The sequence below is a fragment of the Dactylosporangium sp. NPDC049525 genome (assembly GCF_040676755.1).
Classification (GTDB): Bacteria; Actinomycetota; Actinomycetes; order Mycobacteriales; family Micromonosporaceae; genus Dactylosporangium.
In genome coordinates, this window is the sequence record NZ_JBFAPO010000005.1 from 200634 (window position 1) to 256246 (window position 55613).

Sequence of the window (55613 nt, forward strand, 5' to 3'; positions counted from 1 at the left end):
TTTTTTTATTGTTTTGACTAGTTTTTCAATCGTGTGTTATGGTGTTTTTGCCCCCCCTCGTGGGCGTCTTGGGGGGGGGCGGGGCCCCCCCGCCCCCCCGACGTTCACCGTTACAGGTCGCGGGCCAGGACCGCGGTGTCGGGGTAGTCGGCGAAGACGCCGTCGAGCCCGGCCGCGAGGAAGGTCCTGATCTCGCCGATCACGTCGCCCCACGCGTTGGGGTCGGTGCCCTTGCGCAGGTTCAGCGGCAGGAACTGGTTCTCGTTGCGGAACGTCCAGGAGTGCACCTTCAGGCCGCGCGCGTGCGCGTCGCGGATCAGCGCGGTCGGCTGGAGCAGGTTGCCGGCCGCGTCGCGGGCGATGACCAGGTTCTTGGTCGCGCCGACGCCGTTGGTGAAAGCCTTCAGGTAGTCCAGCCCGGCCGGCGTGGCCAGGTCCGCCCAGGTGCGCGGGTCGCCGCTGCTGCGGAAGTCGAACGGCGCGCCGACCGCGTCGAGCAGCACCACCGACGGGGTGTCGACCAGGCCGCGCAGCTTCTTGATGCTGGTCGGCTCGAAGGACTGCAGGAAGACGTGCGCGTTGCGACCGGCCAGCCCGTTGCGCTTGAGGACGCGGGCGAGCAGCGGCTCGAGGGCCAGCCCGATGGACGTGAAGTACGTCGGGTGCTTGGTCTCCGGGTAGATGCCGACGCCGGCGGAGCGGGCGAGGTCGATGACCTCCTGCAGGGTCGGGATCTCGAAGAGCCCGTCGTAGATCGTGTTGTGCGGGCGGACTGCGGGCAGCCGCTCGACCGCGCGCAGCGTCTTGAGCTCCGCGAGCGTGAAGTCCTCCGTGAACCAGCCGGTGACCGCGACCCCGTCGATGGTCTTCGTGGTCTGGCGGGCCGCGAACTGCGGCCTCGACGCCACGTTGGTGGTCCCCGAGATCTCGTTCTCGTGCCGGGCGACCAGCTGGCCGTCCTTCGTGGGGACGAGGTCGGGCTCGATGAAGTCCGCGCCCAGGGCGATCGCCAGGCGGTAGGAGGCCAGGGTGTGCTCGGGGCGGTGGCCGCTCGCGCCCCGGTGGCCGATGACGAGCGGCCGGGCAGGCTTCGGCGGGCGGCTGTCGTGGGCGTACGCGGGGCTGACGAGGGTCTGTGGGAGGACCGCCGCCCCGGCGGCCACGGAAATGCCGGAGATCACTGCACGTCGACGCATGCCCTGACTGTCGCGGGCGCACCGCAACGCCATATGACGCCTAGGTGGCCGCCGGGCGCAACTTGGCGAACTGGACGTTGTCGATCCGGGTGCCGTCCGGCCCCGGCAGCCGGCTGCGCTGCAGGCCCTCGCGGTGATACCCGGCGGCCTCCAGGACCCGCTGGGACGCGATGTTGTCCGGTGCGGTGCCGGCGATCATGCGCGACATGCCGATCTCGAAGCCCCAGTCGGTGACCAGCCGGGCGGCGCGGGACGCGTAGCCATTGCCGCGGGCCTGCGGGGTCAGGCTGTAGCCGAGCATCGCCTCGCGCAGGAACGGCTCCGCGTAGTACAGCATGATCTCGCCGAGGTAGGTGCCGTCGGCGGCGCTGCGGATCGTCATCTCCGCCCGCTGCCCGGCGAGCCACTTCGACACCGACTCGGCGCACTGGCGGGTCACGACGGCGGGGTCCATCGGCGTGCCGACGACCGACCTGCCGCTGACGTCCGGCAGGCTGCGCATCTGGTACGTGCTGGGCCCGTCCTCCTCGAGGATCGGCCGCAGCGTGACGACGCCGTCGGTCAGCGAGCCACCGGGCAGATCGGGCAGCGCCCTGGCGCTCGGCCCCGGGGGATCGCCGGGGAGCCGGGCCCACACCACCATGTCCTGCCGGCCGCCGTCCCGGCTCCGCGTCGAGCCGCGCGCGATGCCTTCCCGGATGAACCCGCCGGCGACCGCCACCCGCTGGCTGGCGCCGTTCGTCAGCGCCGTTGTCAGGTACAGCCGCTCCAGCCCCTGCTCGAACAGCCTGGTGGCGAACTGGTTCAGCGCGGCCGAGGCGACCCCCTGGCGGCGAGCCCACGGCGCGACCCAGTAACCGACCTCGGCGACGCCTTCACGGCGGAGTGTCGATCCGATCGAGCCGAGCACCCGGTCGGTCCCGGGGTCGACGACGGCCAGGTCGTCGGGCCTGTGCCGGAAGAACGCCAGGGCGTCGTCGCGGGTGTACGGCTGCGGCAGGAACGGCAGGAACCGTGCGATGGCCGGGTCGCCGCACGCCTCGGCGACCGCGTCGGCGTCGTCGTCCCGGAACGGCCTGAGCGTGACGGTCATTTCAGGTCCTGCTTCAGCAGCGTGGCCACCCAGCCGTCGAGCCGCATGCCGCGCTGCTCGCAACTGTCGCGTTGCACTCCTTCAACCACGAATCCCACCTTCTCCGCGACCCTCCTCGATGCGATGTTGCCCACGTGCGCGCGCCAGACGATCCGGCCCAGCGCGAGCCGGTCGAAACCGAAGCCGCAGATCGCCCGCGCCGCCTCGGTCATGTATCCCTTGCCCCGGATCCACGGCGCCGAGGAGAAGCCCAGCTCGGCGGTCACCGGGTCGGCCGGGCTGATCCGCAGGTCGATGGTGCCGGCGAACCGGTCGTCGGGGTCCGCGAGCACGAAGCCGACGCCGGTGCCGTGCAGCCAGCCGTTCGGATACCGGTGGTGGATGAAGTCCATGGCGTGCTCCGGACCATAGTCCAGCGGGACCGACGTCCACTCGACGGTGTCCCGGTCGCGGAACGTCGCCACCAGGTCGTCCAGGTCGCTCTCCCGGACCAACCGGAGCGTGCCGGGGCCGGCGGGCAGGCGGACCGGCGGGTTGCCGAACGTCTCGGCGCGCAGCGCGCCGGGCCCGCCCGGACCGACCCACGGCGGGGGGGTGTCGCAGACCTCGCCGGGGAGCAGCACCCCGTGCCAGCCGTCGACGAACCCGCCCTCCTTGTCCGGCAGCAGCGCGCGGACCACGCCGTCGAACGTGAAGCCGATCCGCTCGGCGCTGAGCTTCGAGGCGTGGTTGCCGACCTCGGCGCGCCAGACCAGCCTGGTGAGCCCGAGGACCTCGAACGCCCAGTGCGCGACCGCCCGCCCGGCCCGCTCGGCGACCCGCCGGCCGCGGGCCCACGGCGCCACCCAGGTGCCCAGCTCGGCGTGCTTGTTGCGCAGGTCGAGGGTGACCAGGCCGGCGGAGGCGAGCAGTTCACCCGTGCGGGCGTCGAACACCCCCAACGGGGCCGACGTGGCGGTGGCCCAGGCGGCCCGCGACATCTCCCGCACGTAGGCCAGCGCCTGTTCGCGCAGGTAGGGCACCGGCACCATGGTCCAGCGCTGGATCAGGGGATCCTGGCAGGCGCGGAAGACGTCTTCGGCGTCGTCCTCCTGCCAGGCGCGCAGGACGAGCCCGTCGCCGGTGGTCAGTTCGATCGGCTCCATGTTCGCCGATCCTGCCCCAAATGTGCCTGCTGTCGGCGGATATTTCTTCGGTACCTGAGGGTGATTTGTACTACTCTGTCCCTTCGTGTCCGTAGAGCGGGTGGGCGGGGGCGTCAGTTCGGTCGAGAAGCCGCCTACGATGGGTCGCAGACGTTTGAGGGAGCGCTGACCCGTGTCGATTTTCGAGAAGATCCTCCGCGCCGGCGAAGGTCGCCAGGTGCGGCGGTTGAAGGCTGTCGCCAACGCCGTCAACTCGCTGGAGGAGGAGTACGCCGACCTGTCCGACGAAGAGCTGGCCGACATGACGAACCAGTTCAAGGAGCGGCTTGCCGACGGTCAGACGTTGGACGACATCCTGCCCGAGGCGTTCGCGGTGGCCCGCGAGGCGGCCTCGCGGGTGCTCGGGCAGCGCCACTACGACGTGCAGGTCATGGGCGGCGCCGCCCTGCACTACGGCAACATCGCCGAGATGAAGACCGGTGAGGGCAAGACGCTCACCTGCGTGCTCCCGGCCTATCTCAACGCGCTCTCGGGCAAGGGCGTGCACGTCATCACCACCAACGACTACCTCGCCCAGCGCGACGCCGAGTGGATGGGCCGGGTGCACCAGTTCCTCGGGCTCACGGTCGGCACCGTGCTGCCCAACCAGCCGTCATCGGCGCACCGCGCCGCGTATGACTGCGACATCACGTATGGCACCAACAATGAGTTCGGCTTCGACTACCTGCGCGACAACATGGCGTGGTCGCGCGACGAGCTCGTGCAGCGGGGTCACAACTTCGCGATCGTCGACGAGGTCGACTCCATCCTGATCGACGAGGCCCGCACCCCGCTGATCATCGCCGGCCCGGCTGAGCAGTCCGCCCGGTGGTATCAGGAGTTCTCCCGCGTGGTCAGCCGGATGAAGCGCGGCAAGGACGGCGAGGGCGACTACGAGGTCGACGAGTCCAAGCGCACGATCTCCGTCACCGAGCGCGGCGTCGGCAAGGTCGAGGACCAGCTCGGCATCGACAACCTCTACGAGTCGGTCAACACCCCGCTGGTCGGCTACCTGAACAACGCCATCAAGGCCAAGGAGCTCTACAAGCTCGACAAGGACTACGTCGTCAACGACGGCGAGGTCCTCATCGTCGACGAGTTCACCGGCCGCATCCTGCACGGCCGGCGCTACAACGAGGGCATGCACCAGGCCATCGAGGCCAAAGAAGGCGTCGAGATCAAGCAGGAGAACCAGACCCTCGCCTCGATCACGCTGCAGAACTTCTTCCGCCTGTATTCGAAGCTGTCGGGCATGACAGGCACCGCCCAGACCGAGGCCGCCGAGTTCAACAAGGTCTACGGCGTCGGCGTCATCAGCATCCCGACGCACCGCTCCATGGTCCGGGTCGACCACCCCGACGTGATCTACAAGTCGGAGAAGGCGAAGTACAACGCCGTCGTCGACGACATCGTCGAGCGGCACGCCCTCGGCCAGCCGATCCTCGTCGGCACCGTCTCGGTGGAGAAGTCCGAGCTGCTCTCGCAGCTGCTGCGCAAGCGTGGCGTCGCCCACGCGGTCCTCAACGCGAAGTTCCACGCCAAAGAGGCCGAGATCATCGCGCAGGCCGGCCGCCGGGGCGCCGTCACCGTCGCCACCAACATGGCCGGCCGTGGCACCGACATCCTCCTCGGCGGCAACGCCGAATACCTCGCCGCCGCCGAGCTGCGCCAGCGCGGCGTCACCGAGGAGGAGAACCCGGAGGAATACGAGGCCGCGTTCGCCGACGCCCTGCCTCGCTGGGAGAAGCTCGTCGAGGACGAGTCCGACGAGGTCACCGACGTCGGCGGGCTCTATGTGCTGGGCACCGAGCGGCACGAGTCCCGCCGGATCGACAACCAGCTGCGCGGCCGCTCCGGCCGTCAGGGCGACCCGGGCGAGTCCCGCTTCTACCTGTCGCTGCAGGACGAGCTGATGCGCCGCTTCCGGGCCAGCGCGGTCGAGGCGGTCATGGACCGCTTCAACATCCCGGAGGACGTGCCCATCGAGTCCAAGATGGTCACCCGCCAGATCAAGAGCGCCCAGACCCAGATCGAGGCCCAGAACGCCGAGATCCGCAAGAACGTCCTCAAGTACGACGAGGTCCTCAACAAGCAGCGCAAGGTCATCTACGCCGAGCGCAAGCGCGTCCTGGACGGCGAGGACCTCAGCGAGCAGGTCCGCAACATGATCGACGGGGTCGTCGGCGACTACGTCATGGCCGCCACCTCCCTCGGCGAGACCGCCGAGGACTGGGACCTCGAGCAGCTGTGGACCAACCTCAAGCAGCTGTACCCGGTCGGCGTCACTATCGAGGACCTCGAGGAGGAGGCCGGCGGCACGCTGGACCCGGAGTTCCTCAAGAACCAGCTCATCGACGACGCCCACGCCGCCTACGACCGCCGCGAGGAGGAGCTCGGCGCCGAGGCCGTCCGCGAGCTGGAGCGTCAGGTCCTGCTCAACGTCATCGACCGCAAGTGGCGCGAGCACCTCTACGAGATGGACTACCTGCAGGAAGGCATCACGCTGCGGGCCTACGCGCAACGCGACCCGGTGGTCGAGTATCAGCGCGAGGGCTTCGACATGTTCCAGCAGATGCAGGAAGGCATTAAGGAAGAGGCCGTCGGCTTCCTCTTCAACCTGGAGGTCCAGGTCGAGGAGGCCCCCGCGCCTGTGCTGGACGTCGCCTCCGCCGCCCAGACGGGCGCCAACGTGCCGCTGCCCGAGCCGCACGTCGAGATCCGCGCCAAGGGCCTCGGCGGCAACCGGATGCCGCGCGCCCTGCAGTATTCCGCTCCGACGATCGACGGCGAGGCAGGTGTCGTCATCGAGCAGCAGGACGAGGCCCCCGCCCTCGGCCTCGGCGGCGGCACCGGCACCCGGGCGACCCCGCCGTCCCCGGGCGCGGGCGTCCGCCGTTCGGGTCCGGTGGCACCGTCCGCCGCCCGCAAGCCCTCCCCGGGCCAAGCGGTCGCGAGCAACGGCCCGTCGCGCAACGCCCCGTGCCCGTGCGGCTCCGGCAAGAAGTACAAGCGCTGCCACGGCGCCCCCGGCGGCGCGTGACCGGTTCGACCCCAGCTCCACCCCGGACGCCCATCCTCTGCTTCTCGGAGGGTGGGCGTCCGGCCTTTTCTGGCCCTGCCGGCCGCCCCTTGCCCGCAGCCCTGCGCCGCCGCTCGGACCCCGCGAAGTCTGGCGGAGAGGTGCGCTGCGGAGCGGGTGGGCGGCGGGCGGTGCCGGACGTCCTGCGTCGCCGCTTGGGCCTCGCGAAGCCGGGTGGAGCGGGATGCGCGGCGGAGCGGGTGCGGGGCGGAGCGGGTGGGCGGCGGGCGGTGCCGGACGTCCTGCGTCGCCGCTTGGGCCTCGCGAAGCCCCGGTGGAGCGGGATGCGCGGCGGAGCGGGTGGGCGGCAGGCGCCGCCGGAGGCCCTGCGTCGCCGCTTGGGCCTCGCGAAGCGCCGCGGCAGTGTGCGGCGGAGCGGTGCGCGGCAGGCGCCGCCAGACGCCCTGCGTCGCCGCTTGGACCCGCGAAGCCCGGTGGAGCGGGTGCGTGGCGGAGAGGGTGCGCGGCGGAGCGGGTGTGCGGCGGAGCGGTGCGCGGCAGGCGCCGCCGGACGTCCTGCGCCGCCGCTTGGGCCCCGCGAAGCCCGGTGGAGAGGGTGCGCGGCGGGCGGCGCCCGACGTTGGGCGCAAGGCCTGCCCGCGAGCCGTCCGAGCCTCGAAGCCGCCGCCGTTCTCGTGGCGTGCGGCACCGCGGGCGGCGACCCGCGCGCTGGCGTCTCCGCGGCTGGCGACTGAACGTTCGGCGCGAAATGGATGCGCCCCCGAGGCGCCGTCCGTCCGCGTTTGACCCGTCGAGGTGGACGGCACCGCCAGCCGCCGCGCTTCGCGCGACCCCGAGGTCCGTGGGGTGGAAGCCCGGTACGCCCGCCGCCCCTCCAGAGGGCGCACCGGGGGTCTCGACCGGCCCTCGCCGTCCCGGAGGCCCGCTGAGCAGCGGGGACCCGCCGGCCCGCGAGGTTGGCCGGTGGGGTCCCCGCTGTCAGGTGGCCAGCCCGGGAGCGACAGGGCTGGATGGTGGCGAGCCGTCGTCCTGCCCCGTGTCGGGACGGTGGCTCGGGGACGGGGTGTGGACCGGTGCGCCCGCCGCCCTCCCTCGGTGGGCGCACCGGAGCTTCAGACGACCTGGACCAAGGTGCACAGCCAGGTGGGCGGGGCGGGCGCCGGGCGGGCGGTGCGCTCCAGGCGGACGGCCATCGCCCAGACGGCAGGGCCCTGCTCGAGGATGGCGACGAGCTCGGCGACCCCCGGCAGCGGCTCGCTGACGAGCATGCGGCGGACGCGGACCAGGTGGCCCTGGCGGGCGGCGTGGGACGGGGGCATGCGGACCCGGACGGTGCGGCGGACCAGCTGGTCGGTCACTGCGGTGCAGTGCTTCGGGTGGGTGACCTGACGCAGGTGGGCGGCCGGGCGGTATCCGTTGAGGATCTCGACGCACATGCCGACGAAGCGTTGGGCGGCGGCGTGCGGGGGCGGCGGGGCGGCGTCGCCGACCGGTGGGGCCGGGCGCCTGGGGCGGGAGGACGCCACCCGTGCCGCCCCGGGGAACGCCAGCCAGTCGCCGGGCAGGAAGTCCATGCCGCTCGCCGGTTGGGCCGGCCGCCGCACCAGGGTCTCCTCGCACGGCGGGTCCAGCAGCGGCGCGGGTCGCACCAGCACCGCGGCGCCGGGCGGGCCCGGGGTCGCCGGGGCCCGGGTGCCGCCCGCGGGCCGGCCGGTGCGGATGCGGCGGCGCGGGCGAGCCGGAGTCGTGGTGGGCGCCATGCCTGCCTCCCGATCCTTGCGTTTGCTTACGTTTGCCTCCTCCTTTTTAAGACCGGCTCGTAACCAGGTCAAGGCAAACGTAGGCAAACGCAAGATCAACTAAGTCGTAACGTACCCATAAATCCGGAAAAAACGGGGCTTGGTGCTTTACGCGAACGAGTCGTCGTCGGCGCGCTCCACGAGCGGGTTCGTGCGGACCCACTCGGCGGTCTCCGCGTACTTGCGCTCGATGTACTCCTCGAGCTTGGACCGCTCGATGCGCCACTGGCCCCGCCCGCCGACCTTGATCGCGGGCAGCTCGCCGCTGCGGACCATGTGGTAGACCTGCGAGGTCGACACGTTCAACTGCTCGGCGACGTCGGCCATGAGCAGGAATCGCGGCTCCATACGGCTCAGTTTGCCACCGTTCACGCCCGACAGGCTTCGACGGCCCGAGGAAGCCGATCGGGACACGCGGCGTTTGCGCGGCAAAAGCGGGACCAAGGGTGTAGGACAGGTGTCGTGACGAGTGACCTCACCCGCGTGTACCTGCCCGCGACCCTGGCCCAGCTGGCCGTCCTGCGGGAAAGCGGCGAGCTGCCCCCGCCCGGCGAGGCGCACGCCGTCACGCCCGCGTTGCGGGAGTGGTACGCGGAAGGCGATGAGGAGGAGCTCGAATACGTCGCGTTCACACGGGCCGCCCAGAGCGCGCTACGGCTCCTGCGGCACGACCCGAAGGCGCCCCGCCGCCGGGTGGTGCTGTGCGTGGACCTGCCGGAGAAGTCCCTGAAGATGGCCGGGCTGGACCTCGGGTCGAGCCAGGTCGAGGTGGCCGGGAAGGTGCCGCTGCGGGCGGTCGCCGCGATCCACGTCGACGGCCACGACGCCGAGCCGGAGGTGTCGGCCGCCGCGGACGTGGTGGAGGAGGCCGCCGCCGGCGACCCGGACGCGCAGTTCACCGTGGACGGCGCCGAGGATCACGAGCTGGAGTGGTTCGACCCGTCGGAGCTGGATCAGCTCATCGGGTAGCGGGCCGCCGCATGGTCCGCCCGACGAGGATCATGGCGGTGAAGGCGCCGGCGAAGAGCACGATCATGCCGTGGTTGATCTGCTCCGGCAGGCGGCTGTAGATGATCTGCGCGTCGAACTCGCTGTAGTCCTCGACGATCTCGGTCAGCGGGAGCCGGCCCAGCCAGCCGAGGAGCGTCGCCACGAGGGTCAACGCACCGGCGGCGGCGCCGGCGGCGGGGTACACCGGCCACGGCAGTGCGAGACCGGTCCGGCGCAGGTAGGCGAAGGCGACGACACCGGCCAGGACGCCGCTGACGACGGACGTGGTCAGCTGCAGGCGGGACGCGGCCGCCGCCATCGTGCCGACGGTCTCCTGGTTGCCGAAGAAGTCGACGAGGTCGTTCTGGAAGTAGGCGGCGACGAGCCCGAGGCCGGTCGCGGCGACCCCGCCAGCGATCCCGGCCGTGACCGCGACCAGGGGGCGGAACGTGGCCGCCGCACCGCCGAGCGCACCGGTGACGGCGACGACCACGGCGACATACGGCACGGCGGGGCCGTGGTGATACGCCACCAGCATCCCGGCCATGGCCAGCAGCCCGACGGCCAGGCCGCCGACGGCGCCCGCGAGCAGCCGGCGCCAGGGCAGCAGCCCCACGGCGAGGATCCCGGCGGCGCCGCCGGCCAGGATCGTCGCGAGCAGCACGCTGGGCAGGACCAGGGCGGCGAGGGTGGTGATGAGGAACTCGCTCGCCGCGTTGGCGATGACGCTGTAGGTCGACCACAGCGTCAGCGCGAGCAGCACGAGCGCGATGACGACCACCGTGACCGGCCGGCGCTGCTCAACGACCTCGGCTCGAACGGCCTGCTTGGTACCCACGAGCAAGGAGCGTACGCGGGAGCGACCCGAAGGACCGTTCAGGGGAGCGTGGGAAGATGAGAGGAAACCTCGTCAACGTTGCCGAGTAGAGATCTGGGAGTTCCGTGATGGATGGCTTGTTCGCCGTGCCCGACCCGACCAACGAGCCGGTCCGCGGCTATGCGCCCGGGTCGGCGGAGCGGGAGAGCCTGCGGCGCCGCCTGGCCGAGCTGGCCGGTGAGCGCTTCGAGCTGACGATGACGATCGACGGCAAGGAGCGGATGGCCGCCGGCGAGCCGATCGACGTCGTGCAGCCACACAAGCACCGGCACGTGCTCGGCGTCACGCACAACGCGACGACCGGCGACGCCGCCGCCGCGGTCGACGCGGCGAAGCGGGCCGCACCGGCCTGGCGGGACCTGCCGTTCAGCGAGCGGGCCGCGGTGTTCCTGCGCGCCGCCGACCTCCTCGCCGGGCCGTGGCGGGACACGCTCAACGCCGCCACGATGCTCGGGCAGAGCAAGACCGCGATCCAGGCCGAGATCGACGCGGCCTGTGAGCTGATCGACTTCCTGCGGTTCAACGTGCACTTCGCCCAGCAGATCCTGGCCGAGCAGCCCAACTCGTCGCCGGGCGTGTGGAACCGGTTCGACCACCGCCCCCTGGAGGGGTTCGTCTACGCGATCACCCCGTTCAACTTCACCGCGATCGCGGGCAACCTGCCGTCCGCGCCGGCGCTGATGGGCAACACCGTGGTGTGGAAGCCGTCGCCGACGCAGCAGCTGGCGGCGCACTTCACCATGCGGCTGTTCGAGGCCGCGGGGCTGCCCGCCGGCGTGATCAACCTGGTCACCGGCGACGGCCTGGCCACCTCCGAGGTCGCCCTGGCCGACCGCGACCTGGCCGGCATCCACTTCACCGGCTCGACCGCGGTGTTCCGCACCCTGAACCGGATCGTCGCGGAGCGGGAGTTCCGCTCCTACCCGCGCATCGTCGGCGAGACCGGCGGCAAGGACTTCGTGATCGCCCACCCGTCTGCGGACCCGGCGGCGCTGACCACTGCGCTGATCCGCGGCGCGTTCGAGTATCAGGGCCAGAAGTGCTCCGCCGCGTCCCGCGCGTATGTCCCCCGGTCGCTGTGGACGAAGATCAAGGACCAGCTCACCACGACCGCCGACGAGCTGACCTACGGCGACGTCACCGACTTCACCAACTTCGGTGGCGCCGTGATCGACCGGCGGGCGTTCGAGCGGCACGCCCAGGCCCTCGACCGGATCAAGAACTCGTCGTCGTGCACGGTCGTGGCCGGCGGCACCACCGACGACAGCGAGGGCTTCTTCGTGCGCCCGACCGTCGTGGAGTCCACCGACCCGGCGCACGAGGTGTTCACCACCGAATACTTCGGCCCGATCCTCGGCGTGCACGTCTACGCCGACGCCGACTACGACGCGGTCGTCACGCAGGCGGAGTCGGTCGCGCCGTATGCGCTCACCGGGTCGATCTTCGCCACCGACCGGCAGGCGATCGAGCGGGCGTCACACGCGCTGCGCTTCGCCGCCGGCAACTTCTACGTCAACGACAAGCCGACCGGGGCGGTCGTCGGGCAGCAGCCGTTCGGCGGCGGGCGCGCCTCCGGCACCAACGACAAGGCCGGCTCCTGGCACAACCTGCTGCGCTGGACGTCGCCGCGCACGATCAAGGAGACGTTCGTGCCGCCGACCGACCACCGCTACCCGCACATGGACTAGACGCGCACGGGTGCGACCGCGACGATCTTGTCCAGGGTGAAGGCCCGGTCGTCGCGGCGCATCCGGCACCACGCGTCGACGGTGCCGCCGGACAGGTGCGCGTTGTCGATGACGCGTTCGGACGTGCGGCCGTGCGCGTCGACGTAGCGGATCCACACCGGTGAGCCGTCCTCGACCGCGGTCGCCAGCAGCTGTGCCTGTTCCGGGCGCAGCTGCGGGGCCCGTTGCCGGATCACGTCCAGGGGGTCCGCCCGGCGCTGCTGCGGTACGAGCAGCCGCTGCGCCAGCTCGCCCGGGTCCACTGTGGAGCGGGCCGCCGGCCGCCGCGCGTGGTCGACCCTGGCGCGGTGCAGCCGGACGGGTCCCGGTCCGGCGTCGCGGGCCGGCCGGTAGCCCGCGGCGCGCAACGCGGCCAGGGTGTCCACAGGGGACAGCGCGGATCCGGCGACGGTCGGCGCGATCCGGCGCAGCTTCAGCGTCGCCAGTTCGTCGGCCGCGACGACGTCGTCCAGCAGCGCCGTGTCGTCGCTGACGATCACGCTGCCGACCCCGCGCACGTGCAGCGCGTCGGCCTCGGGTGCGGCCGGCAGCAGCCGCTGCGCGACGTCGGAGACGCCCCGCCCGTCGGCGAGGGCCCGCCCGATCGGGCTGAGCGTCCCCGACGCGCACACGCCCAGCAGGGTCGCCTCCCGCACGATCCCGATCACCACCGCCCCGAGATCCTCCAGCTCACGGGTCCGCAGCGGCGCGCTCCACCGTACGAGCGGCGCCAACGACGACACGTCGGCCACCGCGGTGTCCGGTGGCAGCTCGTGCATGGCCCGGACGACGACCTGCCGCAGGGGCTCGCCCGACCACCACTCCTTCAGCAGCCTGGCGAGCCGGTCGGCGGGTGCCCGCTCGGCCCAGTCGTCATAGGCGAGGGTCGGCACGAAGCGCACCCCGTCCGGGCCGAGCAGCCGCGCCGCGACCGCCAGGTCCGCCAGCAGCGCCACCGTGGGCTCGTCGAGCCCCGCGGCGAGCGCGAGCCGGCGCTGCTCGCGCACCGCGACCCCGCCGGAGCGCTGCCGGCCCAGCGGCCGGGCCGCCGCCGCGTCCACCAGCACCGGGAGCCGCTCGAGCAGCAGCGTCGCGGCACGGACCGCCGCGTCGCGCACCGCGGTCCGGTCGGCGGGCAGGAGCACCGGCGCGGGTGGCACCGGCTGGAACGGCTCCTCCGGGGTGGCCGGCAGGTACGCCGCGGTGAACAGCGCGCCGTCGTCCTCGGACGGCCACACCAGGGCCCGCTGGAGCAGCACCTGCAGGGTCGCGTCGAGGGCCGGGTCGTCGACGGCGACGCCGAGCCGGTCGGCCAGGTCGGGCAGCGGCACCGGACCGGGCCCGGACAGCGCCTCGAGGACCTGCACGGCCGGCAGCGGCAGCCGCGCGACCACCTCGTCGACCCCGGTCCTGGCCGTCAGCCGCGCGGCCAGCTGCACCAGGTCCTCGGGTGGCGGCGCGCCGAGCGCGTCGGGACGGCGGCGCAGCACCGCGCCCAGTTCGTCCGCTGCCAACCGACCCAGCCAGCCGACCAGTGCACCTCTCGTCACGACTGGTGACCTTATAGGTTTGGGTGGTGACCAACCCATCGCCCGGCAACGTGGCCGGCAACTGGCAGGACGCGCATTTCGGGGAGCAGGGCGGGCGGCTCACCTACGGTGACTACCTGCAACTGTCCGGTCTGCTCGACGCGCAGGTCCCCGAGTCCGACCCGGCCGCGCACGACGAACTCCTCTTCATCACCATCCACCAGGTGTACGAGCTGTGGTTCAAGCTCATCCTCCACGAGCTGACCGACGCCCGGGACCGGCTCCTCGCGGGGGAGACCTACCTGCCCCGCATCCGCCTCGAGCGCTGCCTCGCCATCCAGCGGGTCCTGGTCGGGCAGGTCGACGTGATCGACACGATGACCCCGCAGGACTTCCTGCGCTTCCGCAACAAGCTGTCCCCGGCCTCGGGGTTCCAGTCCGCGCAGTTCCGTGAGATCGAGTTCCTCTCCGGCCTGAAGGACCCGACGTACCTGCAGCGCTTCCGCGGCCTGTCCGATCTTGAAACCTCCCGGCTGAACCGGCGTCTCGACGAGCCGAGCGTGTGGGAGGCGTTCCTCATCACCCTGGAGAAGGCCGGGTTCGCCGTGACGAGCAAGGACGACCGCATCGCGTCGCTGCTCACGATCTCCCGCGACCGGGAGCACCACGGCAGGTTCTGGGACCTCGCCGAGACGATGGTCGCCCACGACCAGGCGTGGTCGCTGTGGCGCGCCCGGCACGTCCTCATGGCCGAGCGCCAGATCGGTACCAAGGCCGGCACGGGCGGCAGCGCCGGCGGCGCCTACCTGCGCTCGCGGGTCGAGCTGCGCTTCTACCCAGAGCTGTGGGAGCTGCGCTCGCATATGTAGCCGCGCTACTCCCTTCTTTGTGCCAACCGATCCACCCGGTCCGTCACCGGGCATCGACGCGGGCCTACCGTCTCAGGTGATGGGGAGGGGTCCGCGATGAAGACGACGACCGGCGCGAAGACTGTGCTCGGCAACCGGTACCGGTTGGAGACCGAGGTCGCCCGTGGCGCCATCGGCGCGGTCTGGCGGTCATACGACGAGCAGACCGGTCAGTGGGTCGCGGTCAAGGTCATGCGGCCCGAGGCGGCCGAGGTGCCCGAGCTGGTCGACGGGTTCCTCGGCGAGGCCGAGCTGCTCGCCGGCCTGGACCACCCGTCGGTGATCAGGGTGCACAACCTGATCACCGGCAAGGGCCTGCTCGCCATCGCCATGGAGCTGATCGCCGGCCCCGACCTGCGCCGCCGGCTGCGCTCCGAGGGGCCGCTGCCGCCCGCCGTCGCCGCCGAGGTGGTCGCGCAGGTCGCCGATGCCCTCGCCTACGTGCACGCCGCCGGCATCGTCCACGGCGACGTGAAGCCCGGCAACCTGCTCGTCCCGCTGGACGGCGGCCCGGTGCGCCTCGCCGACTTCGGCGTCGCCCGCCGCCTCGACCAGCCGGCCGGCCCGACCCACGCCACCCCCGAGTACGTGGCGCCCGAGGTCGTCGCCGGTGGGCTGCCCAGCCCGGCCTCCGACGTCTACGCGCTCGGCGTCGTGCTCTTCGAGCTGATCTGCGGTCGGAGCCCGTATCGCGGCGGCTCCCCGAATGACGTCCTGCGCCGGCACGCCGACTGCGTGCCCGTCCCACCGCCTGGGATGCCGGCCGCGCTCTGGCCGATCATCGAAGCCTGCATGGAGCTCGACCCTCGCATGCGCCCGACGGCCGCCTCGATCGTGGGCCGGCTGCGGGTCGCGGAGGGCGCCCTGGACGGCTTCGAGCCGCTGCCGCGCCTGCCCGCCGAGGCGGTCACGTTCTGGGTCCGCTCCGCCGAGCAGACCGCTCCGGTGTCGGCCCCGGTCCGCCGGGTCGACTGGGTGCCGCTGCCGACCGCGCCGACCTCGCCGGCCGCGGCGTCGGCGGCGCTGATGATGGCCGTGCCGATCAAGGACCTGCCGACGGAGCCCAATGGGCTGCCGCTGGCCGAGCTGCCCACGCAGGCGCAGGGGCCGGGCGCGTTCGCGGCGTCGGTCCGCCAGGACGTCGCGGACCTGCCGACGGCGCCGAACGGGTTCGGCGCCGGGGACGTGGAGCCGCCGACGGAGGTCATCGCGTCGCCGGTGGCCGAGGAGCCGTCGACGGAGATTGTCGTGGAGTCCCCGGCGGAGGCTGCCGCGTCGCCGGTGGAGGTTGTCGCGTCGCCGGTGGCCGAGGAACTGCCGACAGAGGTCATTGTGTCGCCGGTGGCCGAGGCCCCGGCGGAGGTCGTCGTGTCGCCGGTTGCCGAGGAGCCGTCGACGGAGGTCATCGTGACGCCGGTGGCCGAGGAGCCGTCGACGGAGATTGTCGTGGAGTCGCCGGCGGACGTTGTCGCGTCGCCGGCGGAGGTTGTCGCGACGCCGGTGGAGGTCATCGCGTCGCCGGTGGTGGAGGAGCTGCCGACGGAGGTCATCGCGATGCCGGTGGCTGAGGAGCCGCCGACGGAGGCCGTTGTCGGGCTCACCAAGCCGACGGACACCGCGCCCGGTGCCGCCCTCGCGGCGCTGAACCAGGCGCTCGCCGCGCCGTCCTCCACGGACGCCGTCGCGACCGACGCCGCGGTCAATGCAGGCACTCCGGACGACGTCGTTGCGGAGCATGGCCTTGCGGAGGTCGCCGGTCCGCAAGAAGGCGTCGCTCAGGAAGCTCAGGAGGCTCAGGAGGGCGGCCCGGTCGACGAGGCCGAGGCGCCCGCTCTCGTGACCGACGTGCCGCTGTGGGGCGGCGACGCGCCGGAGCAGGCCGAGGTCGACACGTCGGTCGCGGCGGCGAACGCGGCGGACGCGTTCACCGCGGTGCTCACGCCCGGCATCCCGCTCCAGCGGGTCGAGAGCCCGGCTGTCCCCGCCGACGCGGTCGCGGCGGCCGCGGAGGACAAGTCCACCGACGTCGTCGTGCACGCGGCCTGGCCCGTGCTGCCCGACCCCGCGAACGCTCCGCCCCCGCCGCCGGTCGACCCGTTCGAGGCCCCGTTCGACGGGCCGGCAGACCCGTGGGACGCGCCGGAGGCCGCCGCCGAGCCGCAGACCGAGGCGCCCGCCGGTCACCAGACGCCGGCCGGCACCCCGGACGTGCTGCCCTGGCTCCGTGCCGCCGCCGATGAGTCCGAGGCGCGCCCCGGTGACGGCGCCGCGGGCCTGTCCGCCGACGCTCCGGCCGGCGCTGACCGCCGGTCCGACCGGCGGCTCCTCGCCGCCATCGGCGGGGCGGTGCTGCTGCTCATTCTGCTCGGGATCGGCGGCGTCCTGCTCTCCGGCGCGCTGGACGGCGACGGCCGGCGGCCCTCGCAGGTGAACGCGACCACGCCCACGGGTGACTCCGGCGCGTCGCAGGGGCCGAGCGGTGATCCGAGCGTCGGACCATCGGGCGGTGTGTCGCCTTCCGCGGAGCCTTCCACTGGGCCTTCCGTGGACGGTTCCACCGCGCCCGGAGACGGTGGGAAACAGCCCACGAAGCGCCCCTCGACGGTGCCGTCGCCGACCCGGTCGCTGCCCGGGATCGGTGATCCGCTGCCGCCGTTCCCCACGATGCCGTCCTTTCCGCCGCCGCCGAAATTTCCGTCCTAACTCGACAGTCGCGACGCGACAGTCGACAGTGGATTTGTCGAAATCCTGGACTGGGCCGGAGAAAGATGACAGCGTAGGTTCATGGCGGAATCTGGAGTCAACGCGACGGCGGCGGCCCTGCTCGGTCTGCTGCACGAGGGGCCGATGACCGGTGGACAGCTCATGGCTGCCGCACAGCGACGTCTCGGCGCCTATTGGTCGATGACACGCAGCCAGGTCTATCGTGAGCTTCCCGCGCTCGCCGCCGCCGGTTACGTCAAGCTCGGCAAGCCCGGTGCGCGTTCGAGCCAGCCCTATGCGATCACGCCGGCCGGGAAGCGGGCATTCACCCGCTGGCTGTCAGAGCCCGCCGGTCGTGAGGCGCTGCGCAATCCCGTCGCATTGCGGGTTGCGTTCGGGGTGCAGCAGTCCGGTGCGCAACTGCAGCAGGTCTATGCGCAGGCGTCCGAATATCACAATGCGGCGCTGACCGAGGCGCGGGAAATGGCCAAAGAGGCGAAGAAGTCCGGTGACGAGTTCTTTGCCGCGTCGCTGGAGTTCGCGGTCGGCTATCACAAGGCGGCGCTCGCCTGGCTCAAGGGCGCGCCCACCAAATAGCACCGTCGACGGCCCCGCCAGTGTCTCGGGACACCCCGCGGCACCGGTGATAGGCGCCGGGCGGCCTGGCGTACATCCACCGCCGGATACGCCAGCCGGCTCGGCGTAGTCTTTGAGGGTGACCGCTCTCGACCACGCCGAATTGCTCAAGCACCTTGATGGCACCCTGCGCAACATCGAGGCCGTCATCGACCTCGGTCGCCTCCGGAAGGAGAAGGCCGAGCTCGAGGAGGCGGCGGCCGTGCCCAACCTGTGGGACGACCAGGTAGCCGCGCAGAAGGTGACCTCGCGGCTGTCCTGGGTGCAGGGCGAGATCGGCAAGCTGGAGCGGCTGCGGGCGAAGCTCGACGACGCCGTGGTGCTGCTGGAGCTCTCCCAGGCCGAGGACGACGCCGGCTCGCTCAACGAGGTCACCGACGAGATCACGGCGCTGACCAAGTCGATCGAGGAGCTCGAGGTCCGCACCCTGCTCTCGGGCGAGTATGACGCGCGGGAGGCGCTCGTCACGATCCGCGCGGGCGCCGGCGGCGTCGACGCCGCGGACTTCGCCGACATGCTCCTGCGGATGTATCTGCGGTGGGCGGAGCGCCACGGCTACGACACGGACGTCTACGACACCTCATATGCGGAGGAGGCCGGGATCAAGTCGGCCACGTTCGCGGTGAAGGCCCCGTATGCGTATGGAACGCTCTCGGTCGAGTCGGGCACGCACCGCCTCGTGCGGATCAGCCCGTTCGACAACCAGGGCCGCCGGCAGACGTCGTTCGCCGCGCTCGAGGTCGTGCCGGTGGTCGAGCAGACCGACGAGGTCGAGATCCCCGACGACGAGCTGCGCGTGGACGTCTACCGCTCCAGCGGCCCCGGCGGCCAGGGCGTCAACACGACCGACTCGGCGGTGCGCCTGACCCACCTGCCGACCGGCATCGTCGTCTCCTGCCAGAACGAGCGGTCGCAGATCCAGAACAAGGCGACCGCCATGAGCGTGCTGAAGGCCAAGCTCCTCGCCGTGAAGCGGGCCGAGGAGAAGGCGACCATGAACGAGCTGCGCGGCGACGTGCAGGGCTCCTGGGGCGATCAGATGCGCTCCTACGTGCTGCATCCGTATCAGATGGTGAAGGACCTCCGCACGGAGCACGAGACGGGCAACCCGTCGGCGGTCTTCGACGGCGATCTCGACGGCTTCATCGACGCCGGAATCCGGTGGCGGAAGCAGCGCGAACTCAACCCCGCATAGCCGCTCTGACCGCCCGGCAGCGCTTGATCATCGCATTGGAATCCAGCGATCACCTTGGGTGACGAGGTGATCAATGCCGCAAGTGAGGCGTACGTCACACTCGCGGCTGGAATCAGGCGCTGCCCTGCGGTTCGGGTCAGCTCTTCGGGTTCGCATTTAGGGCAAACGGCACGCGACGCACTTCGTGTACTTGGCGTGGATGTCACACCGCGTAGACTCACGTCCCGTGATTCGGCTTGACCACGTGACGAAGACGTATCCGAAGGCGTCCCGCCCCTCACTCGACGATGTTTCCGTGAACATCGAGAAGGGCGAGTTCGTCTTCTTCATCGGACCTTCCGGCTCAGGCAAGTCCACGATCATCAAGCTGCTGCTGCATGAGGTCACGCCCAACAAGGGCAAGGTCGTCGTCAACGAACGCGACGTGACCTCGATGCGCTCGTGGCGCATCCCGGCGTTCCGCCGGCAGATCGGCTGCGTGTTCCAGGACTTCCGCCTCCTGCCCAACCGCACCGCCTATGAGAACGTCGCCTTCGCCCTCGAGGTCATCGGCAAGTCGAAGGGCGTCGCCCGCCGCGTCGTCCCCGAGGTGCTGGAGCTCGTCGGCCTGGGCGGCAAGGAGCACCGCTATCCGCATGAGCTGTCCGGTGGTGAGCAGCAGCGTGTCGCCGTGGCCCGCGCGTTCGTCAACCGGCCGCTGATCCTCCTCGCCGACGAGCCGACCGGAAACCTGGACCCGGACACGTCGATCGAGATCATGCGGCTGCTCGACCGGATCAACCGGACCGGGACCACGGTCGTCATGGTCACTCACGACTCCAACATCGTGAACCAGATGCGCCGTCGGGTCGTCGAGATCGAGAGCGGCCGGATCGTGCGGGACCAGCCGCGTGGTGTCTACGGCTGACGATCCCACGAGGGTCGCAGTCGTAGTCCACACCTGACTTTGCCGGGTCCGCTGGGAAGGAACCCCACCCGATGCGCTTGAAGTATGTCCTGTCCGAAGTCCTGACCGGGCTGTGGCGAAACGTCACCATGACCATCGCGATGATCATCACGATGACCGTGTCGCTGACCATGCTGGGCGCGAGCCTGCTGCTGTTCTTCCAGGTCAACAAGATGGAGGATTTCTTCTACCAGCGCGTAGAGGTCTCCATCTTCCTGAAAGCCGACGTCACCGAAGAACAGCGCACTGCCATCAAGAGCGCCCTGGATGGCAGCGCACTGGTCAAGGAGGTGACGTACGAGAGCCGCGACCAGGCCTGGGAACGGTTCCAGACGCAGTTCCGCGACGCGCCCGACCTGGTGAAGGCGACGAAGAGGGAGTCGCTGCCGGAGTCGTACCGGGTGAAGCTGAAGGACCCGACGAAGGTCAAGGATCTCACCGCGGAGTTCGGCACCCAGCCGGGCGTCAGCGACATCGTCGACCAGCAAGAGTTGTTGAAGAAGGTCTTCGAACTGCTCGGCGCGCTGCAAACGCTCGCGCTCACCGTCGCCATCATCCAGGGCGCCGCTGCTTTGCTCCTGGTGGCGAACACCATTCAGGTGGCCGCCTACAGCAAGCGCCGTGAGGTCGCGGTCATGAAGCTCGTCGGCGCGTCCAACTGGTTCATCCAGTTGCCCTTCGTCCTGGAGGCGGTCTTCGCCGGTCTGCTCGGCGCGCTGCTGGCCTTCGGCGGGTTGGTCGCGGCGAAGTTCTTCTTCATCGACGGCTCCCTCAAGGCCCTGGCCAACGTGCTGCTGCCGATCGACTGGGGCAGCATCTGGCTGATGCTGCCGGTCCTCGCCGGCGCCGGCGGCCTGGTCAGCGCGATCACCGCCTGGGTCACGCTGCGGTTCTACGTGCGGGTCTGACCCCGGACGGACGTCGGAAGGGGTGGGCCGTTTACGGTCCACCCCTTCCGTATATCCGAAGTGCGCCACGATAGGTGCATTTCGCCAAAATTCCGGACTTATGGGTCTTTAGCTGCGTACGGTAACCCTCAAGTGGTACTGGAGGGTTATGTGAACCGGATCGGGATCGTCTGCGCCATCGGCGCCGTCGTGGTGCTGCTCGGCAGCGGCACAGCAGGGCACGCCGACGCCCGCGACGACAAGGCACGCGTGGACCGCCAGCTCCAGGAGACCCAGGCGACCCTGGAGGCCGCCACCGACCGGGCCCAGCAGGCGGCCGCCGACCACGCCGCGGCGACCGCCGCGCTGCCCGACGCGCAGAACGCCCTCGAGGACGCCAAGGGGCGGGTCATCGCCGCGGAGGCGGCGGCCCGGCAGGCCCAGCGCGACCGTGACGCCGCCGACGCCGTGGTCGGTGCCGCCGACGCCGAGTACGACGGCGCCAAGGCCCAGGTCGAGCAGGGCCGCGACGACGTGTCCGCGTTCGTCGCCGCCGCGTACAAGGGCAGCGGCTTCGCGATGTTCAACTCGATCCTCGAGTCGAGCTCGCCGAACGACCTTGCGCTGCGCATCTCGTACCTCGACCGGGTCGCCGCCGAGAGCCAGCGGGCCCTCGACGAGCTGACGGTCGCCAGGATGTCGGCCAAGCAGCGCTCCGACGTCGCCGAGGTGGCCCGCGACAAGGCCCGCCAGGCGGCCGAGCAGACCCGCCAGGCGCTGCAGGACAGCATGGCCGCGCAGGCCGGTGCCGAACAGGCCGCCGCCGACGTGAAGACCCTGATCGACAAGAGCGCCCAGGCCGAGGCGGTCGCCAGCTCCGAACGTACCGCCGTCCTCGCCCGCTACCGGCAGCTCAAGGTCGACAGCGACCGGCTCGGCGGCGAGCTGCGGGCCGAGGCGGCGGCGGAGGCCGCGGCGGCGGCGAGGGCGGCCAAGGCAGCCGGCCGGCCCGCCGCCAGCGGCACGCAGCTCACCACCGCGGTCCCACCTTCGAGCGGAGCCTTCTTCCTGATGCCGGTGCACGGCTGGAAGTCCAGCAACTACGGCATGCGCTTCGACCCGGTCTACAAGGTGTACCAACTGCACGCCGGCATCGACGTCGCCGCGGGCGGCGGGCAGCCGATCGTCGCCGCCGCCGACGGCAAGGTGGTGCGGGCCGGCTGGGCCGGGGGCAACGGCAACTACACCTGCATCTCGCACGGCATCTACCAGGGCAAGGGCCTCGCCACCTGCTACGGGCACCAGTCCCAGATCCTGGTCAAGGTCGGCCAGACCGTCCACCGCGGCGAGCTCATCGGCCGGGTCGGCACCACCGGCGCCTCGACCGGCAATCACCTGCATTTCGAGGTCAGGCTCAACGGCAGTCCCATCCAGCCCCTGACATGGCTGCCCGGCTGCCTCTGTTGACGAAATCCTCCTTGCTCAACGCGATACGCTGATACTCCTGTCAAGATTTCTGGAGGGGTCGATGCCGCGCGAAAAGGGACGCAAGCTCGTCGCGTCCAACCGGAAGGCGCGTCACGACTACGAGATCCTCGAGACGCTCGAGGCCGGCATCGCGCTGACCGGCACCGAGGTCAAGTCGCTGCGGGCCGGCCGCTGCTCGCTCGTCGACGCCTTCGGCCAGATCTCGGACCGGGAGGTGTATCTCCATGCGATGCACATCCCTGAGTACACGATGGGCACCTGGACCAACCACCCTCCGCGTCGCGTCCGGAAGTTGCTGCTGAAGCGCCAGGAGATCGACCGCATCGGCACCAAGGTCCGCGAGAGCGGCCTCACCCTGGTGCCGCTTTCGGTCTACTTCTCCGACGGTTGGGCCAAGGTGGAGATCGGCCTCGCCCGCGGCAAGAAGTCCTACGACAAGCGCCAATCACTGGCAAAACGTGACGCCGAGCGGGAGATCTCTCGCGTCATGGGCAGCAGGAACAAGGGCAGATCCGAGTAAATCGTCTCGGGTGGCTGAGTAGTGCTCGACCGGTAGGCGAGCAATGCGTATAAGCCCTATAGTCCGTGCGTGACCGAGATTCGGGTCGATGTCGACCTCGAGCACCCACCCCCCGCGGTGTGGCGTGCGCTCACCGAGGCGCACCTCGTCACCGACTGGCTGCCCACCACCCGGTTCATGGTCCGCGACGACGGCACGTTCACGTTCCAGGCGGGCACCCTGGCGGGGCTCGAGGACCCGATCGAGGGCGAGACCGTCACCACCGAGGCGCCGCACCGCCTGGTGATGCGCTGGTCCGGGGAGAACCTGCACACCGTCGTCGCCCTCACCCTCGACGAGCGCCCCGGCGACGGCACCCGGCTCACCCTCACCCAGAGCGGCTTCCTCGGCCCGCAGGGGACGATGCGGCGCAGGGTGCTGCGCCGGACGTACCAACAGCTGTTCGAGGGCCCACTGGCCGCGACGCTCACCCGCCAGGCGGCCGCCGACCCGCCCGCCGCGCCGACGGTCACGGACCCGCCGGCGGCCGTGCGACGCAACGACGGCGGCCCGTTCAACCGGCTGCCGCGCCAGCTCAACTCGCCGAGCCGGTCCGCGCCGGGCCTCAGTTCCCAGGTGCGCTCCACCGCCGGACCGCGCCCGACGACCACCATGCCGGGCTTCGCCGCCGCCGTCCTCGGCGCCAGAGCGACCGGGATCGCCGCCGTGCCCGCCGCCCGCACCGGCGACGCAGTGACCGCCGAAGCCCCCGCCCACCGGCCCACGCACCGCCGCGGCCTCGGAGCCACCCTGCGCCGGCTGGGTGCCGCCGCGCGGGCCGCTGCCGTCGCATTGTCCGCGTCGGTACGCCGAAGCTGGCGCCGCATTGTCACCGCGCGTGACTGGTCAGCGGACCGCCGCAGCCAGGCCGTCGCAGCCGCGGCCGCCATCCTGCTGCTGCTGGCCATGATCGCGCTGCTGGTCGGCAAGGCCACCGCGCCGCACCCGGCCAAGCCACCACGCACCGGCGGCGGCGTCGAAGGGCCCGCCCAGGCCACCGTCCCGGCCGCACCCGCGGAGCGCTCGCAGCGCGCCGCCGTGGTCCCGGCCAGCTCGGCACCCGCCGGCGCGACCCCCGCACCGTCCGTGTCCACGCCCGCCGTCGCCGCGACCGGCCCGCAACTCACCGCCCACACCCGCACCGAGGACCTCAGCCTGACGTCCTACCGGGTGACGGTCACCATCGTGAACCCGAGCACCGCCCCGAGCACCGACTGGACCGTGGTCGTCGTCCTGCCCCTGCTCGACCTCACCGTCCGCGAGGTCGACGGCGCCGTCATGTCCCGCACCGGCCTCAAGGCGATCTTCACCCCCGTGGACAGCACCCGCACCATCCGCAACGGCGGCTCCGTGACCATCCGCTTCGAGGTCGAAGGCCTCGGCGTCCGCAACGCCCCGCTCGACTGCACCATCGACGACCGCCCCTGCGCCCAGGTATCGGGATGAAAAGCTGGTGGGGACGCGCTACGCTAGATCAGTCGCTACGGAGCGACAAGCCAACACCCCGCGCGGGGGTGACTGGTTTCGACTTTGTGCGCCGCGCTAGGGGAAGCGAGTCGAGGAAGCCGACGTTGTCTCGTGAATCATTCGTCGGAAAGTTATAAGCGCCACTTACAAGCGCTCCGATCTCGCTCTCGCTGCCTAAGCAAGAGTAGAGATCTGTCGGTCCGGGTTCGCCTTCGACCCGATCACCGGCATCAGCTAGAAGGCTGGCCAACCGAGCCCTGTCGCGGGGCTCGTGCGGCGAGATCAATCGCGACTGGACCTGTCATACCGACTTGCTCGCGTGATCGGTAGGGCCGAGTAGAGACACAGCGAGCTGCGCTCGGAGAAGCCCTAGCAGAGCAACGAAGGACCCGGGTTCGATTCCCGGCACCTCCACCGCCGAACGCCCCCTGCTCACGCAGGGGGCGTTCGCCGTTGGCGGTTCCGTATTCCCCGCGCACGGCTTCGCCGCGCTCCCCAGTGGGGGAGCTTCGCTCCACCCACACCCCCTCAAACCCGTAGTGGCGCACTCTGGTTGGCGAGAGTCCTGGAGTGGCGAGGGGGCGTCGGGCTCGATGCGTTGAGCCGTTGAGCCGTTGAGCTGGTGACGAAATGTGGTCGGGTCGTGGCTGGACGTGTTGGAGACGTCTCGCCTAGGGTGGGCGTCTGCCGGGACGTGCCGGATGGGGAGCCATGCCGAACGAACGCCTGCGCGCTGCGCTGCTGGAACGCGGCCTTACGCCGGCTCGTCGCCGAGGTGCTTGAGGTCGATCCGAAGAGCGTTGAGCGTTGGGTCAGTGGCCGGTTGCCGTACCGCCGTCACCGGTATGCCGTGGCCGCGCACCTGGGTGTTGACGAGGCGTATCTGTGGCCGGATGCGTTGACGCGGGACCAGGTCGCGAACGCTTCCGAGAGCGAGATCATCAACGTCTACCCGGCGCGGTGGACGGTGCTGCGGGGGTCAGCCTATCGATGGGGTCTGACAGTTTCGGGGCCGTTGGGGCGTTGTGGATGCGCTGCCACTGGGTCGCGCCGGCTGACGTCGAAGGGCTTCAGATGCACCGGTCCGTCCTTGTGGTTTGACCGGTTACTCGGCACCCCTGGTGGGTAGGAGTGCACCCGTTATGTCCCGACGGCCGTGTCTGACGTCAGGAGACATAGGACTGCGATCGCAGTGAAGGAGGTACGAACGTGCAGGAGGACCGTTTGCATCGCGAGTTGGCCGCTGCCGTGGCCGAGCTGCGGACCGCCTTCATCGAGCACAACCGGGACAAGGTCGCAACGCTCGTCACCGACAACCATGTCTCGATCATGTCCTACGCCCGCTTCGACGGGCGCACACAGCTGCTCGACCACTTGAACGACTTCGCCTTCCGGAGCCTCCCGACGGAGGACCTGACCACGACGCCATTCGGCTCCGACGCGGCGCTCGTCAGCTTCCGCAGCACGCTCGAAGGCACCTACGCAGACAAGCCCGTGCCCCGCGATGTGCTCGTCGGCGAGGTCTGGCTGCGCCAGGACGGGAACTGGCGTGAGGCGACCTATCAGGAGACTCCGCTCTAGAGACCTCGCGGCCGCGAAGCCATTGCCGGATTGTGCGGCGACGCCGTCCCGCACCGTTTCGCGTTCGGGCAATGGGGAGCCGCACCTTGGGTAGCGACTGGGGCAACGCCGCGGCGGGCGTCTTCTCCGCCTCGGTGCCGTCGGCGCGTTCGTGATCGGCGGCGCGGGTCATGGTTGTGTCAGTTCCGGTCTTGGCTGACGATCTGCTCGTGCTGTGGTGAGGGCTCCGGGCGGCCCTCGTTGATGATGCTGATGACGGTGAGCGCGATGGCTCGGATTCCGAATGCCACCGCGGTGAACACGCCCAGCTGGATCGGATCGATCCCGGCGTCGCTGTCGACCACGATGGACGGATCGGTTGCCACGATGCTGGCGATCCGGTACTGCGCGACCGTCAAGCAGATTGCCAGCAGCGTGACGGCGGTCGCCATGGCGGACCGGCGGGTGGCGCCGGTTCCCAGCCACACCGAGATGCCGGTCGCGACGCCGAGCCCGGCGGCGATCACCAGAGCGTCGGCCATGTCGATCGACATGCCCGATCCGGTGCGACCGGCGAGTGCTGCCTGCAGGCTCATCACGCCCAGCAGCAGACCAACCGCCGTGCCTGCCCCGGCCGTCCACACTGGGTGGGGGTGCTTGGCGACCAACCACAGGACGCCCGCCGTGAACAGCACGGCGAACGCGGTCAGGATCATGCTCGGGGCCAGGAAGAAATGGACCTGGTAGTCACTCATGTGGACGGCGGTGGCGGCGACGAAGAGCATGTCGTCGCGCGCGGTCTCGACCAGCGCCCATGACGCCACGAACACCAGGAAGAAACGGTTGCGCGCCGACCGCTCCTGGTCGGTCATCTGAGCCAGGCAGAACACGGCCAGCAGACACCCGACACCATTGCCGAGCAACACTCCGAGGACGAACCAGATCTGGTGGTCCACAGCGGGCCCGGCCTCCTCGCGGATGCGACTCGTGCAACAGCGCGCACACCGTACACCGCCGCCGCTACCTCATCGAAGCCCGAGGTGCAACGTTCCCGACGCCTGGCCAGTTAGCCCCGCCCGCGCAAAGGTCAATTGAGTCGTGAGACCTGGTAGTGGTCGATGAGCCAGTCGTTGTTGAGCTGGCGCACGATCACGCTGAGGTACGCCTGCACCGCTGGGCGGTCGGTGAAGGTGAACGTGACGCTGAGGTAGCCGAGGACCAGGTCGTCGGCGAGGCGGCGGGTCTCCTGGATGTCGTACGCGGCTGTCAAGCCGATCGGCTGCGCGTCGTAGTAAGCGGCTACGCCCTGTGGGCCGATGCTGTACGGGTGCAGGCCCTGGAAGATCGCTTCGCCGGTGAAGAGCGAGGCCACGTGCTTCGGGTCGTGGGCGTTGACGGCGGACTTCCACTGGTCGAGGACGGGTCGAAGGATCGCGGCCTCGGTGCTGGTCATGGCGGTGCCCCTTGCTGCTGGAGGGATGTTCAGTGCCCTGCGCTCTGGCCGCCGTCGACGTGCAGGATCTCGCCGGTGACGAACGTGGCGGTCTCCAGGTAGATGATCGCGTCGACGATGTCGCTGATCTCGCCGACGCGGCCGATCGGGTGCATGCCGGCGAGGAGTTCGCGGGGTTCGGACTGGTGCATCGGGGTGGCGATGACGCCTGGGGAGATGGCGTTGACCCGGATGCCTCGGGCGGCGTACTCGATCGCCAGCGACCTGGTGACGGCGTTGAGGCCGCCCTTGGTCAGGGATGCCAGCGCCGACGGCACCCTCGTGTCGGCCTGGTCGACCAGGCTGGTCGAGATGTTGACGATGTGCCCGCCGCCTCCGGTGAGCATCGCACCGACGGCCCGCTTCGAGATCTCGAAGAAGCCGCGGAGGTTCACGCCGGTCAACAGGTCGTAGTCCTCGGCGGTGTAGTCGGTGAACGGCTTGGCCACGAAGACGCCGGCGTTGTTGACCAGGGTGTCGACGCGGCCGAACGCGGCCAGGCCCTGCTCGATGACGTCGGCGCCGACGGTCGGGTCGGCGATGTCGCCGGCGACGGTCAGGATCATGGAGTCGTCGGAGGGCGTGATGGAGCGGGAGGTCGCGACGACCGCGTAGCCGAGCTTGCGGTACGCGATCACGAGCGCCGCGCCGATGCCCTTGGACGCGCCGGTGATGACCGCGACCTTCTGTGTGCTCATGGGATGTCTCTTTCGCGTCTGGATGAGCGCATGCGCCACCCGCGCCGCTCGACGCGATCCTGTCCGTTGCGTGGCCGCGCAAACATCATGGGCGCGACCAGCCGTTGCGGCGCCCCCGCGTGAGCCCGAGGGACGGGTTCCCGCCAGTCGCGGTGGCCCACTGCCGGGGGATTCATCGGTATCGTGATGTGGGTGATCGAGCTGTTGGTCGAGCCGGGGGACCTGGCTCGGATCCGCTTCGCGCGCTCGCCCATGCATGAACTGGTGAGCAGCATGCGGATCGCTGATCACGCCGATCGGGCCCGGATGCACCAGCCGTGGGTCCGATCGGTGCGCGGTGCTGTCGCCGGGCTGCGGCTCGACCTGCTGCGACTGCTGCTCGCCGACCCGCGGTACGTGCCGGAGTTCCTGATGCCGTCGCCGGAGCGGATGGACACCAGGTTCGCCGACGAACTGGGCCGGGTGCGCGCCACCTCGGAGGTTGCCGTGCGCGGGCAGCTGGATCTGCTCGGTGGCGACGCGCCGCTGCCGGAGACGCTGCGTCCCCTGTACGAGCACCCGGAGCGCCATCTTGGCCGGCTGGCCGCCGAGGTGGAGGCGTATTGGCGGGCCGCGATCGAGCCGGTCTGGCCGCGGCTGGCCGGACTGCTCGACGCCGAGGTCGGTTACCGGGCGGATCAGCTGACCTCCGGCGGGATCGTGCGGCTGCTGGGAAACCTGCATCCGGAGCTGGAGTACGCCGAAGACGCATTGCGGATTCTCTGGCCCACCTGGCAGTCGCGGAGCCGGCTCGACGGCGCCGGGGTGCTGCTGGTGCCGTGCGTGTTCGCGTGGCCTTCGATGCTGGTCGACATCAATCCGCAGGGCCCGACGCTCATCTACAGCCCGCGTGGTGTCGGCCAGGTCTGGGACGGCTCGGCGCGGTCGTCCGCCCCGCCGGTCGCCGATCTGCTCGGACGCAGCCGCGCGGCGCTGCTGGCGACGCTCGACCTGCCGCTGTCCACGACCCAGGTCGCCCGGGACCTCGGCCTGAGCGCGGCGTCGGTCAGCGAGCACCTGTCGGTGCTTCGCCGCTCGGGGCTGGTCACGTCCCGCCGATCGGGGCGGCAGGTGCTCTACCAGCGCACAGCACTCGGCACCGACCTGCTGGGCGCGGCGTCGCGGACGACCATTCGGTGAGCACCGAATCGTGGAGCCGCCGTACCGGCTGAGCCCACCATGTCCGGGACACGTGGAACGGACTTGAGGAGGCCACATGCGCGTGGTGAAGGCACTTGCCCTGGCGGCGGCGATCGTGGCGGTGACGGCGGTGCCGGCGGCGGCGTCAGGGCCGGGCGGCGGCGGGGGATGGGAGCCGACGAGCACGCCGCCGTTCGTCATCCCGGCGGGGGACGTGTGCCCCTTCGAGGTCAAGGGCGACATCGTCCGGGACCGCGAGCGGATGCGGACACCTGCCACCTACCCCGACGGGTCGCCGAAGGTACAGGACTTCGAAGGCGTCCTGGTGATCCGCTACACCAACACGAGCAACCACAAGACGGTCGTCCGTGACGCCACCGGCACCATCCGCGTCTACTACCTGCCGGACGGCACCAGGGTCCTGCAGCTGCACGGCCACAACGCCCTGCCGATCAAGGCGGCCAACGTGGGCTTCCCCGGCGGGGACTACATCACCCACGGCGACTTCGTCGTGATCAGGCATCCCGACGGCAACCGGGAAGTACCGGTCCAGCTCGGCACCATGGAGAACCTCTGCAAGACCCTCGCCTAGACCGCGGCGGGGCGGCTCAGGAGCGGGCGACCTGTTCGGCGAAGGCCGCCGGGTTGTCGAGCATGATGTTGTGCCCGGCGTGCGGGACGGTGACCACCCGCACGCCGGCGGCCTCCAGCTCCGATCGCCCGGACAGCGGCTGGGACAGGGCTCCGACCAGGAAGGTTCGCGGTACCGGCAGCGTCATCAGTTGCGCCCGGACCGTGGGGCTGGTCCCGGCGCGGAGCCCGAATGCGCTGCGGTGCAATGCCACGGGGTCGGCGAGACGCATCGTCGCGGCCCACTGCGGCCCGACCTGGTCCAGGATCTGGGCCATCCCGCCGGCGGCGAACTCAGCCTCGGTGAACGTGGTGATGCCGACGCTGCCGGCCGCCGGTGGCGGCACGGGGTCGAGCGGGGCCTCGGCCAGCACCAGCCGGGACACCAGATCCGGTCGGCGGCCGGCCAGGACGACGGTCACGGCACCGCCCATGCTGTGGCCGATGACCTCGGCGCCGGTGATGCCGGCGGCGTCCAGCGCCCGGGCGAGCGCGTCGGCGTGATCCTCGAGCCGGTAGCCGAAACCCGCCGGGCGGTCGCTGAGGCCGAAGCCCAGCAGGTCCATCATCAGCGTGCGCCGGCCCGCCAGCGGCGGCAGGGTCATCGCGTGGGTGAAGTACGCCGCTGCCTGCGCACCGGCTCCGTGGACGCAGATCCGTGCCGGTTCGGCGCCGGCGATCTCCACCCAACGCATCCGCGCACCATCGGGACCGACCACCGCGTCTCGCACCTTGCCCCCGTTCCTCAGCCCGCAACCGGGCACAGCGTAGCCGCGCCTCCCCTTGGCCAAGATCGGACGTCGCGCGGCCCGGATCGTCGGATCGAGGACTGTGCTGAACCGTTCGGGGATCGGCGGCGTGCGGCGGGGGGACAGGTACCACTTCGGCCGAGGGAGCAGCCCGAGATGGCCAGTACCAGATGCGCAGTTCGTTTTTCGGCGGTTGCCGCCGCGCTGATGTTGTCCGCGGTCGTCGGGGCCAGGCCGGCCGCCGCCGACTTCGTTGTCCTGGCGGACTGCTTCGGCAATCCGATCCAGATGTGGTCGGTGCTGTCCGTGCCGGCGGGCGCCGGCAGCTTCTACGGCACGCCCGGCGATGACGTGATCATGGGGACGGACGGCCCGGACATCATCCACGGAATGGAGGGTCGCGACGTCATCTGCGGTGGTGGCGGCGACGACATCATCTGGGGTGAAGAGGGCAACGACCACATCGACGGCGAAGCCGGCGGCGACTACGTCAACGGCGACGAAGGCAACGATCACCTGTACGGCGGCGCCAACGCCGCGAGCGTCCTGCCGGATCTCCTCATCGGCGGCGACGGGGTCGACGAGCTCTTCGGCGAGGGCGGTCCTGACCGGCTGGTCTGCGGCTCGGGCACCGGAGCGTCGGACATCCCCTGGGACGTCGGTGACTTCGCCGACGGTGGCACGGGCATGCCGGCCGGGCAGCCGGAGAGCGACGAGCTCTGGGGCGGGTGCGACACCGCGGTCAACATCCCCTGAGCGGGGGCGGTGAGCGGCCGACGGGGTCCAGAGCAGGCGGGCGTCGGCCTGGACACCGCCGGGCCGCGGTGCCGGGATTGGATCTCGAAGCGGTGGGGGCATGGTCGTACCGTCGGATCGTGACCCTCATCGCGCACGTCAGCGACACGCATCTGGCCGACGACGGCGGGCGCAGCGCCGAGCGGGTGGAGCGGGTCGTGCGATACCTGCAGGGCCTGCGCCGTCCGGTCGACGCGGTGCTCGTCACCGGAGACATCGCCGATCATGGGCTGCCGGCCGAGTACGCGGCCGCGCGGGTGTTGGGGCGGCTGGGTGTACCGCTGCTGCAGTTGCCGGGGAACCACGACGAGCGGTCGGCGTTCCGGCAGGCCCTCCTCGGCGCCGCCCCGGATTCCGGGCCGGTGGACCAGGTCGGACGCGTCGGCGACCTGGTCTTCGCGCTGTGCGACTCGTCGATCCCCGGGCGGGACGACGGCTGGCTCGCGGAGGAGACCCTTGCCTGGCTCGACACGGTCCTGGCCGAGGGTGCCCCGTCGTTCGTGTGCTTCCACCATCCGCCGGTGACGATCGGGCATCCGTACGCGGACCGGGTGCGCCAGTTCGGCGAGGAGCGGCTCGCCGCGGTGCTGGGCCGTCACCCGAACGTCGTCGCGCTGCTGTGCGGGCACATCCACAGCGCGACCGTCAGCACGTTCGCCGGGGTGCTGGTGCTGGCCGCGCCGGGTGTCGCCTCGACGCCGATGCTGCCGTGGGAGGGCGACGGCGGCCTCGACCGGGACGCGCCGCCCGCGCTGGCCTTCCACCTGTACGAGGACGGCCGCCTCACGACTCACTATCGCCTCTGCCCTTAGCGATCTGCCAGAAATGCGCGGAGTCCGGCATCGATGACCTGGGCGGCGCGGCGGACGTCTACCCGCACCGCCTCGCGCACCTGGTCCGGGGTCCGGCTGCCGTCGAGGTACCCCCTGAGCCCGCCGAACTGGATCTGCCACAGCCCGAGCAACGCGGTCGCCGCGATCTGTGGCTCCGGATCGTCCGCGTGGAGTCCGGCCCGCCCGGCGATGATCTCCGCGGCGATCGCGACGAGGCGGTCGAGGGTGTCGCGGTGGTGCGCGCGCAGCGACGGGGTGTCCCGGATCAGGTCGCCGAAGCGCTGCACCGCGGCCCCGGCGGCGACCGGATCGTCCTGCGCCGCGATCCAGGCCGTCATCGCGCCGAGCTCCGCGTCGAGGATCCGCAGGGCGGCCTCGACCGGCGACACGTCCGGGTCGGCCAGCCCGGTGCGCAGCGAGGCCGCCGTCGTGTCCCACCGGTCGAGCAGCAGCGACTCCTTGGTGGGGAAGTAGTTGAAGACGGTCTTCTCGGACACGCCGCACGCCGCGGCGATCTCCGCCACACGGACCACGTCGAAGCCCCGCTCCAGGAACATCGCCGTCGCCGTGTCGGTCAGCCGCTGCCGCGTCAGGCGCTTCTTGCGCTCCCGCAGGCCCTCGGGCGGCGCCGTCCACTCGACCGTCCGCGCCTCCATGGACTCACCCTAGCATTTTACTGCTACTGTAAATTTACAGTTACTGGAAAAAGGGGTGGGCGCATGGCGCTGCAGGTCGCACAGTTCGTCAGCATCGTGCTGGCCACGCTGGTCGCGGGCATGTTCTTCGGCCCCTGGCTGGCGCTGCACAGGTCCATCGCCACGTTCGAGCCCGAGATGTTCATCGCGCTCGTGCGCCGCCTCAACCGCAACATGGCGCCCGTCATGACAGCCCTCATGCCGGCCGCGCTGCTGGCGATCGGCCCGGTGCTGCTCCTGGCGTACGGCGAACGCCCCGCCGTCTTCCTCGCCGCCCTGTCCGCCCTCGCGCTGTTCGGCGTCGCTCTGCTCGTCACCATGCGGATCGAGGTGCCGATCGTGCGGCGGATCGAGACGTGGACCGTCGCCACCCTGCCGCCCGACTGGCAGCGGCTGCGCGACCGCTGGTCCGCGTTCCACCTCGTGCGGATCGCCACGGCGGGCGCCGGCCTGGCCCTCCTGCTCGGCGCAGCGATCTTCTGACGCTGATTTTTTGTCGTACCCGGGTGAGAGGCTGTGCGGGACGAACCGAGGAGGGCGGAGCATTGGCCGAGCGGGTGCCCGTGACGCACACGACGATCTACGACGACGACTGGACCGACCATCACGCGGTCGGGCTGGAGCACGCCGGGGTGGCGTTCGTCGACGTCGACATGTGCGAGGCCACCAACGAGCGCTCCGTCTTCACCGACTGCACGTTCACCAACGTGCGGTTCAACTGCTCCACGCAGACCGACGTCGCGTTCCTCAACTGCACGTTCGTCGGCTGCAACTTCTTCGACGCCACCTTCACCCGCTGCAAGCTCGTCGGCAGCGCGTTCGACCGGTGCACGTTCGAGCTGCTGAAGGTCGAGGAGGGCGACTGGTCCTTCGTCGGACTGCCGGGCGCCAAGCTCGGCAGCGCCGAGTTCACCGGCGTGCGGATGCGCGAGGCGGACCTGACGGGTGCCCGTTGTGAGGGCGGCGCCTTCCGCGACGTGGACCTGTCGGGGGCGTCGCTGCAGAAGGCTGACCTCACCCGGTGCGACCTGCGCGGCAGCGACCTGTCCGGCATCGACCCGCTGACCACGGAGCTCCGCCAGGCAATCATCACGGCCGACCAGGCGACGACGATCGCGATCGCCCTGGGCCTCGACGTCCGCGCCGCCTGATCGGCCGGGATCGGGCTCGCCCGTCCTGACCTGCCCGGGGTGGGCTGCTCGGGCGCGATCGTTTGGGGCTCGGCCCGCTCGGCCCGCTCGGCTCGGCCCACCCGCTCGGTCGGCTCGGCTGGCTCGCTCGGCTGGCCCGGTCGGCCCGGTCGGCCCGGTCGGCCCGGTCGGCCCGCTCGGCTCGGCCCACCCGCTCGGTCGGCTCGGCTGGCTCGCTCGGCTGGCCCGGTCGGCCCGGTCGGCCCGGTCGGCCCGGTCGGCTGGCCACCCGCTCGGTCGGCTCGGTTGGCCCGGCTCGGTCGGCCCGGCTCGGTCGGCCCGGCTCGGTCGGCTCGTTCGGCCGGCCACCCGCTCGGCTCGGATGGCCCGCCCGCTCGGCTCGGCCCGCTTGGTCTGACCGCCGGAGCTGGCGGGCGTCGGCCCACGGCGGGCCGTCGCGCCTTCCAGCGGCCCGACTCCCTTCAGCATGGCGCCGACCGGTTGCCGGGCGCCGGCGACAACGGCAGCGTCGGGTCCGGCAACAACGACACCTCTGCGGGGTTCCAACTCCAGGCGCCGAGCCACGCAGGAGGTGCGCTTCACGCTTCGCGCGAACTTGCGGCGCTCGATGCCCGGCCCGGGCGGGCTTGTGGGAAACGTGGTCGGGGCGATTGGTACAGGCTGGTTCGACGGGGCGTGCAACCGGAGCGACCGTGGGATGCGTTGAAGTCGCGACATGCGGGGCGAGGGAGGACACGTGGATGCGGGCTGAGGCGCAGCGTGAGTACGTCGAGTACGTGACGGGCGCCATGCCGTCGTTGCGCAGGCTGGCCTACGTCCTGTGCGGGGACGAGCATCGCGCCGACGATCTGGTGCAGCAGGCGATCACCAAGTTGTACGTGAGCTGGCAGCGGATCCGTGACGTCGAGCACCTGGATCAGTACGTGCGCACGATGGTGGTCCGCGGGTTCATCGACGAGCGGCGGCGGTCGTGGTTCCAGACGAAGCTCATGGCGGCGCCGCCGGACACGCCGGTGCGGGGGGAGCCCACCGCCGGGGTCGAGGAGGCCATCGTGTTGCGGGCCGCCCTGGCGAAGGTGCCGCGGCGGCAGCAGGCGGTGCTCGTGTTGCGGTTCCTGTGCGACCTGCCGGTGGATGAGGTCGCCACGATGCTCGACTGCTCGCCCGGGACGGTGAAGAGCCAGACCGCGCGCGGGCTGGCGACCCTGCGCCGATACGTCGAGGAGACCGATCTGGCCGACACGCGGAAAGGAAGATGACGGTGGAATTGGACGAGCAGGACGGTGCGACGCTGCTGCGGGCGCTCGCCGGTGGGCAGCCCCGCGGGGCGTCCACCGTGGACATCGCGAAGGCGATCGCGGACGGCGACCGACATCACCGCAGGGTGCGGCTGGTGGGGTCGGCGGGGGCCGGCGCCACGGTCGTCCTCGTGGCCGTCGCCGGCTGGACGGTCGTCACGGACGCGCCGCAGAAGCCGGCGCCGGCGGCTACCAGCGCGAGAGCCAGCAGTGGCAGTCCCAGTGCCGGCCCGAGCCCGACCGCGGCGCGAGGCTGCACGGTGCAGCAGCTCGCCACGCCGGCGGGGGAGGGGCCGAAGGCGATCGTCAGCGGGTCGGACCCGACCGGGAAGTACCTCGTCGGCAGGACGTATCCGGACGGGCATCCGTCGACCGTGGTGTGGGAGAACCTGCAGCCGCGCAAGGTGCCGATGCAGGGCGACGACCCGACGCTCAGCGACGCCACGTCGGGCGGCGTGTTCGTCGGATCCAGTTTCACCGGCTACGACACGACGTCGGCGTGGGTGTACAAGGGCGGGAAGTTCGCCAAGCTGGCCGGTGCCAACGCCGCCGCGCGGGCGATCAACGAGCGGGAGGTGATCGTCGGGATCGTGCAGGGGAAGCCCGCGATGTGGGCGTCGCCGACCGCGCAGCCGACGATGCTGGCCACACCTCCAGGGAAGGGGTGGACCGGGGCCGCGACCGGCATCGACGAGGACGGCACGATCGTCGGCACCCTGCAGGGCGGTCCGGGCGGTGAGGGCCAGGCGTACGTGTGGGGGCCGGACGGGACCGTGCGGAAACTGGCGCAGCCGACGGTGAAGGGCAAGCCCGCCAGCACGTACAACGCGGGTGAGATCCGGGACGGCTGGGTGGTCGGCTGGGCCGCGTACGACGAGCCCAACCGTGGCCCCAGGTGGCTTGGTGCGCCGCGATGGAACCTGCGCACCGGCGCCCTTGACACGACCGACGGGGTCTTCACCGCCATCAACGCCCAGGGTCGCATCGTCGGGCAGCTCGACGTCGTGGCGCCGGACGGCACGAAGGTGACGCTGCCGCTGCCCGGGGGGCTCGAGGCGAAGACCGCGATGGTGAACACGGGGACGATCAGCGACGACGGGTCGATCATCGCCGGGTACCTCAACACCCGCGACGGGTCGCTGGACGAGCAGCCGATCTCGGTCGTGTGGAAATGCGGGAGTTGACCTGGAGCGCGCTCCAGCTGACAGCCTGGGACGCATGACGGAAACAAGAAAGCTGGGCCGTAGCGGCATCGAGGTCAGCGCACTGGGGATCGGCTGCTGGGCGATCGGCGGGCCGTTCTGGGGCAGCACGCCCAACGGGCCGCCGCAGCCGTTCGGCTGGGGTGAGGTCGACGACGACGAGTCCATCCGGGCACTGCGCCGCGCGCTCGACCTCGGTGTCACGTTCTTCGACACCGCGAACGTCTACGGGGCCGGGCACAGCGAGAAGGTCCTCGCCCGGGCCCTGGAGGGGCGGCGGGGCGAGGTGGTCATCGCGACCAAGTTCGGCAACACGTTCGACGAGCAGACCCGGTACACCGGGCCCGAGGACGGCTCGCCCGAAGAGGTCGGGCGGGCCGTCCGGGCGTCGCTGCGGCGGCTCGGCACGGACTACATCGACCTGTATCAGCTGCACATCAACGGGCTGCCGATCCCGCAGGCCCTCGACCTGATCCCGGCGCTGGAGGACCTCGTCGCGCAGGGGCTGATCCGCGCGTACGGGTGGAGCACCGACTTCCCGGAGCGGGCGGCCGCGTTCGCCGAGGCCGGCGTGCACTGCGCCACCATCCAGGCGGACCTGTCGGTGCTGCGGGGCTCGTTCGGGGTCATCCCCGTCGCCGACGAGCACGACCTCGGCGTCATCATCCGGGGTCCCCTCGCCATGGGGCTGCTCAGCGGCAAGTACACCGCCGAGTCGAAGCTGCCGGAGGACGACATCCGCGGGCTCAGCCCCGAGTGGATGACCTACTTCACCGACGGGCGGCCGACGGCGGAGTTCCTGAACCGCATCGACGCGATCCGGGACGTGCTGACCTCCGGCGGGCGCACCCTCGCCCAGGGCGCCCTCGCCTGGCTGTGGGCGTACAGCGGCCGGACCGTGCCGATCCCCGGCTGCCGCACCGTCGCGCAGGTCGAGGAGAACGCCGGCGCGCTCGCCCACGGCCCGTTGGACGCGGCCGAGCTCGCCGACGTCGAAAAACTGCTGGGACGGTAAGGAACCGACCCGGTCACCCGTGCGCCTGCACGATGACCGTGGTGACTGACGAACCCGCGCCGGGAGGTCTCGAGTCCGAGGCCTCCCGGGTGGTGTACGCCGTACACCGCCCGGCGCTGGTCCGGCTGGCGTGCGGCGTTAGGCTCTGTGGATGACCGCCGCAGCGCCGGTCCCGGCCGGGTGGACGGCGACGACCCTCGGCGCGCTGGGCCGGTATGTCAACGGCCGCGGGTTCCGGCGCGGCGAGTGGTGCGACTCCGGCCGGCCGATCATCCGCATCCAGAACCTCACCGGGTCCGGCGAGCGGTTCCACCACTTCCGCGGCGACGTCGACGAGCGGCACGTCGTGCGCGCCGGGGACCTGCTCGTGTCCTGGTCCGCGACGCTCGGCGCCTACCTGTGGGACGGCCCGGAGGCCGTCGTCAACCAGCACATCTTCAAGGTGGAGTCGCGCATCGACCGGCGCTTCCACAAGTACCTGCTGGACTTCAAGCTCGGCGAGCTGATGCGGCACGCGCACGGCTCCGGGATGGTGCACGTCACGCGGTCCCGCTTCCACGCGCTCCCGGTCGCCGTCCCCGGCCCCGACGAGCAGCGGCGCATCGCCGGCCGCCTCGACGACCTCCTCCGCCGGCTCGCCGTCGCCGACGCGCACCTGGCCGCGGCGGCGGGCAACGCGGCGGCGCTCGTCGAGGCGGCGCTGCTGTCCGGCGGCGCGGTGGCGACCGCACCTCGGCACGCCCTGGCGGAGGTGCTCGCGGCGCCCCTTGCGAACGGGCGGTCCGTGCCGACCCGCGACGGTGGGTTCCCGGTGCTGCGGCTCACCGCCCTGCGGTCCGGCCGGGTGGACCTCGGCGCGCGCAAGGGCGGCGCGTGGACCGAGCGGGAGGCCCGGCCGTTCCTGATCCGCCGCGGCGACTTCCTCGTGTCCCGGGGCAACGGCAGCCTGCGCCTGGTCGGCCGCGGCGCCCTGGTCGACACCGAACCCGACCCGGTCGCCTACCCCGACACCGCGGTGCGGATCCGGGCCAGACCCGAGTTGCTCGAGCCCCGGTTCCTGGCCCTGGTTTGGGATTCGCCGTTGGTACGGCGGCAGATCGAGGCACTTGCCCGCACGACGGCGGGCATCTGGAAGGTGAACCAGAAGGACCTGGCGCGGATCGTGGTGCCGGTGCCGGACCTCGCCCGGCAGCGCGAGGCGTGCGCCCGCGCCGACCGCCTGGAAACGGGCCGCCGCAGGCTCGACGCGGACCTCGCGACGGCCCGCGGGCGCTCCGCGGAGCTGCGCCGCGCCCTGCTGGAGGCGGCGTTCACCGCCCGGCTGCGCACGTGAGGAACCGGCCCGGCTGCACGTGAGAACCGGCCCGGGGTCGCACCCCCGGGCCGGAGGCCTCGCAGTGTTACTGGATGATCTCGCAGCCCTTGACGGGCGCCTTGCCCACCGTCAGGTTGACCGCCGAGCCGCGCCGCACCAGCGTGTTCGCGTCGGGGTCCTGGTCGACGACCCGGCCCAGGTTGGCGCAGTCCTCGACGCCGGTGACGGCGCCGACCTTCAGGCCCGACAGGTTGATGAGCTTCCCGGCGTCGTCGAGGGTCTCACCCTGGACGACGGGGACGCGCACGAAGAGCACCGGCGGCGCCGGATCGGTGGAGCGTGCGTGCGCGGCCGGCGCGACGGCAAGGGATGCCGCGGCGAGCGCGATCGCGAACAGCCCGGCGCGGAGTGGATGACGCATCGTGTTGCCTCCTCATGTCCGTGTGGATGCCCCGAGTGTGGGCAGCGCCACTGACGCGGCCCTGATGTGCGGCTGACAACCGGTCACATCCCGAGGGCCGGGCGGGTCACGCTGGTGACGACGCACCGAGGTACACAGGCAATGAACGAAGACGAGTGGCTGGCACAACGGTTCGAGGAGCACCGCGGGCGGTTGCGGGCGGTGGCGTACCGGATGCTCGGCTCCCTCAGCGAGGCCGACGACGCCGTGCAGGAGGCGTGGCTGCGGCTGAGCCGGCACGCCGGTGACACCGGCCGCGACGAGATCGACAACCTCGGCGCCTGGCTGACCACGGTCGTCGGGCGGATCTCGCTCAACCTGCTGCGCTCCCGCGCGACCCGCGGGGAGGAGCCGTTGGACGGGCGCGTGCCCGACCCGGTCGTCAGCCCGGCGGCCGGCGGCGACCCCGAGCACGAGGCCCTCGTCGCCGACGCGGTCGGCCTGGCGCTGCTGGTCGTGCTCGACACCCTCGAGCCGGCGGAGCGGCTGGCGTTCGTGCTGCACGACATGTTCGCGCTGCCGTTCGACGACATCGCGCCGATCGTGGGCCGCACCCCGGCCGCGGCGCGGCAGCTCGCCAGCCGGGCCCGCCGGCGGGTCCAGGGCGCCGCCGCGGTGCCCGACGCCGACCTGCCCCGGCAGCGGGAGGTCGTCGACGCGTTCATGGCCGCGTCCCGGTCCGGCGACTTCGAGGCGCTCGTCGCGGTCCTCGACCCCGACGTGGTGCTGCGCGCCGACTACGGCGCCCACCTGCCGTCGGCGGTCTCCGGCCACCTGCGCGGCGCCGAGGTCGTGGCCCGCCAGGCGCTGCTGTTCTCCAGGTACGCCGGGTCCGCCCGCCCCGCCGTGGTCAACGGCGCGGCGGGGATGGTCACGTCCCCGGACGGCCGAGTCATGTCGGTCATGGGCTTCACCATCCGCGGCGGCCGCATCACCGAGATCGACATCGTCGCCGACCCGGAGCGGCTGGCCGCCCTGGACATCGCACCCTGACCAATGGGTGCTACCGCGGCTGGTCGGACGCCTTGCCGCACCAGTCCAGCGTGCGGTCCGGGTTGACGTCGTCGATCCGGACCGTCCAGGTGCGGCCGTCGGTCATGGCCAGCTCCAGCCGGTTGGCGTCGGTGAACCTGGCCGACGCCACCCGGACGGCCGGGATGTCGCGGGCGGGCGAGGAGTCCTGGGCGGGCGACCGGCCGTTGACGCGGTTCGGGTCGGCGCCGCCGTCGGTGCACGCCACGTCGGTCCTGCCCTCCCGGCCCGGCCAGCCGGTGGTCCGCAGCCGGTAGTGCCGCTGAGCGGCGCCGGGATACCGGTTGTAGGTGTCGTGCACGACCAGGGACAGCCCGCCGCCGGGCGACCGGGTGACCAGCGTCGCGGCGGTCCGGCCCGGGTGGGCGCCCGGCTCGCCGATGCCATCGCGGACGACGTTCTCCGCCGCGCCCAGGCAGATTGTGAAGAGCGCCACGACCGTGTTGATCACCATGACCACCCGGGCGAGTGGACGGTGGCGCAGGCCGAGCAGCGCGGCGCCGCCGATGACTGCCAGTGCCGCCGCGACCACCGTCATCCACCGCACGGGGAGTTCGAGGGGCACGAACGCGACGAACCGCCACGACGTCCTGGACGCGGTCCACAGCCCGGTCGCGACAGTGGCGAGCGCGGCCGTGGCGAGCACGGTGAGGGCGAGCGCGACCCGCCGCCGAAGGAGTCCGAGCGCCGGCCGGGCGTCGGCGCCGGCCCAGAGCACCCGGTGGTCGTCCTCGTCGGGCGAGGTCACCGGAGCCGGACCGGTCGTCATCTGATCGCGCCAATCCGGGGACGTGGGCCGGGACCGCGTGCCGGGAGGCCGACCTGGCGTCCCCCCGGCGCGCCGTCATGCTCCGTTCATCGTCGCGGGTCAGCCGGTCGGGGACAAGACCCGATCGCGTTCCACAGTGGACTTACGGGCGCGGAACGCGAGCAGCAGCAGTACACCACCGGCAAACGCGACGACAGCACCGGTGGTCGCCGTGATGTGCAGTGCGGTCATGAAGGCGTCGTCGGCCGCGGCGGCCAGGTCGGGGCGGTGCAGCTGCTCGGCGACGGCGCGGGTGTGCTCGGCGGACGGGGCGGCGGCGTCGCGGGCCGACGGCGGCAGCCCGGCCAGGGCCGGCGCGATCCGGTCCCGGTACGTGCTCGCCAGGATCGTGCCCAGCAGCGCGATGCCCAGGACGCTGCCGACCTGCCGGACCGTGTTGTTCACCGCGGAGCCGGCGCCCATCCGGTCCAGCGGCAGCACCGCGATGACCGCGGCGACGGTCGGGGCGATCGCCATGCCCATCGCGGTCCCGCTGATGAACCCGACGGTGCAGAACCACAGCAGCGGCGTGTCGAGGCCGAACGTGAGGTTGGCCAGGAACCCGGCGGCCACCACCAGCAGCGCCCCGCCGCTGACCAGGCCGACGCCGAAGCGCTTCGCCAGCCGCGCGCCGAGACCGGAGCCGACCGCGACCCCGATCGCGCCCGGCAGGAACGCCAGGCCGGTGTCCAGGGCCGACATGCCGCGGGCGCCCTGCAGGTAGAAGTTGCCGTAGAACATCTGCCCGGTGATGCCGAAGAAGAGCGCGGCGAGGGCGAGGTTGCCGGCGCTGAAGCGCCGGTTGCGGAACAGCCGCGGGTCGAACGACGGCTGCTTCGACTGCCATTCGACCACGGTGAACAGTGCGAGGACCGCCACGCCGCCGAGCACCGGCGCCCACACCTGCCAGCGGGTCCAGTCGGTGTCCTGGCCGGCCTCGATCAGCCCGTACGCCAGCAGCGCCAGACCGCCGGTCGACAGCAGCAGGCCGAGCGGGTCGGGGCGGCGCCGCTGCACGAGCTTGGGGTTCGGCACGACCAGCAGGACACCCACGAGCGCGACCGCGACGACCGGGAGGTTGACGAGGAACACCGAACCCCACCAGAAGTGATCGACGAGCACCCCGCCGAGCAGCGGGCCGAGCGCCACGCCGACGCCGCTGGACGCGGACCAGGCCGCGATCGCGCCGGCCCGCCGCTCGGCGGGGAACGTCGCGCCGATGATCGCCATCGAGGTCGGCATCATCATCGCCCCGCCGAGCCCCATCAGGCCGCGGGCCAGGATCAGGCCGGTCGCGTCGCCGGCCCAGGCGGCCCAGATCGACGCGGCGCCGAAGACGGCGAGCCCGGCGACGAGGATCGTGCGGTGCCCGTAACGGTCGCCGAGCGCGCCGGCGGCGAACAGCGCGGTGGCGAACAGCAGCGCATAGGACCCGACGGCCCACTGCACCTCGCCGGGGGTCGCGCCGAGACCGGTCCGCGGGTCGGCGATGCGCTCCAGGGCGATGCCGAGGATGGTCGTGTCGATCCAGATCAGCACCGCGGCGAACACGAGCACCGACAGCACGCGACGTTGCTGGGGTAGATTGATTGACAGGTCCCTGACGGTCATACGCTCACTCTGGCAAGAATGTCAGGTCCCTGTCAATAGTGCCCGCAGCGCACAATGGTGCGGTGAGTACCGAAGAAGCCTGCTCGACGTTCCTGGTCCGGCACGCGTGGCTGAGCCTGCGCGGCGTGGTCGCCGAGGCGCTCGTCGAGCACGACCTCTCCGTGGCGCAGTTCGCCTCCCTGCTCCTGCTGCGGGAGTCGCCGGGCATGTCCGTCGCCGACGTCGCCCGCAAGGTCTCCACCGCCCGCCAGTCGGCCAACGAGATGCTCGGCGGCCTGGAGCGGGCCGGCCTGGTCGAGCGCCGCCAGCACCCCACCGACCGGCGCTCCCAGCAGATCGAGCTGACCCCCTTGGGTCTGGCGCGCCTGGAGGCCGCCCTGCCGACCGTCCAGGCCGTCGAGGAGCGCCTCGCCGCCGGGTTCAGTGCGGCGGACCTGGCCGTCGTCTCCGCCTGGCTGCACCGCATGGCAGGCGCCTCATCCGGGATCAATGAGGAGATTTCGACGCTCTGACCTGGACATTTTGTGCTCCAGGTCACACCATGGAGGGACTGACGACGTAACCGCGGCGGAGGTGCGTCCCATGGAACTGCTCGGTGGCATCCAACGGATAGAGCACGCAATACAGACGCCGGCCGGGGATCCGGCGTGGCGACCGGCGGTCAGCCAGGCCGTCGCCCAACTCAAAGCGGCGTTCGCCGCTCACGTCCGGGAGACTGAAGGCCCGTCCGGACTCTACGCAGGCGTCCTCGGTGACGCGCCCCGGCTCGCCCGGGGGCTCTACGGGCTCGTCGGCGACCACGAGACCGTCTGGGAGGCCCTGGACGACCTCGAGGGGCACCTCGACGAGATCGACGGGTTTGACGGAAAATCGGGGTCGTTCGGCTACCGCCACGAGGTGGTCTGCCAGGACGCGGCCCGTCTGATCCGTGAGGTGTGGCAGCACCGGCAGCGCGGCGCCGACCTGCTCTACGAGGCCTACGACACCGACCTCGGCGGCGAAACCTGACGGTCCCATTACAGGACCAGCCGGTTCGTGCCGGGCGCAGCGGCGCGCTCTAGGCTCGAACGATGGGACAGCGGGTGCTGGTGGTCGACGACGACCCGACGGTCAGCGACGTCGTGCGGCGGTACCTGGAGCGCGAGGGCTTCACCGTGGAGCTGGCCGGCGACGGACAGCAGGCGCTCGACGCGTACGGCGCCGACCGGCCGGACCTCGTGGTGCTCGACCTCATGCTGCCCGGCATCGACGGGCTGGAGGTCTGCCGCCGGCTGCGTGAGCAGGACCGCGCCCTGCCCGTCATCATGCTCACCGCCCTCGGCGAGGAGTCCGACCGCGTCCTCGGCCTCGAGATCGGCGCCGACGACTACATCACCAAGCCGTTCTCACCCCGCGAGCTGGTCCTGCGGGTCCAGTCCGTGCTGCGCCGCTCCGGGGCGGCCCCCGCCACGGTCGCCGAGTCGCTGCAGGACGGTGACCTGCGCGTCGACGCCGCGCGGCGGACCGCCACCCTCCGCGGTCGCGAGCTGGCCCTCACCGTCCGCGAGTTCGACCTGCTGGTCTTCCTGATGCGCAACCCCGGCCGGGTGCTGCGCCGCACCGAGCTGCTCCAGCAGGTCTGGGGCTGGACCTTCGGCGACCAGTCGACCGTCACCGTCCACATGCGACGCCTGCGGGAGAAGGTCGAGGACGACCCAGCGCAGCCGCGCCGCATCCTCACCGTGTGGGGCGTCGGCTACCGGTACGAATATGCCTGACGTCCTCGCCACGTTCCTGATGGCGCTCGGCGGGTCCCTGGCCGTCGCCGTTGCCGGGCTGCTGATCCTCCGCGGGCCGCTGCGGGGCCGCTCCGTCACCGCGCACATCGCGGTCCTGCTGCTCGTCACCGTCCTCAGCGTGCTCGCCGGCATCCTCGGCGCCTCGATGCAGATGTTCATCTCCGACCACGACCTGCACGTGCTGCTCATCGTCGTCGGCACCGCCGCGACCGTCAGCCTCGCCGCCGGGCTCTGGGCCGGCCAGCGCCTCGCCAGGGCCAGCATGTGGGCCGCGGAGGCGCGGATGCGCGAGCGGGAGGCCGAGGCCCGGCGCCGCGAACTCGTCGCGTGGGTCTCCCACGACCTGCGGACCCCCCTCGCCGGGCTGCGCGCCATGACCGAGGCCCTCGAGGACGGCGTCGTCGCCGACCCTTCGACGGTCGCGGACTACCACCACCGCATCAGCGCCGAGACCGAACGGATGGCGGCCCTCGTCGACGACCTGTTCGAACTGTCCCGGATCAACGCCGGCGCGCTGCGGCTGACCCTGTCCGAGGTCCCCCTCGGCGACGTCGTCTCCGACGCGATCGCCTCGGCGACCCCCCTCGCCGCCGCGGCCGGCATCACGCTGGTCGCCTCACCCTCCAGCGGCTGGCCGACCGTGCGGGGATCCGTCCCGGAGCTCTCCCGCGTGGTCAACAACCTCATCCGCAACGCCATCCGGTACACGCCGCCGGACGGGACCGTGGAGGTCACCGGCGGGCAGGACGCCTCCGGCGGGTGGCTGGCGGTCAGCGACACCTGCGGCGGCATCCCGGAGGGCGACCTGCCGCGGGTGTTCGACGTCGCGTTCCGTGGCACCCCGGCGCGCACCCCGACCCGCGACGCCGGCGGCGGGCTGGGGCTCGCGATCGTCCGCGGGCTGGTCGAGGCCCACCACGGCGCCGTGGACGTCGCGAACGTCGACGACGGGTGCCGCTTCGTCGTGCACCTGCCGGCTGCCGCGTAGGCGGGGGTCGTCGTCAGACGGCCGGGCCGTCGTTCAGACCGGCGGGCCGTCGTTCAGACGGGCAGCCCGTCCAGAGCGTGCTGGCAGGGGTCGTCCGGGTGCTCCGGCAGGGCCGGGATCACGTCCAGCAGCACCGCCCGCAGGCGCTCCGTGTTGGCCGCGAACACCGCGAACACCTCGTCCATCGTCACCCCATGATCACCCTCGACCCCGGCGTCGAGGTCCGTGACCAACGCGATCGACGTGTAGCACAGCGCCAGCTCCCGGGCCAGGACCGCTTCAGGGTGCCCGGTCATGTTCACGACAGCACCACCCATCGCGGTGAACCACCGCGACTCCGCCCGCGACGAGAACCGCGGCCCCTCCACGACGACCATCGTGCCGTCCGTGGTTTCGATCCCGTGCTCCGCTGCAACTTTCTTGACCGCGGCCCGCCCGTTCGCGCAATACGGGTCGGCGAAGTTCACGTGCACCGCACCCGTGTCATAGAACGTCTGCACCCGCCCCGACGTCCTGTCGATCAGCTGGTCCGGCACCACGAACGTGCCCGGCCCCAGCTCAGGCCGTAAACCACCGACCGCACACGGGGCCAGGACCTGCCGCACCCCGATCTCCCGCAACGCCCACAGATTCGCCCGGTAGGGAATCCGGTGCGGCGGAAACCGGTGGTCCTTGCCGTGCCGGGGCAGGAACGCCGTGCGCCGCCCACCGACCGTCGCCACCGTGACCGGGTCCGACGGCGCGCCGAACGGCGTGTCGAGCACATGTTCCTCGGCGTCTTCCAGCAGCGCATACAGCCCTGAACCACCGATGACGGCAACGTCGGCGAGTGAGGTCACGCAACAGACCCTAACCGCGAGGGGCGGGTCAGGCTAATGTGCGAGACATGACGCTCGCACCCCGCCTCGCGACGATCGCGGTTCTCAACCGCGCGGCCGGTCATGTCTGCTGGTGGGGCTGATGTCTTCATACGGGGATCTCGGTGGGATGGAACAATTCCGCCCGTCCGGCGGCGACTCCGGCTCCTCGGGCGGCTCATCGTCCGGGGGTTCTTCATCGGGGGGTTCCTCTGAGCCCACAGGTGGGATATTCGGCGCGCCCACCGGGCGGGGATCACCACGGCCGGGGAGCTCCAGCACCGGACGGGGCACGTCGAAGAAGCGGCGAGGGAGGGCGATGGAGTCGTTGACCGGCCGGCTGCTGGTGGCGACGCCCGCGCTCCGCGACCCCAACTTCGAACGCACCGTCGTCCTCGTCGTCGCCCATGAAGAGGGCGGCGCCCTCGGCGTCGTGCTCAACCGCGCCACCGAGGTCCAGGTCGCCGACGTCCTCGGCGGCTGGGGCGCCCTCGCCGGCGAGCCTCCCGTCGTCTTCGAAGGCGGCCCCGTCCAGCCCGAGGCCGCGATCTGCCTCGCCCGCACCCGCCCAGGCGTCGAGGACCTCGCCGGCTTCAACCGCGTCTCCGGCGCCGTCGGCACCGTCGACCTCTCCGGCGACCCTGACCTGCTCGTCGCGGGCGTCGTCGGCGTCCGCGTCTTCGCCGGCTACGCGGGCTGGTCCCCGGGCCAGCTCGAGCGCGAGATCGAAAGCGGCTCCTGGTTCGTCTTCGACGCCCTCCCCAGCGACGCCTTCGCCCCCCGCCCCGACGACCTCTGGCAGATGGTCCTGCGCCGCCAGGGCGGCCTCATGGCAGCGGTCGCCCACTACCCGGCAGACCCGACGCAGAACTAGATACCCGCTGTGAGACCCCGTCAGTGGTTGTGTACTATTCCGTGAGTGCCCGCGAGACCGGGGCACGCAGATGGGGACGTGGCGCAGCTGGTAGCGCACCACACTGGCAGTGTGGGGGTCAGGGGTTCGAGTCCCCTCGTCTCCACTCCATCAATCGGCGCATTCTGCTCACGGCGGAGTGCGCCGTTTCGCGTCTGGTGATGTCGTCGTTCCCCGCGCACGGGCTCCGCCCGCGCTCCCCGGTGGGGGAGCTTCGCTCCACCCACACCCCCTCAAGACCCGTAGCGGCGCCGATGTGTTGGGTTGAGTGCTGTTGTCTCGGTGCGGCGGTGGTACGGGGTGTGCCTGCGGCCGGTCGGCCCAAAGCGCTTGATTGCACTTTGAGCCAGGGGGCCGGTCCGGGGCCTGGCGGCCTACGCGGCTTCTGTGGTGTTGGGATGGCGGGCCAGCCATTCCGCCACGGCTGTTCTGATGATGCCGGAGCGACCCTCACGGTCGCGGCCTGCGGCGGCGTCTAGGGCGTCGACCATAGCGGCAGGCATCTTGAGCGACACCATCCTGCCCACCGCGGCGCCTGTCTCATCGACCTGCACGAACTGGCCTTCAACCGGCCGGCCGGAGCCGACGAGGCCGCTCGTGTCGTTGCTGGCGAACCATTCGGCGACCTGGTCGTCCGTCATGCTGTTCAGGTCAGGCTGTTCCATCACGCTGCTCCCGTCTGCTTGGCCCATTGTTCGATCTCTTCGAGCGTTGCCAACCGTGCGAAGCGGATCCGCCACACGAACGAGCCGTCGTCGCGGATCAACAGGGTGCGAATGAGCCGGGACGTTCCTCGGCTCGGAGCGGTCACGGCCAAGCGCAACTCGCTGAGCTCGACCCGGCGCTGCTCGCCCTCGGTCCGCACCAGCGCCTCGGCCAGGTCAGCGGCGGTCAGGCCGTCCCGCAGGTCGGCCTCGGGCCGCTCGCCCGCCTTTGGCATGCGCCAGAGGATCTCGCTCACGTATTAAGAGTAATACGCTTATGACCCGGGGAAGCGGCGGATCCGGGACGAGTCGTTCGTGGATGGCAAGACTTCCTCAGGATCTGCCAGGGTGGGATCGATCCGGCCGTTCTCGGGCGTCAAATACAGGCACGGCCGACGCGGTCGCTGGAGCGCAGGGAAGGTGACGACCGATGAGCGCACAGCCCAAACGCATCCCGGGTCAGACCAACGCTGATTACAACGGCGGCCCCGACCCGAATCTGCAGTTCCTCGGCACTCATTCCCTGGTGGACGGCGGCGACCCGTCGTGGGTGGGCCGCCTCTACAACGCCATCGCGGACCGCCTCGCCGCCCGCCGCAATCGCCATTGAACCGCCACACGGTCGCCGCGTGAGCATGGTGACCCTGGCCCGGCTGACCGAGGTCGACCACGCTGACCTGATCGAACTCATGAACGATCCCCGGGTCCGCCGGCACATGCCGCTCGCCACCGGCAGTTTCGGCCGCGAGGACTGCGCCGCCTGGCTGGCCGCCAAGGAGGCCATGTGGCGTGACCACGGCTACGGTCCGTGGGCGTTCCTGGTCGACGGCGCGTTCGCCGGCTGGGGCGGCCTGCAACCGGAGGGCGACGAGGTCGACCTGGCCCTCGTGCTGCGCCCGGCGTTCTGGGGTCACGGGCGGGCGATCGCCGAGCGGGTCCTGGCCGAGGCGTTCGGCCCGCTCGGCTTCGACGACGTGACCGTGCTGCTGCCGCCCACCCGGGGCACCGCCGCCGGCGTGCGACGGTTCGGGTTTCGCCCCGACGGTGAGGTCGAGGTCGCCGGCCGGACGTTCCTGCGCTTCCGGATCAGCTCCGCACCCCGCTCAGAGTCCCCATAGGAACTGGGTCGCCCACTCCGGTTCCCTCATGCGGACAAGGCATCGCTGGTGAACGAGTGGTTCGTTCACCAGCGATGCCTTTGGGGTTTCGGGTCAGGGGTGGTAGGCGCGGATCTGGGTCTGGCCGTTCACCGGGATCGACTTGCTTTCCTGGTTGCCGGCGTAGTCGAGTTCGACGTCGGTGGACGTCTTGGTGACCTTGATGGCGAAGAGGCGGTCGGCTCCGGTGAGGATGACCTCGATCGAGCCGTTGGGGGGTGGGGTCCGGCCGAGGTCGACGTCTTTGCCGGTGGTCATGTCGACGATCTTCATCGCGTTGCGGACCGTGGTCGGGTCGCTGTTGCGGAAGCTGACCCCGACGTAGCGGCCGTCGTTGGAGATGCTTTGGACGGAGAAGCCACCGGTGCAGCAGTTGATGTCGTACGGGACTCGCTTGACGACGGTGCCGGTCGCGGTGGCGACGACGATCGAGTTCTGTTCGCCGTAGGCGACGTAGGCGCCGTTCGCCGACCAGGCCAGGTAGTCGCCCCAGGCCGCTGGTGCGGGGGTGGATGCGCCGGTGCTCACGTTGACGATGTTGACGCCGGTGTCGCGCGCCGCGCTCACGACCAGCTCACGCGAGTTGGGCATCCATTTCGGGCCCGAGCCTCCTTCGCATCGGACCGGGCCGCCCGCGACGACCTTCTGTCCGCCGCCCTGCAGTGATGCCACGACGAGCGCCCCGCCACTGCTGCCCCGGGTGTCGCCCTCGACCCACGCGACCTGGGTGCCGTCGGGTGAGAACACGATCGACTGGCGTGCGCAGTCGTAAGGGCCCGCTTCCCCTTGCAGCGTCGCCGTGCGCAGCGTGCCGCCGGCCAGCACGTTGATCTTGATCGGTTCGTTGCTCCCGCTGACCGCGCCGGTCAGGTAGAACAGCGTGCCGGGCAGCGACGACTTCCCGCTCGACGACGCCCACGGACCCAACGTGAGTCTGGCTGAGACGTCCGCCGCCCCCCGCGTGGGGGACGTTTCGGGGCCGGCGGTCTGGCTGGTCGGGGCGGTGGTAGGTGTCGCACCCGGCTCGGCGGTGCCGCCCTGCTGGGGTGCCATCGCGAAGGCGACGCCGCCGGCCGCGACGACCACGACGGCCGCGAGCGAGACCAGGACGTTCCGGCGCTGCGTCTGCCGCCTGGAGCCGAGGATCACCCGGTCGTGGAGGTCTACCGGATTGGCGAGTTCTGCGATCTCGGCGAGGTCGGTGTGGAACCGCTGGGAATTGATGCTGTTCATCGGGCCACCCTCGTGAAGTAGAACTCGTCCAATTCCGGCGCGATTGTGCGGAGCCGCGCCAATGCTTTCGCTGTCTGGCTCTTGATGGTGCCGACCGAGACCCCCATCAGATCGGCGGCCTCCGTCTCGGTGCGGTCCTCGAAGAATCGCAGCACCAGCACCGCCCGCTGGCGGTTCGTCAGTCGCAGCAACGCCGCTTGCAACGTGATCCGCACCGCCGTGATCGTCGCGTGGTCACCGTCGCCCGAACCGGGCCGCCGGGAACCGCGCATCGTTTCCGTCACGTCGCCGGCCAGCGACTCCGCGACCTTGCCCCGCCGCCACCAGGCGACCTGCAGGTGATACATGACTTTCCGTGTGTACGCCTCCGCGTTGCCGGCGTGGTGCAGGCGCCGCCAGGAACGGTGCGTGCTGATCAACGCGTTCTGCACCAGATCCTCAGCCAGATGCTGATCCCCGGTCAGGAGAAACGCCGATCGCAACAGCGACGACGACCGAGCCCGTACAAACGCATCGAACTCGGCGGCCAAAGCATCCACGCCGACAAACCTCTCTCTGTTCGAATTGGCCAAATGCAATGGATCTGTGTTGGCGACAGCCGCTGACGACGCTCCCACCACGGCCCTCCTTTCTAGGTCGATGACTGGGTAGGCGCCGGCCGGCATCCCCGAGGTGTTGTGCGTTGATAGATGCAAGTCGAGCCGTAAACCGTTGCCGTCGCCGGAGGGTCTTTGTCAGGCGTCGTTGTCCGGAAACCGACGCGGCCCGCCGCGCACGGCTTCGCCGCGCCCTTCGGCAGGCCTGAGGACCGCCGCTACCTGGCGTTCCGGTCCTTGACCGTGGCGACGCGGGGGATCGGGGTGCCGGTCGTAGGGCCCGACAGGCTTCAGCCATTGATCGCGAGCTTGGCGGGACCGGTGGGGGAGGGCAACTGCGGGTCCGTGGTGTGACGGGTCACCCCGGGTTGCGACCTTCACCCGGAAGGGGCATGTTGGAGTTATGTACGTCGTTGCGCCAGCCAGTCGTCTGCGGCGTGGCGTGCGACGGCTGGCGCTTGCCCTCTGCGCGTTGATCCTCGGTGCCGGGTTCACCCCGGCGCTGCCGCCGTCCACTGTGGACCGTCCGGTGGTGTCTGTCGCGGCGACGGCCGCGGCAGCGGCGGCCACGGCACCGTCGGCGGTGCGTCGATCGTCCGTGGGGGTGCCGGCAGCGCTGCGGTCCGGCCCGGTATATCCGCAGGCCGTCGGTGGCGCTGGTCGTACCATGGCGGCTTTTGCTCTTGCTCTTGACGGTGTCACCGTGGGCTCGGTCGCCGGACGCGCCCCGCCCCGCACCTCGGCCTGAGAAGCATTTTCCCCTCTCGCCGCTCGATCCCCCCTCGAGGTGCATTCATGGACGCCGCTCTGCAGGACCTTGCTCACGGAATGCGCGAGGCGCTCGCCATCTGGGGTGCGCTGCTCGCCGCAGTCGTCATCACGTTCGCCATCCTCACCTTCCTGTCCAAGCGCCAGGGCGCCGCGGCCGGCCCGTCGTGGTGGGCCAGGCTGCGCAAGGCCGTCCGCGACCCGGAGGCCGCCCGGGAGCGCCAGCTCGTGATCGAGCAGCGCACCAGTGAGATGCGGGAGTTGCAGCGGTACAGCGACGAGGTGACCGTCGCCGCCTCCCGGACCTCGGTGATGGCGGCTCGCCGCCGCGAGGAGTGGGAGGCCGCCCAGCGCACGCAGGAGGCGTCGTGGCGGGCCTACGAGGAGGCGGAGCAGGCGGTCCGGCGGTTGGAGCGGGCCAACGCGTTCCCGCTGACCGACGACGACCCGCAGACGCGCCGGCAGCACATGGTCCGCATGGTCAACGCCGCGCACCAGCGGGGCGAGATCTCCGCGGCGAACCTCGCCGACGCCCTCATGCACCGCAACGGCTGGGACCCCACCGAGCACCCGTTCGCCCAGCAGCTGCGGATGCGCCGGATCATCCGGGACCGGCTGTTCCGCGCGTACCAGCAGGCGTCCACCCTCGAACGGGAGACCGCCGCCGCCGCGGACCTGGCCGCGTCCTCGAAGCGCAGCCTCGATGACGAAGCCTTCAGCGCCACCCTCCAGGTGCGCTCCGCGCCGCGGCTGACCTCGCTGACTCCCTCTTCGGTGCGGTTTTAGCGTTCGAGACCGGCTCCGGCGAAACGGGTGGGACGCTTCGTAACGGTGGCGTTACAACCCAGGGAGCCGGTCATGGGCATTGAGCTGTCGATCATCGCGGGGCTCTGCTACGCCTCGTCGAGCGTCAACGCGACCGGCGCCGACCATCATCCGGTCACCGAGGACGAGACGGCCCTGTTCGGCCTGTCCGGCGACGCACTCACCGAGGCCGTCACCGCGTGCCTGGGCGAGCCGCCGGACCTTGCCCAGCTCGACGGGTTCCTGCACAGCTCGCACGACTGGTCCCCGGTCACCACGACCCTGGTCGTGCAGAGCGCCTCCGTCACCGGCGTCGGCTCCATGCCGGTCAGCCTCCCGCTGACCGGCACCGGCGCCCGCCTCACGCGCACCGCCACCCACCTGTGGTCCCCGGCGGCGGGCGTCAGCCCCACGGCACCGGTCCGGTACGCGATCACGTTCCCGGCCGGCGGCGCCGCCCTGGACTACACCCACGACTGGGGCACCGGCGCCGGCGAGGTCGAATCCGCGAGCGTGGACCTGCCGCCGGGCGACACCGGCGACGAGCTGGTCGCGCTGAGCATGAACCTCGGCGTCCGCGTGGTCTACGACGCCTACCTGTCCGGCGAGATCGCCGTGCACTACCGCGACGGGCACCAGGGCCACCGGTACTGGGCGCTGGACGTCGGCACCGTGATGGCGGCCGGCGGCCTGCTCAACGGCCGGCACTTCGCGGAGAACCTCAACATCCGCTACCACGCGAGCACCCGCGTCGTGCACGCCGACGCCGACGGCAACCTGAGCACGCTCGCGGGCCCCGGCATCCGCACCGGCGCCGACCTGGCCCTCACCGGCGCGTAACCGCCCGTCGCCCGCCGCTGGCGTCAGCGGCAGACGGCCCGGAACGCTTCGATCGCCGCGTTCACCGGCGCCTTGTCCGGCTTGGACTTCGCGTCGACGTACTTGTCGGCTATCGCGCCCATGGCGCCCGCGACGGCGTTGGCCGCCTCCGCCACCGGCCCGGTCACGCCGGTGATCAGCGAGGAGATCGTCGCCGCGCCCGCGGACCATTGGGCGCTGACCGCGTGATGCCCGGCCGGCGGCCCGATCGCCTCCGCCTCGGCGACCTTCGCCAGGGTGGTCTTGAGCTCGTCGTCGACGGGGGCGCAGACCGCCTTGGCGTCCGCGGTGGTGGTGTTCGGTGTTGCCGCCGCGGCGCTCCCGCCGGACTCCTTCTCACAACCCGCCGCCCCGCCGAGCAGGACGAGCACCGTGAGCAGTCTCAGTGCAGTCGCACCCATGGCCTTGGTTCATCCCCGTTCGTGTGCTGGTCCGCGGGAACCTACCAACGTCCCCCGGTTCCGCGCTGTCCCGCGCACCGACTTCGGTGCCGTGAACGTCGCGGGCGACCGTCGCACACTTCGGCGGTCGCCCGTGGGATTCGCTTCCGTTGCATGCACGAATCGAATGCCGGACGGGTCAGGGCTGCTTTTTCTTGGTGCAGGTCAGCACGATCAGGGCGTCCGCCGGCGCCTGTGTGCCGGGCGGCGTCGACTGCTTGGTCACCGTCCAGTTCGCCGCGATGATCACCACGGTGTCCTCGAGGTCCTGCGACCCGTACTGGATTTTCGTGAAGCCGAGCCGTTCGAGCTCGTCCATCGCCACCGCGGCGTTCTTCCCCACCACGTCCGGCATCGCCAGCACCGACGGCGAAGGCGAGGCAGGTGCCGGGTTGCCGCCGGCATTGGCCGTGAACTGCGTCGCGGCGGGCGTCGGCGCTGCGGCCTGTGGGTTCTGCTTGTTCGAGATCAGGCCGGCCACCGCACAGGCGGCGCAGATGACCAGGGCGAGCCCACCGGCGATGAGGCCGGCGATCAGCCCGGTGTTCGCCGGCCGCTTCGGCTTCTGGTGGGGTGGTAGAGGAAATGACTGCGTTGGAGATGCCACGGCCGGCAAGTGTCGTCGATCACGCCGTCATGACACATCAGCTGCCGACACCGTGAAGACCAGCCATTCGGCCTGCCGCAGGCCCGGAAAGGCCCTGGCGGCGCGGCTGCACAGCGAGCACCTCGAGGCCGGTCGGCGCGGTAGCCTGGCCGCCGTGGATCTGACCGTCATCCTCGGGCCGATGAAGAGTGGCAAGTCCCTCGAGCTGGTGAGCCTGCTGTCGCCGCTGCAGTTCACCGACGTGCGGCACCGGGTGTTCCAGAGCGCCCGGCACGTTCGCGACGCCGGTGTCGTGTCGCGCAGCGGTGCCGCCCTCGCGACGGTGAAGGCGAGTTCCCTGGCCGCGGCGCTGGACGACGACGTGGACGTGGTCGGCATCGACGAGGTGCACATGTTCGCGGTGTCGGACGTGGCGGTCGTGCGGACGCTGCTGGAGCGGGGCACCCGGGTCGTCGCCGCGGGCATCGACCTGGACCACCGCGGTGAGCTGTTCGCGCCGGTCAGGGCGCTGCTGGAGCTGGGCCCGGCGTCGGTGACCTACCGGCGGGCGGTGTGCGACGTGTGCCGGGGGTTCAGCGCCGTCTACACGCAGGTGCTCGAGCACGGCGAGCCGATGCTGCGGGAGCTGGCGCCGTCGACGGCGCTGCCGGACGACGGCACGTACACCTATGAGGCCCGCTGCCGCACCTGCGTGGTGCTGCCGTCGACGGTCGCGCGGACCTTGCCCCGGCAGAAGGAGACCGTGGTCTAGGCAGCGGCGGAGGCCAGGGCGAAGGACGGCTGGGCGACCGGGCGGCCGAAGTGGTAGCCCTGCGCGAAGCGGTACCCGAGCCGGTAGAGCTCCTGCGCCTGCTCCGCGGTTTCGACGCCCTCGGCGATCGCGTCCAGGTTGAGCCCGTCGCTGACGTTGATGAGCGCGGTCGCGATCACCGAGTGCCGGCCGGCCATGGTGATGTCGTCGACGAAGGACTTGTCGACCTTCAGGATGTCGACCGGGCAGGTCTGCAGCAGGCCCAGCGACGAGTGCCCGGTGCCGAAGTCGTCCAGGGCGATCCGCACGCCGAGCTCGTGCACCGCGTCGAGGGCCTCGATCGCCCGGCCGCCGCCGAAGACCGCGGTCTCCGTGACCTCGATCGCCAGGC

Annotated in this window: 57 protein-coding genes, 1 tRNA gene and 1 other RNA gene (1 of these 59 only partly in view); 36 read left to right on the plus strand and 23 right to left on the minus strand. The window is 71.3% G+C overall.

The features are described 5' to 3' along the window. Positions 1-110: 110 nt before the first annotated feature. Genes AB0K00_RS11280 through AB0K00_RS11290 form a run of 3 tightly spaced genes read right to left on the minus strand, consistent with a single transcriptional unit; the run spans position 111 to position 3434 of the window. Positions 111-1196 carry a glycerophosphodiester phosphodiesterase gene (locus AB0K00_RS11280; RefSeq protein ID WP_363518668.1) on the minus strand — a complete coding sequence of 362 codons (1086 nt, stop codon included), beginning with the start codon at positions 1194-1196 and terminating at the stop codon, positions 111-113. 40 nt (positions 1197-1236) lie between these two features. After that, on the minus strand, positions 1237-2289 hold the full coding sequence (locus AB0K00_RS11285; protein ID WP_363518671.1) for a GNAT family N-acetyltransferase: 1053 nt from the start codon (positions 2287-2289) through the stop codon (positions 1237-1239). After that, positions 2286-3434 (minus strand): GNAT family N-acetyltransferase, encoded by a 1149-nt coding sequence (locus tag AB0K00_RS11290; RefSeq protein ID WP_363518674.1) that lies wholly within the window; start codon positions 3432-3434, stop codon positions 2286-2288. The genes AB0K00_RS11285 and AB0K00_RS11290 overlap by 4 nt, the downstream gene beginning before the upstream one ends. 172 nt (positions 3435-3606) lie before the next feature. Between AB0K00_RS11290 and secA the strand changes: the two genes are divergently transcribed. Next, positions 3607-6513 carry a preprotein translocase subunit SecA gene (gene secA, locus AB0K00_RS11295; protein ID WP_363518677.1) on the plus strand — a complete coding sequence of 969 codons (2907 nt, stop codon included), beginning with the start codon at positions 3607-3609 and terminating at the stop codon, positions 6511-6513. A 1112-nt stretch (positions 6514-7625) separates the two neighbouring features. Here the strand turns inward: secA and AB0K00_RS11300 are convergent. Further along, the gene (locus AB0K00_RS11300; RefSeq protein ID WP_363518680.1) at positions 7626-8273 is read right to left on the minus strand and encodes an Rv3235 family protein; all 648 of its coding nucleotides are present in this window, start codon (positions 8271-8273) and stop codon (positions 7626-7628) included. A 147-nt stretch (positions 8274-8420) separates the two neighbouring features. Then, entirely contained in the window at positions 8421-8660 is a 240-nt protein-coding gene (locus AB0K00_RS11305; protein ID WP_363518682.1) for a helix-turn-helix domain-containing protein, read from the minus strand. Positions 8661-8774: 114 nt separating this feature from the next. Between AB0K00_RS11305 and AB0K00_RS11310 the strand changes: the two genes are divergently transcribed. Beyond that, a complete protein-coding gene (locus AB0K00_RS11310) occupies positions 8775-9281 on the plus strand; it encodes a hypothetical protein (protein WP_363518685.1) in 507 nt (168 codons plus the stop codon). Here the strand turns inward: AB0K00_RS11310 and AB0K00_RS11315 are convergent. Then, positions 9271-10140 carry a hypothetical protein gene (locus AB0K00_RS11315; protein ID WP_363518688.1) on the minus strand — a complete coding sequence of 290 codons (870 nt, stop codon included), beginning with the start codon at positions 10138-10140 and terminating at the stop codon, positions 9271-9273. The genes AB0K00_RS11310 and AB0K00_RS11315 overlap by 11 nt on opposite strands. A gap of 107 nt (positions 10141-10247) precedes the next feature. On the opposite strand from AB0K00_RS11315, the gene pruA reads away from it, so the two are divergent. Next, positions 10248-11867 (plus strand): L-glutamate gamma-semialdehyde dehydrogenase, encoded by a 1620-nt coding sequence (pruA, locus tag AB0K00_RS11320; protein ID WP_363518690.1) that lies wholly within the window; start codon positions 10248-10250, stop codon positions 11865-11867. On the opposite strand, the gene AB0K00_RS11325 is transcribed toward pruA, so the two are convergent. Continuing rightward, positions 11864-13456 carry a hypothetical protein gene (locus AB0K00_RS11325; RefSeq protein ID WP_363518693.1) on the minus strand — a complete coding sequence of 531 codons (1593 nt, stop codon included), beginning with the start codon at positions 13454-13456 and terminating at the stop codon, positions 11864-11866. The two genes, pruA and AB0K00_RS11325, sit on opposite strands and share 4 nt — an antisense overlap. Before the next feature lie 26 nt (positions 13457-13482). On the opposite strand from AB0K00_RS11325, the gene AB0K00_RS11330 reads away from it, so the two are divergent. From AB0K00_RS11330 to AB0K00_RS11380, 11 genes are all read left to right on the plus strand, one after another. Continuing rightward, a complete protein-coding gene (locus AB0K00_RS11330) occupies positions 13483-14304 on the plus strand; it encodes a tryptophan 2,3-dioxygenase family protein (protein ID WP_363518696.1) in 822 nt (273 codons plus the stop codon). 96 nt (positions 14305-14400) lie between these two features. Further along, entirely contained in the window at positions 14401-17046 is a 2646-nt protein-coding gene (locus AB0K00_RS11335) for a protein kinase (RefSeq protein WP_363518699.1), read from the plus strand. An 81-nt stretch (positions 17047-17127) separates the two neighbouring features. Further along, complete coding sequence (locus AB0K00_RS11340) at positions 17128-17643, plus strand: PadR family transcriptional regulator (protein WP_363518702.1); 516 nt, start codon at positions 17128-17130, stop codon at positions 17641-17643. 118 nt (positions 17644-17761) lie between these two features. Beyond that, complete coding sequence (prfB, locus tag AB0K00_RS11345; RefSeq protein ID WP_363518704.1) at positions 17762-18877, plus strand: peptide chain release factor 2; 1116 nt, start codon at positions 17762-17764, stop codon at positions 18875-18877. 226 nt (positions 18878-19103) lie between these two features. After that, positions 19104-19784, plus strand: coding sequence for a cell division ATP-binding protein FtsE (ftsE, locus tag AB0K00_RS11350; RefSeq protein WP_033367409.1), 681 nt, complete (start codon positions 19104-19106; stop codon positions 19782-19784). 71 nt (positions 19785-19855) lie between these two features. Continuing rightward, on the plus strand, positions 19856-20731 hold the full coding sequence (gene ftsX, locus AB0K00_RS11355) for a permease-like cell division protein FtsX (protein ID WP_363518707.1): 876 nt from the start codon (positions 19856-19858) through the stop codon (positions 20729-20731). Positions 20732-20881: 150 nt separating this feature from the next. Continuing rightward, the gene (locus AB0K00_RS11360; RefSeq protein WP_363518709.1) at positions 20882-22177 is read left to right on the plus strand and encodes a M23 family metallopeptidase; all 1296 of its coding nucleotides are present in this window, start codon (positions 20882-20884) and stop codon (positions 22175-22177) included. A gap of 61 nt (positions 22178-22238) precedes the next feature. Continuing rightward, complete coding sequence (gene smpB / locus AB0K00_RS11365) at positions 22239-22718, plus strand: SsrA-binding protein SmpB (protein WP_363518712.1); 480 nt, start codon at positions 22239-22241, stop codon at positions 22716-22718. A 69-nt stretch (positions 22719-22787) separates the two neighbouring features. Beyond that, positions 22788-24203: an SRPBCC domain-containing protein gene (locus tag AB0K00_RS11370; protein WP_363518714.1), complete on the plus strand. Its 1416-nt coding sequence runs from the start codon at positions 22788-22790 to the stop codon at positions 24201-24203. A gap of 64 nt (positions 24204-24267) precedes the next feature. Then, positions 24268-24641, plus strand: a transfer-messenger RNA (tmRNA) gene (gene ssrA, locus AB0K00_RS11375). 792 nt (positions 24642-25433) lie between these two features. Next, positions 25434-25805, plus strand: a complete 372-nt coding sequence (locus AB0K00_RS11380) for a nuclear transport factor 2 family protein (protein ID WP_363518716.1) — start codon at positions 25434-25436, stop codon at positions 25803-25805. Between the two features lie 179 nt (positions 25806-25984). Here AB0K00_RS11380 and AB0K00_RS11385 read toward each other — a convergent pair whose 3' ends face one another. The 3 genes from AB0K00_RS11385 to AB0K00_RS11395 form a co-directional block, all read right to left on the minus strand. Next, positions 25985-26740 carry a hypothetical protein gene (locus AB0K00_RS11385; RefSeq protein ID WP_363518718.1) on the minus strand — a complete coding sequence of 252 codons (756 nt, stop codon included), beginning with the start codon at positions 26738-26740 and terminating at the stop codon, positions 25985-25987. A gap of 131 nt (positions 26741-26871) precedes the next feature. Further along, complete coding sequence (locus tag AB0K00_RS11390) at positions 26872-27237, minus strand: SgcJ/EcaC family oxidoreductase (RefSeq protein WP_363518721.1); 366 nt, start codon at positions 27235-27237, stop codon at positions 26872-26874. 29 nt (positions 27238-27266) lie between these two features. Continuing rightward, positions 27267-27974 carry an SDR family oxidoreductase gene (locus tag AB0K00_RS11395; RefSeq protein ID WP_363518723.1) on the minus strand — a complete coding sequence of 236 codons (708 nt, stop codon included), beginning with the start codon at positions 27972-27974 and terminating at the stop codon, positions 27267-27269. Positions 27975-28166: 192 nt separating this feature from the next. Here AB0K00_RS11395 and AB0K00_RS11400 point away from each other — a divergent pair, with 192 nt between their 5' ends. After that, positions 28167-29153, plus strand: a complete 987-nt coding sequence (locus AB0K00_RS11400) for a helix-turn-helix domain-containing protein (protein WP_363518726.1) — start codon at positions 28167-28169, stop codon at positions 29151-29153. 76 nt (positions 29154-29229) lie between these two features. Beyond that, complete coding sequence (locus AB0K00_RS11405) at positions 29230-29745, plus strand: hypothetical protein (RefSeq protein ID WP_363518729.1); 516 nt, start codon at positions 29230-29232, stop codon at positions 29743-29745. Between the two features lie 16 nt (positions 29746-29761). On the opposite strand, the gene AB0K00_RS11410 is transcribed toward AB0K00_RS11405, so the two are convergent. After that, positions 29762-30478 carry an alpha/beta hydrolase gene (locus tag AB0K00_RS11410; protein ID WP_363518731.1) on the minus strand — a complete coding sequence of 239 codons (717 nt, stop codon included), beginning with the start codon at positions 30476-30478 and terminating at the stop codon, positions 29762-29764. Positions 30479-30688: 210 nt separating this feature from the next. Here AB0K00_RS11410 and AB0K00_RS11415 point away from each other — a divergent pair, with 210 nt between their 5' ends. After that, positions 30689-31288: a calcium-binding protein gene (locus tag AB0K00_RS11415; protein ID WP_363518734.1), complete on the plus strand. Its 600-nt coding sequence runs from the start codon at positions 30689-30691 to the stop codon at positions 31286-31288. 119 nt (positions 31289-31407) lie between these two features. After that, entirely contained in the window at positions 31408-32139 is a 732-nt protein-coding gene (locus AB0K00_RS11420; RefSeq protein ID WP_363518737.1) for a phosphodiesterase, read from the plus strand. Here the strand turns inward: AB0K00_RS11420 and AB0K00_RS11425 are convergent. After that, complete coding sequence (locus tag AB0K00_RS11425) at positions 32136-32816, minus strand: TetR family transcriptional regulator (protein WP_363518739.1); 681 nt, start codon at positions 32814-32816, stop codon at positions 32136-32138. The genes AB0K00_RS11420 and AB0K00_RS11425 overlap by 4 nt on opposite strands. 63 nt (positions 32817-32879) lie before the next feature. On the opposite strand from AB0K00_RS11425, the gene AB0K00_RS11430 reads away from it, so the two are divergent. From AB0K00_RS11430 to AB0K00_RS11455, 6 genes are all read left to right on the plus strand, one after another. Then, on the plus strand, positions 32880-33338 hold the full coding sequence (locus AB0K00_RS11430; RefSeq protein ID WP_363518742.1) for an anthrone oxygenase family protein: 459 nt from the start codon (positions 32880-32882) through the stop codon (positions 33336-33338). Positions 33339-33418: 80 nt separating this feature from the next. Further along, complete coding sequence (locus AB0K00_RS11435) at positions 33419-34006, plus strand: pentapeptide repeat-containing protein (RefSeq protein WP_363518744.1); 588 nt, start codon at positions 33419-33421, stop codon at positions 34004-34006. Between the two features lie 740 nt (positions 34007-34746). Continuing rightward, positions 34747-35265: a SigE family RNA polymerase sigma factor gene (locus tag AB0K00_RS11440; RefSeq protein ID WP_363518747.1), complete on the plus strand. Its 519-nt coding sequence runs from the start codon at positions 34747-34749 to the stop codon at positions 35263-35265. Further along, a complete protein-coding gene (locus tag AB0K00_RS11445; protein WP_363518749.1) occupies positions 35262-36488 on the plus strand; it encodes a hypothetical protein in 1227 nt (408 codons plus the stop codon). Before AB0K00_RS11440 ends, AB0K00_RS11445 begins: the two co-directional genes overlap by 4 nt. Before the next feature lie 34 nt (positions 36489-36522). Beyond that, on the plus strand, positions 36523-37521 hold the full coding sequence (locus tag AB0K00_RS11450; protein ID WP_363518752.1) for an aldo/keto reductase: 999 nt from the start codon (positions 36523-36525) through the stop codon (positions 37519-37521). A 151-nt stretch (positions 37522-37672) separates the two neighbouring features. Further along, positions 37673-38854, plus strand: a complete 1182-nt coding sequence (locus AB0K00_RS11455; protein ID WP_363518755.1) for a restriction endonuclease subunit S — start codon at positions 37673-37675, stop codon at positions 38852-38854. Between the two features lie 67 nt (positions 38855-38921). On the opposite strand, the gene AB0K00_RS11460 is transcribed toward AB0K00_RS11455, so the two are convergent. Continuing rightward, positions 38922-39257, minus strand: a complete 336-nt coding sequence (locus AB0K00_RS11460; protein WP_363518758.1) for a PASTA domain-containing protein — start codon at positions 39255-39257, stop codon at positions 38922-38924. A gap of 141 nt (positions 39258-39398) precedes the next feature. Between AB0K00_RS11460 and AB0K00_RS11465 the strand changes: the two genes are divergently transcribed. Further along, positions 39399-40289, plus strand: a complete 891-nt coding sequence (locus tag AB0K00_RS11465; protein ID WP_363518760.1) for a sigma-70 family RNA polymerase sigma factor — start codon at positions 39399-39401, stop codon at positions 40287-40289. Between the two features lie 10 nt (positions 40290-40299). On the opposite strand, the gene AB0K00_RS11470 is transcribed toward AB0K00_RS11465, so the two are convergent. Beyond that, positions 40300-41097 carry a hypothetical protein gene (locus AB0K00_RS11470; protein WP_363518762.1) on the minus strand — a complete coding sequence of 266 codons (798 nt, stop codon included), beginning with the start codon at positions 41095-41097 and terminating at the stop codon, positions 40300-40302. Positions 41098-41196: 99 nt separating this feature from the next. Next, a complete protein-coding gene (locus AB0K00_RS11475; protein ID WP_363518763.1) occupies positions 41197-42747 on the minus strand; it encodes an MFS transporter in 1551 nt (516 codons plus the stop codon). A gap of 62 nt (positions 42748-42809) precedes the next feature. Between AB0K00_RS11475 and AB0K00_RS11480 the strand changes: the two genes are divergently transcribed. The 4 genes from AB0K00_RS11480 (at position 42810) to AB0K00_RS11495 (ending at position 45513) form a co-directional block, all read left to right on the plus strand. Beyond that, positions 42810-43259, plus strand: coding sequence for a MarR family transcriptional regulator (locus tag AB0K00_RS11480; RefSeq protein ID WP_363518766.1), 450 nt, complete (start codon positions 42810-42812; stop codon positions 43257-43259). A gap of 70 nt (positions 43260-43329) precedes the next feature. Continuing rightward, complete coding sequence (locus AB0K00_RS11485) at positions 43330-43755, plus strand: hypothetical protein (protein WP_363518769.1); 426 nt, start codon at positions 43330-43332, stop codon at positions 43753-43755. A 62-nt stretch (positions 43756-43817) separates the two neighbouring features. Further along, positions 43818-44504, plus strand: coding sequence for a response regulator transcription factor (locus AB0K00_RS11490; RefSeq protein WP_363518772.1), 687 nt, complete (start codon positions 43818-43820; stop codon positions 44502-44504). Continuing rightward, positions 44497-45513 carry a HAMP domain-containing sensor histidine kinase gene (locus tag AB0K00_RS11495; RefSeq protein WP_363518775.1) on the plus strand — a complete coding sequence of 339 codons (1017 nt, stop codon included), beginning with the start codon at positions 44497-44499 and terminating at the stop codon, positions 45511-45513. The genes AB0K00_RS11490 and AB0K00_RS11495 overlap by 8 nt, the downstream gene beginning before the upstream one ends. 53 nt (positions 45514-45566) lie before the next feature. Here the strand turns inward: AB0K00_RS11495 and AB0K00_RS11500 are convergent, their stop codons facing one another. Beyond that, the gene (locus AB0K00_RS11500; protein ID WP_363518778.1) at positions 45567-46352 is read right to left on the minus strand and encodes an S-methyl-5'-thioadenosine phosphorylase; all 786 of its coding nucleotides are present in this window, start codon (positions 46350-46352) and stop codon (positions 45567-45569) included. Positions 46353-46689: 337 nt separating this feature from the next. Here AB0K00_RS11500 and AB0K00_RS11505 point away from each other — a divergent pair, with 337 nt between their 5' ends. Together AB0K00_RS11505 and AB0K00_RS11510 are read left to right on the plus strand one after the other, a co-directional pair. Then, a complete protein-coding gene (locus AB0K00_RS11505; protein ID WP_033367449.1) occupies positions 46690-47244 on the plus strand; it encodes a YqgE/AlgH family protein in 555 nt (184 codons plus the stop codon). Positions 47245-47316: 72 nt separating this feature from the next. After that, positions 47317-47389: transfer RNA gene (locus tag AB0K00_RS11510), tRNA-Ala, on the plus strand. A gap of 268 nt (positions 47390-47657) precedes the next feature. Here AB0K00_RS11510 and AB0K00_RS11515 read toward each other — a convergent pair. Beyond that, the gene (locus AB0K00_RS11515) at positions 47658-47948 is read right to left on the minus strand and encodes a ribbon-helix-helix protein, CopG family (RefSeq protein WP_363518781.1); all 291 of its coding nucleotides are present in this window, start codon (positions 47946-47948) and stop codon (positions 47658-47660) included. Further along, positions 47948-48244 carry a hypothetical protein gene (locus AB0K00_RS11520; protein ID WP_363518784.1) on the minus strand — a complete coding sequence of 99 codons (297 nt, stop codon included), beginning with the start codon at positions 48242-48244 and terminating at the stop codon, positions 47948-47950. Before AB0K00_RS11520 ends, AB0K00_RS11515 begins: the two co-directional genes overlap by 1 nt. Before the next feature lie 173 nt (positions 48245-48417). On the opposite strand from AB0K00_RS11520, the gene AB0K00_RS11525 reads away from it, so the two are divergent. Both AB0K00_RS11525 and AB0K00_RS11530 read left to right on the plus strand, forming a co-directional pair. Then, positions 48418-48597 carry a hypothetical protein gene (locus AB0K00_RS11525; protein WP_363518787.1) on the plus strand — a complete coding sequence of 60 codons (180 nt, stop codon included), beginning with the start codon at positions 48418-48420 and terminating at the stop codon, positions 48595-48597. A gap of 25 nt (positions 48598-48622) precedes the next feature. Beyond that, positions 48623-49105: a GNAT family N-acetyltransferase gene (locus AB0K00_RS11530; RefSeq protein ID WP_363518994.1), complete on the plus strand. Its 483-nt coding sequence runs from the start codon at positions 48623-48625 to the stop codon at positions 49103-49105. 93 nt (positions 49106-49198) lie between these two features. On the opposite strand, the gene AB0K00_RS11535 is transcribed toward AB0K00_RS11530, so the two are convergent. After that, a complete protein-coding gene (locus tag AB0K00_RS11535) occupies positions 49199-50377 on the minus strand; it encodes a hypothetical protein (RefSeq protein WP_363518790.1) in 1179 nt (392 codons plus the stop codon). After that, a complete protein-coding gene (locus tag AB0K00_RS11540) occupies positions 50374-50916 on the minus strand; it encodes a SigE family RNA polymerase sigma factor (RefSeq protein ID WP_363518792.1) in 543 nt (180 codons plus the stop codon). The genes AB0K00_RS11535 and AB0K00_RS11540 overlap by 4 nt, the downstream gene beginning before the upstream one ends. A gap of 852 nt (positions 50917-51768) precedes the next feature. Here AB0K00_RS11540 and AB0K00_RS11545 point away from each other — a divergent pair. After that, positions 51769-52527: a hypothetical protein gene (locus AB0K00_RS11545; RefSeq protein ID WP_363518795.1), complete on the plus strand. Its 759-nt coding sequence runs from the start codon at positions 51769-51771 to the stop codon at positions 52525-52527. 72 nt (positions 52528-52599) lie between these two features. Continuing rightward, entirely contained in the window at positions 52600-53385 is a 786-nt protein-coding gene (locus tag AB0K00_RS11550; RefSeq protein ID WP_363518798.1) for a hypothetical protein, read from the plus strand. Positions 53386-53408: 23 nt separating this feature from the next. Here the strand turns inward: AB0K00_RS11550 and AB0K00_RS11555 are convergent, their stop codons facing one another. Next, the gene (locus tag AB0K00_RS11555; RefSeq protein WP_363518801.1) at positions 53409-53825 is read right to left on the minus strand and encodes a hypothetical protein; all 417 of its coding nucleotides are present in this window, start codon (positions 53823-53825) and stop codon (positions 53409-53411) included. 178 nt (positions 53826-54003) lie between these two features. After that, on the minus strand, positions 54004-54471 hold the full coding sequence (locus AB0K00_RS11560; protein WP_363518996.1) for a PASTA domain-containing protein: 468 nt from the start codon (positions 54469-54471) through the stop codon (positions 54004-54006). A gap of 154 nt (positions 54472-54625) precedes the next feature. Here AB0K00_RS11560 and AB0K00_RS11565 point away from each other — a divergent pair, with 154 nt between their 5' ends. Further along, entirely contained in the window at positions 54626-55222 is a 597-nt protein-coding gene (locus tag AB0K00_RS11565) for a thymidine kinase (protein ID WP_363518804.1), read from the plus strand. Here AB0K00_RS11565 and AB0K00_RS11570 read toward each other — a convergent pair. Further along, positions 55219-55613, minus strand: the end of a protein-coding gene (locus AB0K00_RS11570; protein WP_363518807.1) for an EAL domain-containing protein. 1834 nt of this gene lie beyond the right edge of the window; the window shows 395 of its 2229 coding nt (coding positions 1835-2229); its start codon lies off the right edge, out of view; it ends in the stop codon at positions 55219-55221. The genes AB0K00_RS11565 and AB0K00_RS11570 overlap by 4 nt on opposite strands.

What these genes read in the sequence shown, in the direction of transcription:
- AB0K00_RS11280 (WP_363518668.1), bottom strand. Translation starts at nt 1,196, where the DNA reads ATGCGTCGACGTGCAGTGATCTCCGGCATTTCCGTGGCCGCCGGGGCG.
- AB0K00_RS11285 (WP_363518671.1), bottom strand. Translation starts at nt 2,289, where the DNA reads ATGACCGTCACGCTCAGGCCGTTCCGGGACGACGACGCCGACGCGGTC.
- AB0K00_RS11290 (WP_363518674.1), bottom strand. Translation starts at nt 3,434, where the DNA reads ATGGAGCCGATCGAACTGACCACCGGCGACGGGCTCGTCCTGCGCGCC.
- AB0K00_RS11300 (WP_363518680.1), bottom strand. Translation starts at nt 8,273, where the DNA reads ATGGCGCCCACCACGACTCCGGCTCGCCCGCGCCGCCGCATCCGCACC.
- AB0K00_RS11305 (WP_363518682.1), bottom strand. Translation starts at nt 8,660, where the DNA reads ATGGAGCCGCGATTCCTGCTCATGGCCGACGTCGCCGAGCAGTTGAAC.
- pruA (WP_363518690.1), top strand. Translation starts at nt 10,248, where the DNA reads ATGGATGGCTTGTTCGCCGTGCCCGACCCGACCAACGAGCCGGTCCGC.
- AB0K00_RS11335 (WP_363518699.1), top strand. Translation starts at nt 14,401, where the DNA reads ATGAAGACGACGACCGGCGCGAAGACTGTGCTCGGCAACCGGTACCGG.
- AB0K00_RS11340 (WP_363518702.1), top strand. Translation starts at nt 17,128, where the DNA reads ATGGCGGAATCTGGAGTCAACGCGACGGCGGCGGCCCTGCTCGGTCTG.
- ftsX (WP_363518707.1), top strand. Translation starts at nt 19,856, where the DNA reads ATGCGCTTGAAGTATGTCCTGTCCGAAGTCCTGACCGGGCTGTGGCGA.
- smpB (WP_363518712.1), top strand. Translation starts at nt 22,239, where the DNA reads ATGCCGCGCGAAAAGGGACGCAAGCTCGTCGCGTCCAACCGGAAGGCG.
- AB0K00_RS11390 (WP_363518721.1), bottom strand. Translation starts at nt 27,237, where the DNA reads ATGACCAGCACCGAGGCCGCGATCCTTCGACCCGTCCTCGACCAGTGG.
- AB0K00_RS11395 (WP_363518723.1), bottom strand. Translation starts at nt 27,974, where the DNA reads ATGAGCACACAGAAGGTCGCGGTCATCACCGGCGCGTCCAAGGGCATC.
- AB0K00_RS11405 (WP_363518729.1), top strand. Translation starts at nt 29,230, where the DNA reads ATGCGCGTGGTGAAGGCACTTGCCCTGGCGGCGGCGATCGTGGCGGTG.
- AB0K00_RS11410 (WP_363518731.1), bottom strand. Translation starts at nt 30,478, where the DNA reads ATGCGTTGGGTGGAGATCGCCGGCGCCGAACCGGCACGGATCTGCGTC.
- AB0K00_RS11415 (WP_363518734.1), top strand. Translation starts at nt 30,689, where the DNA reads ATGGCCAGTACCAGATGCGCAGTTCGTTTTTCGGCGGTTGCCGCCGCG.
- AB0K00_RS11425 (WP_363518739.1), bottom strand. Translation starts at nt 32,816, where the DNA reads ATGGAGGCGCGGACGGTCGAGTGGACGGCGCCGCCCGAGGGCCTGCGG.
- AB0K00_RS11430 (WP_363518742.1), top strand. Translation starts at nt 32,880, where the DNA reads ATGGCGCTGCAGGTCGCACAGTTCGTCAGCATCGTGCTGGCCACGCTG.
- AB0K00_RS11440 (WP_363518747.1), top strand. Translation starts at nt 34,747, where the DNA reads ATGCGGGCTGAGGCGCAGCGTGAGTACGTCGAGTACGTGACGGGCGCC.
- AB0K00_RS11445 (WP_363518749.1), top strand. Translation starts at nt 35,262, where the DNA reads ATGACGGTGGAATTGGACGAGCAGGACGGTGCGACGCTGCTGCGGGCG.
- AB0K00_RS11450 (WP_363518752.1), top strand. Translation starts at nt 36,523, where the DNA reads ATGACGGAAACAAGAAAGCTGGGCCGTAGCGGCATCGAGGTCAGCGCA.
- AB0K00_RS11455 (WP_363518755.1), top strand. Translation starts at nt 37,673, where the DNA reads ATGACCGCCGCAGCGCCGGTCCCGGCCGGGTGGACGGCGACGACCCTC.
- AB0K00_RS11460 (WP_363518758.1), bottom strand. Translation starts at nt 39,257, where the DNA reads ATGCGTCATCCACTCCGCGCCGGGCTGTTCGCGATCGCGCTCGCCGCG.
- AB0K00_RS11465 (WP_363518760.1), top strand. Translation starts at nt 39,399, where the DNA reads ATGAACGAAGACGAGTGGCTGGCACAACGGTTCGAGGAGCACCGCGGG.
- AB0K00_RS11470 (WP_363518762.1), bottom strand. Translation starts at nt 41,097, where the DNA reads ATGACGACCGGTCCGGCTCCGGTGACCTCGCCCGACGAGGACGACCAC.
- AB0K00_RS11475 (WP_363518763.1), bottom strand. Translation starts at nt 42,747, where the DNA reads ATGACCGTCAGGGACCTGTCAATCAATCTACCCCAGCAACGTCGCGTG.
- AB0K00_RS11485 (WP_363518769.1), top strand. Translation starts at nt 43,330, where the DNA reads ATGGAACTGCTCGGTGGCATCCAACGGATAGAGCACGCAATACAGACG.
- AB0K00_RS11490 (WP_363518772.1), top strand. Translation starts at nt 43,818, where the DNA reads ATGGGACAGCGGGTGCTGGTGGTCGACGACGACCCGACGGTCAGCGAC.
- AB0K00_RS11495 (WP_363518775.1), top strand. Translation starts at nt 44,497, where the DNA reads ATGCCTGACGTCCTCGCCACGTTCCTGATGGCGCTCGGCGGGTCCCTG.
- AB0K00_RS11505 (WP_033367449.1), top strand. Translation starts at nt 46,690, where the DNA reads ATGGAGTCGTTGACCGGCCGGCTGCTGGTGGCGACGCCCGCGCTCCGC.
- AB0K00_RS11515 (WP_363518781.1), bottom strand. Translation starts at nt 47,948, where the DNA reads ATGGAACAGCCTGACCTGAACAGCATGACGGACGACCAGGTCGCCGAA.
- AB0K00_RS11525 (WP_363518787.1), top strand. Translation starts at nt 48,418, where the DNA reads ATGAGCGCACAGCCCAAACGCATCCCGGGTCAGACCAACGCTGATTAC.
- AB0K00_RS11530 (WP_363518994.1), top strand. Translation starts at nt 48,623, where the DNA reads ATGGTGACCCTGGCCCGGCTGACCGAGGTCGACCACGCTGACCTGATC.
- AB0K00_RS11535 (WP_363518790.1), bottom strand. Translation starts at nt 50,377, where the DNA reads ATGAACAGCATCAATTCCCAGCGGTTCCACACCGACCTCGCCGAGATC.
- AB0K00_RS11545 (WP_363518795.1), top strand. Translation starts at nt 51,769, where the DNA reads ATGGACGCCGCTCTGCAGGACCTTGCTCACGGAATGCGCGAGGCGCTC.
- AB0K00_RS11550 (WP_363518798.1), top strand. Translation starts at nt 52,600, where the DNA reads ATGGGCATTGAGCTGTCGATCATCGCGGGGCTCTGCTACGCCTCGTCG.
- AB0K00_RS11555 (WP_363518801.1), bottom strand. Translation starts at nt 53,825, where the DNA reads ATGGGTGCGACTGCACTGAGACTGCTCACGGTGCTCGTCCTGCTCGGC.